Here is a 56,964-nt window from a genome sequence, read left to right as displayed (position 1 = left end):
TGCGAAGCTTGCGTTTGAAACCCGTTATCACGTGCCGTTTCCGCGTTGGGTTGAAAGCTGTGCGGACGGATCATGATCACGGCGCCAGGCGCCTGAAGCGAGGGTTTTTGCATGGCTCAACTCTGATTCAATAAGGCTGACATACAAAATAGCGAAGTAGAATTTCATATTAGAATACTATTTTTGCGCTATAGGTGATCATTTTTTTGCATTTCTGCTAAGTATCATTTATCTTTTCGACATGCATATATTCGACACCCTTGACCACAAGCTCATCGCGCTTCTGCGCGAAGACGGGCGTGCGCCGATCTCGAAGCTGGCCACCATACTGGATGTCTCGCGCGCGACGGTCCAGGCTCGGCTTGATCGGTTGCTGGACAGTGGCGCCGTTCTGGGATTCACCATTCGCGCCCGTGAAGACCACGGACCCGACGGGGTTCAAGCGATCATGATGATCGAGGTGTCAGGCCGCTCGACGACTGCCGTGATCAAGCGCCTGCGTGGTCTGCCAGAGTTGCGCAGTTTGCATTCGACCAACGGTAAATGGGATCTTATCGCGCAGCTTTCCGCAGCCAACCTGTCCGATTTCGACCGTGTATTGCGCGAAGTGCGCGTTGTCGACGGGATCACCAACAGCGAGACGAGCATTTTGCTCAGCACCATCTAGTCCCTTGACGGAACGTGCACCCGACATCATATGCGGTGAAGTGAATATTTATCGGAGAACTCATCATGGCCACGAGTGCAAAAATGACCTGTCTGGATTGCAGCACGGTAAACCGTGTGCCCGTGGACAAGCTGACTGCAGGCCCAAAATGCGGAACCTGTGGCGCGAAGCTGAGTGATGGGAAAGTGCGCGAACTTGACCCGTTGACGCTTGATAAGGCGGCAAAAAACGACAACACCCCCTTGCTGGTCGATTTCTGGGCCCCGTGGTGTGGGCCATGCCGCATGATGGCGCCAGCCTTCGCGCAAGCCGCGCAAGCGATGGCTGGCAAAGCCCGGTTTGCCAAGATCAACACCGAAGATCACCCCAAGGTCTCGACCAAAAACAACATTCGCGGCATTCCTGCGTTGATCCTGTATCAAAACGGGAAAGAGATCGCGCGCCATGCAGGTGCAATCCCTGCAAATGCAATCGAAGCCTTCGTGCGCAAGAACGCAAAGCTTTGATTTGATAAGGCGAACCGAACAAGCACCGGGCCAGATAGATCGTTAAAGGGGCCTTAGCTCAGTCGGTAGAGCGCGTCGTTCGCAACGACGAGGTCAGGGGTTCGACTCCCCTAGGCTCCACCAGTCACATCAGCGCGCCCGGTTTGATCAGCGATCACCGGGGCCTGCCAGGCTCGTCCAGAAACGCCCAGCTGTCCGCGCCGTCGAAATGGCGAACAGGCAACGCATCGACCACCGCCGGCGAGGTCATGCGCATATTCAAAGCAAACCGGTCCTGATCCGCTGCTTTGCCGGGCGCCCAATGGGTAACGCACCCACAGGTCTTGCAGCCGTGGAAGTCAATCATATGATCCCCCCAGCTATAGGTTGTCAGGTTGTCCAACCCGGATAGGATCGCGCCTTCATTCGGCGGGCAATGCGCCCAAAGCGCACCGTAACGCCGACAGATCGAACAATTGCACGACACCACGAATTGTGGCGCACTGATTTCGAATGTGACGGCACCGCAGTGACATGCGCCTTTATGTATCTCGGACATCTCGCCCTCTGACTTGCGTTCATGTCAAAGTTGCAGAAACAAGCCCAAAAATCGAGGCTGAAGCCCCAAAAACAGCAAACCGGTCCTCTGTAGGAGCCAGTTTGCTGTCTTCAACAAGGTGCTTACCCGTCTTTGCGGATCGTCTCGTTCTTGGGGTCATAGGGGCTGTCGACGGTGATTTCGGCGTCCCAAAGTTTGTTCTGCATCTTGACCTTCAGCTTGGTCCCGGGCTTGGCCAGTTCCGGCGTCACATAGCCCATGCCAATCGACTTCCCGAACGCCACCGAATATCCGCCCGAAGTCAGGCGACCCACCTTGGTGTCGCCATCATACAGCGCCTCGCGGCCCCACGGGTCGGCATCGTCCGGCCCGTCGATCAAGAGCGTGACGCATTTCGAGCGGATGCCCTTGGCAACCATCTCATCCTTGCCGTGGAAGTCTTTCTCAAGGTCGATGAAGCGCGGCAGGTCAGCCTCTTGCGGGGTGGCGTCGCGGCCAAGTTCGGTGCCAAACGCGCGATAGGATTTTTCCTGCCGCAACCAGTTTTGCGCCCGTGCGCCAACCAGCTTCATGCCGTGCTTTTCGCCCGCCGCCATCAGCAGATCCCACAGATAGTTCTGCATCTCGATCGGGTGGTGCAACTCCCACCCAAGCTCGCCGGTATAGGCGACACGGATCGCGTTCACGGGGCACATGCCCAGCTCGATCTTCCGGGCGGTAAGCCATGGGAACCGCTTGTTGGACAGGGCGGTTTTCGGATCGGCGTCCTTGATGACCTCGTTCAGAACATCACGCGATTTTGGCCCGGCGATGGCGAACACGCCCCACTGGGTGGTGACGTCCTGAATCTCAATATAGCCGAACTCTTTCATCTTACCTTCGGCGGCTTTGCGCATGAAATCGGCGTCATATTCCGTCCACGCACCGGCTGAGACGAGGTAATAGCTATCCTCGCCATTGCGCACGATGGTGTATTCGGTGCGCGTGGTGCCAGCGGCGGTCAAGGCATAGGTCAGATTGATGCGGCCAACCTTGGGCAGTTTGTTGCAGGTGAACCAGTCAAGGAACTGCGTCGCGCCGGGGCCTTTGACCACATGCTTGGTGAAGGCCGTGGCGTCGATCAGGCCGACACCTTCGCGGATCGCCTTGGCTTCTTCGACCGCATATTGCCACCAGCCACCACGGCGGAAGCTGCGCGCGTCGTGGTCGAAGTTTTCCGGCGCGTCCAGTGGGCCGTAGTAATTCGGGCGCTCCCATCCGTTCACCCAACCAAATTGTGCGCCCTTTTCCTTTTGCCGGTCATAGGCGGGCGAGGTGCGCAGAGGCCGACAGGCCGGGCGCTCTTCATCCGGGTGGTGCAGGATATAGACGTGATCGTAGCATTCTTCGTTCTTGCGCGCCGCAAATTCGGTCGTCATCCAGTGCGACGAATAGCGTTTGGGGTCCAGCGCGGCCATGTCGATCTCGGCCTCGCCATCGACCATCATCTGAGCGAGGTAATAGCCTGTGCCGCCTGCCGCGGTGATGCCAAAGCTGAACCCTTCCGCCAGCCACATATTGCGCAGACCAGGGGCGGGGCCGACCAGCGGGTTGCCGTCGGGCGTGTAACAAATCGGACCGTTGAAATCGTCCTTCAACCCGCTTTCCTCGCAAGACGGGATGCGGTGGATCATCGCCATGTATTGATCCTCGATCCGTTCCAGATCGAGCGGGAACAGGTCGGCGCGGAAGCTGTCCGGCACGCCAAATTCAAAGCAAGCGGGCGCGTTCTTTTCATAGACACCCAGAATCCAGCCGCCACGCTCTTCGCGGACGTAGGATTGCGCGTCGGCGTCGCGAATAACCGGGTGCTCTGCCCCGCCTTCAGCGCGGTATTTCACCAGCGCGGGGTCTTGGTCCATCACGATGAACTGGTGTTCAACCGGGATCGCCGGGATCTTGATGCCCAGTTTCTTGGCGGTCGTCTGGGCGTGGTTGCCCGAGGCCGTCACGACATGTTCGGCGGTGATGACGATCTGCTCGTCCGACGCCACGAGGTTACCGCCCTTTTCAACCATCTTGGTGCAGGTGACGTCCCACGCTTCACCGTTCCAATGGTAGGCATCGGCCTGCCACTTTCGCACAATCTCAACGCCGCGCTGGCGGGCACCCTTGGCCATCGCCTGCGTCACGTCGGCGGGGTTAATATAACCGTCGGTGTTGTGATAGAGCGCGCCTTTCAAATCATCCGTGCGGATCAGAGGCCAGCGGGCCTTGATCTCATCCGGGGTCAGCCATTCATAGGGCACGCCCACCGTCTCGGCGGTGGTGGCATAAAGCATGTATTCGTCCATGCGCTCGTCCGTCTGCGCCATGCGCAGGTTGCCCACCACGGCAAAACCAGCGTTCAGGCCGGTTTCTTCCTCGAGCGTCTTGTAGAATTTGACCGAGTAGTCGTGAATATGGGTCGTCGCGAAGGACATGTTGAACAGGGGCAGAAGGCCTGCCGCGTGCCATGTGGACCCAGACGTCAACTCGTCACGTTCCAGCAACATCACATCGTCCCAACCCGCCTTCGCAAGGTGATAGGCAATCGAGGTGCCGACCGCACCCCCACCGACGACAAGAGCTTTGACTTGGGTTTTCATGGGGCGACTCCCTTGGGCAGAATGCGTTGCAACATACATGCCGCAAGGTCGCGGATCGCGCTAAGCCTGCCCGACCTTTACCTGCGTGAAAACGACATCGGCGCGGGTTTCAACGCCCCAGCGCCTCGTCCAGTCGGGTGACAGGCAGCACGGGACCGATCAATTCGGCAAGATCGGCGCGGCGCGGGTTCGTTGGTTCAAACAGGGTCATGCACATGTAATCCTCGACCATCGCGGCTTGCGCCTCGAACCCATAAGACAGGTAAGCCCCTGCCTCGCGCCCCGGCCAGTAATAGGGATCGCCCTTGCGCAGGCTTTCCGCCCCAGACCGCCCCGGCGTGTATCCCGTGCGGCTACGGTTCTGCCACTGCCAGACATGCACCAGCTCGTGCATCATCAGAAGGGCATGCGGCATGGGCAGGCTTTCGGGCCAGCCTTCGAACATATCGTCACGATACAGATTGCGCTTCAGAAACACTTGGTTCCACAGAACGAAGCCCGCCGGAAACTCAAGCTTGCGGTCGGGTTGAGGCACCCGGTCGCACACACCTTTTGGCAGCTTGCGCGCATCGCGCTTCGGCGCGTCCGTAGGGATCGGGTCGGGCTTCGGCAATGGCAGCACACCAATCCCGGCGCGAACGCGCACCTTGTCGGTGTCGAGGCTGTCGCCAAAGACAATGCGCGACAACTCGACTTCGGTGGTCGACAAGGGGCGCGCGCAGCCCAGAAGGCCCAGCGCAACAAGCAGGGCCGCCATCAGTCTGAAGGGGCAACCCAACCGTAACATGCGACCTTACAGCATTCCCGGCACGACCTGGTCGGGCGGACGGTGGCCATCGGCGAAGGTCTTGACGTTGATCAGCACCTTCTCGCCCATCTCGATCCGCCCTTCAACCGTGGCCGACCCCATATGCGGCAGCGCCACCACGTTGGGCAGGTCGCGCAGACGTGGGTTGATCTCGTTCCCGTGCTCGTAGACATCCAGCCCCGCGCCCGCGATCTCGCCCGCGCGCAGCATACGGGTCAGGGCGTTTTCGTCGATGACTTCGCCGCGTGATGTGTTCACGATCACCGCCTCGGACTTCATCAGCTTCAGACGACGCGCATTCATTAGATGGAAGGTTGACGGCGTGTGCGGGCAGTTGATCGACAAAACGTCCATACGCGCCACCATCTGGTCAAGGCTTTCCCAATAGGTGGCCTCTAGCTGCTCTTCGATCTTGGGATGAACGCGCTTGCGGTTGTGGTAATGCACCTGCATCCCGAAGGCGCGCGCGCGCATCGCGACCGCCTGCCCGATGCGGCCCATGCCCAGAATGCCGACGCGCCGTCCTTGAATGCGGCGGCCCAACATGGCCGTCGGTGACCAGCCTTGCCACTCACCCGTGGCCATCAGGCGAATACCTTCTGGAAAGCGGCGCGTTACGGCAAGGATCAGCGCAATGGCCATGTCCGCAGTGTCATCGGCGGTCACGCCCGGCGTGTTCGACACAAGTATTCCACGCTCGCGCGCGGTTCCCACGTCGATATGGTCGACCCCGGCACCGTAGTTGGCAATCAGCCGAAGCCGATCACCGGCCCGCGCCAGCATGTTGGCGTCGATCTGATCGTTGATCGTTGGCACCAGCACATCGCAGCGCGCCATGGCGTCAGCCAGCTCGGATCGGGTCATCGGTGTGTCATCATCCCGAAGCTCGACATCGAATAGTTCCTTCATCCGGGTCTCTACGACCTCGGGCAACCGTCGCGTGACAACAACACTCAGATGTTCAGCGGCCATGCCCGCCCTCCCTTTGGCTTTTCTTTTGCGCGTCTCCCTGACAAAGTGACAAGGAACGAGGCAAGGCACAAGCACCGCAGGGACGCAAACGAAAGAAAATTGCGCGCGCGATGGTGTGACACAGGAAATGAGGGCGGAAATGCGGTTTTCCAGCAGGTTGGCTGTGGTGGCAATGGCCATTATCTCAGCATTTTGCCTTGCGCCGATGGCAACCGCCGAAGGCACAACGTCGCCAGAGCGCGGCCCGGTTACCCATCTGCCGATTCCTCGCTTTGTGTCGCTGAAGACATCCGAAGGCAACGTGCGGCGCGGTCCATCCTTGCGCCACCGCATTGATTGGGTCTTCAAGCACCCCGGTATGCCTTTGGAAATCACTGGCGAATTCGGTCATTGGCGACAGGTGCGTGATCGCGACGGCGTTGGCGGTTGGGTGCATTATTCGCTTCTGTCTGGCGCGCGAACAGCGATTATCGACCGCGACCTGAGCCCGCTATACAGCAGCGCCGACACACAAAGCCAAATCAACGCCTATCTTGAGGCCGGCGTCATTGCACGCATCGAAACCTGTGGGCTGGCTTGGTGCCGCGTGAAAGCCGATGGCATCCGAGGCTGGACCACCAAAGAAAACCTTTGGGGTGTGCGCGCAAACGAGGTGATCGAGTGACACCGCGCCTTCGATCCCGGCGCCCTGCACGGGGTCGCGATCAACGGCGGGTGGTGGTTCATGCGACCGGGAAATGGCTGCGTTCGATCACCGAAGATAAACAAGACTTCTTCACCAACCTCGCCCCTTATCTTGCGAAACGCGATGTCGCGATTTCTGCCGTTCAGGCTGGTGGACGGCTGGCTCAGAAGCTTTTGCGCGACCCGCAGGCAGTCCACCTGCTTGTCGATCAAGCTCCGGTCTATGGCCCGCGCCTGTTGCACGCCAACCCCGCCCCGATCAGCGGATTCTGGCATCTGGATGAGCTGGGGCAAGGGTGGAACAGCAGCCTGCGCCTGTCTGAATTCGACCCCGAAACTGTCGATCACGAAAACGCCGTTCGCTTCTTCAATGACGTCTCCAGCCGTGTTCTACGCGAAAACATATCCCAAGCGGGGCAAACCGCCCGGATTTCCACCGGATTGCTGGGGGCTGCGGCCACTGTGTTTTGCCAACCCGAACCGTTAGCTCAGTCTTCGCCAGCCTATCTGACCACGCAAGAGATGATTACCACCACGGCCAATCACCGGCGCGATGGCTTGGTGTATGTCAAGCTTCACCCGCGCCAGACCCGGGTCAGCCGTCAACGGGTCATCGATCTGTGTGGCGATATCGCGAATGTGCGGGTGTCCGAGGCAAGCGTGCATGATCTGATCGCGGCTTCTGCCATGGTCGTCACGCAGAACTCGACCGTTGGGTTCGAGGCGCTGATGCAAAAACGCCCGGTCGTGACCTGCGCCAAGGCAAGCTATTGGCACGCGGCCATGACCGCCCATGACTGCGATGATCTTCGCGAGGCTCTGACCCTTGGTGCAGATGCAATGCGCGGCTTTCCGTACGAGCGGTATTTCTTCTGGACCCTTGCGCGGCACGGGTTCGAACCTGCAAAAGAGGCGTTCGCCAAACGGGTTTGGGCGCGGATCTGTGACAAGGCCATGTGGCCATGCACTTGATCCCGACCCGCCCAATGGGATAGCCGAACGCCATGACACAAGACCGAACAAGACTAAACCTTTCCGCAGGCGTCGCCTCCGCGCTGGTCGCAGTGACCCTCGTTGCCCTGAAGCTGTGGGCCTTGGGCGAGACCCAGGCTTTGTCGGTCGCAGCGTCCCTTGCTGACAGTGCGATGGACCTCATGGTGTCCTTGGGGGCGCTTGCGGCCATTTGGTATGCGGCCCGGCCCGCTGATGACGACCATGCTTTCGGACATTCTGCGGCCGAGGACCTTGCCGCACTGGGTCAAAGCCTGTTCATCATGATGTCAGCGGGTATCATTACATGGGCGGCGCTGGCGCGGCTCTGGTCGGGCGAACCTGCCCCCATTCAGCATCACACGCAGGGGATCGCCGTCATGGTCGTTTCGATCGTGCTGACGCTGGCCTTGGTGATGTGGCAACGCCGTGTCGCAGGGCGCACCGGGTCTGCGGTGGTTAAAGCAGATAGCTTGCACTATCTGGGTGATCTGGTCCCAAATATCGGCGCGATCTTGTCGCTGTGGGCGGCAAACCTGTTTGGAATGGAGCAGATCGACAGCGTGGTCGCAATTGGCGCCGCTTTGCTGCTTGTTGTGGGGGCCGCTCGGATTTTCAAGACCGCATGGGACGGGCTGATGGATCACGCCGCCGACCCTGATCTGGTCGCCGGCATCGAGGCGATCGCGCGCAGCCATCCCGGCGTGCACGGCTTTCATGATCTGAAAACCCGCCGGTCCGGGTCGATCACCTTTGTGAACATGCATATCGAACTGGACGGCAGCCAGTCGCTGGACAACGCCCATGCCATAGGGGCAAGCCTGCGCCGCGCGATCCTGCACACCTATCCGGACACCGATGTGATGATCCACAAAGATCCCGTCGGCGTCACCCCGCACCCCGATGATCCATCGCGCGCTGACGCAATTTAGGCGGGGGCCAGCCCACGCCCTTTCAACAGCGCCTCGACCCCCGGAAGGCGCCCGCGAAACGCGGTATAAAGATCTTCCGCCTCGACCGATCCGCCTTTGGACAGGATGTGCTCTTCAAGCTTACGCGCAAGGGCGGGGTCAAAGGCATCGCCCACCTCTTTGAAGGCTTCGAACGCGTCGGCATCCATGACTTCGGACCACATATAGCTGTAGTAACCCGAGGAATATCCGTCGCCAGCAAAGACATGCGCGAAATGCGGTGTGGCATGGCGCATGCGAATGGCCGCAGGCATGCCGATACGGTTCAGGGTTGCCGCTTGGGCCGCCATCGGATCTGCCGGTGCCGCGCCGTCGTGGAAATCCAGATCCACCAGCGCAGACGAAATGAATTCGACGGTCTGAAAGCCCATGTCGTGGGTGGACGCTGCCAATAGCCGCTGCAACAGCGCTTGGGGCATCGGGTCGCCCGTCTTGGCGTGGGTTGCAAACTTGCCCAGCACTTCTGGCACCTCCAACCAGTGCTCGAAAAGCTGGCTGGGCAGCTCGACGAAGTCGCGTGCGACCGAGGTGCCCGAGATGGACGAATAGGTCACATCAGACAACATTTGGTGCAGGGCGTGACCAAATTCGTGGAACAACGTGCGGGCATCGTCCCAGGACAAAAGCGCGGGACGGCCCTGTTCGGGCTTGGCGAAGTTGCAGACATTCACGACAATCGGGCGAATGTCGCCTTCCAGCTTCTGCTGGCTGCGCATCGCGGAACACCACGCCCCGGACCGTTTCGATCCGCGGGCGAAATAGTCACCGATGAAGACCGCAACATGGTCGCCGTTTCGTGTCACCTCCCACGCCCGCGCGTCGGGGTGATAAAGGGAAACATCCAACGGCGCGAAACTCAGGCCAAACAGCCGGTTCGCCGTGTCGAATGCCGCATCGATCATGCGATCAAGCTGCAGGTAGGGCTTGATCTCTGCCTCGTCCAGATCGTGTTCGGCTTCACGCCGCCGTTCGGCGTAGTAGTGCCAATCCCACGGCTCCAGATCACCATTATGCCCGTCGGCGTGCAGCATTTGGGTCATGGTCTCGGCATCTTTTTCAGCGGCCGCGCGGGCAGGTTCCCAAACCCTCATCAGCAGGTCGCGCACCCGGTCGGGATGGCCTGCCATCTCGGTTTCAAGTTTGAACTCGGCAAAGCTGTCATACCCCAGAAGACGCGCGCGTTCCTCGCGCAGGGCAAGTGTTTCCTTGGCGATGCCGCGGTTGTCCGTGTCGCCGCCATTTGCCCCACGCGCGGTGTAGGCCTGATGCGCTTTTTGCCGAAGATCGCGGCGCGGGGAATGCTGCAAAAAGGGTGTTATGACCGACCGTGCCAAAGTGACGGCTGGCCCGTCAGCCCCTTTCTCTGCACCCGCGGCGCGCACCGCGTTGGCGACGAAATCAGGGAGGCCTTTCAAATCAGCGTCTTTCAGTGCCATGAACCAACTGCGTTCATCTGCCAACAGGTTTTGAGTGAACTGGGTGCCGAGCGTGGCCAGCCGCTGCTGGACGTCCTTCAGACGATCCCGGTCGCCACCTTGCAACTGCGCGCCGGATCTCACAAACCGGCGGCGGGTCAGTTTCAGCACACGCTTCTGTTCGTCTGTCAAATCCAGAGCGTCGCGCGACTGCCAAAGTGTGTCGATCCGGTCAAACAGCTCTGCATTCATCGACACCTCTGCCGAAAACGCGGCCAGACGCGGCGACAGTTTGCGTTGCAGGTCTTCACGCGCCGGCGTGCTGTCGGCACCGGCCACATTGTAAAAGACCCCAAGAACACGATCCAGCGGCGCGTCCGCGCGCTCCAACGCCTCGATCGTGTTTGCGAAAGTGGGCGTGGTCGGCGACCCCGCAATTGCAGCAATGGCTGCTTTCGTTTCAGACAATGCGCTTTCAAAGGCCGGTTCAAAATGGCTGTCGTCAATTGCCCCGAAAGGCGGCAGTTCAAACGGTGTGTCCCATTGGGCCAGCAGCGGATTGGTCATCGGTGTATCTCCTTTGGGTGGAAGCTAGGGACGGACCGCAAGGATTACCAGAGACAGTTTCCCACCATGCTCGGTTCAGTCCAGATCAAGGTCACGTCGAAATGTCTGGCATTCAAGGTCGCCGATCATTGTGTCACCGGTCAGCTTGAAGCCCGACTTTTCAAGCACCCGCCTTGAGGCCGGGTTATTCAGCGCAACACGCGCTTCAAGCGCCCACAAGCTGCGATCCCGCGCTGCTTTGATCGCCAAACCGACCGCTTGCGTTGCAAAACCCTGTCCACCATGCGTCTGTCCAATGCGGTAGCCCAGTTGCGCCACACTGCCCTGCACAGCCGTCAGATTGACCCGTCCCAAGATCTTGCCGCCACGCTTGAGCAGGAACATCAATTCGCCCGCCGCAACCTGATCGCTCACGATCGCGGTCAGGCTGGTCAGATCCCAATAGGTTTCGGGGCGCGGCCCGACATGGGCTTCGAACCAGTCGCGGTTCTGCACCTCGAACGCAAAAAGTGCTGGCACATCAGCGGGGCTTAGCGGGCAAAGCTCCAGGTCAGTCACAGCAGTCGCAACCTTGTCGTTTTGCCGTGCGGATCACGCGGGTTTCCGCATACATTGCGTCATAGATCAACATCCGCCCCCGCAACCCTTCGCCCGCGCCGGTGATTTCCTTGATCGCCTCGGTTGCCATCATCGCACCGATGATCCCCGGCAAAGGACCAACCACACCGGCCTCAGAGCAGGACGGCGCCAATCCCGGCGCAGGTGCTTTGGGAAAGATACACTGATAGCAGGGCGCGCCACTGGCGGGGTCGAAGGTGGCAATCTGCCCCTCCCATTGGCTGAGCGCGCCGCCGATCATCGGGATCCCCAGTTTCGTGGCAACCCGGTTGACCAGATAGCGCGTTTCGAAATTGTCCGTGCCTTCCAGAACCAGATCATAGTCCGCCATCAAGTCTTCGGCGATGTCGTCGGTCAGGCGACGATTATATGGGCGCACGGCGATGGCAGGGTTTTGGGCGCGCATCGCCCTTTCGGCAGAGAACACCTTGGGTGTGCCAATGTCTGCGTCGCGGTGAATAACCTGACGTTGCAGGTTCGAGTTGTCGACCACATCATCGTCGATCACGCCAATCGTCCCGACACCTGCAGCCGCCAGATACAGAAGCACCGGCGATCCGAGCCCACCCGCGCCGACAACCAAGACACGGGCATTTTTCAGTGCCACCTGCCCCGGCCCGCCGATTTCACGCAGCACGATATGGCGGGCATAACGGTTCAGTTCAGTGTCGGTAAAGGGGCCGCTATCCATATCAGAAGTCGCCCGTTTGGGCGCACGGGCTTTCAGCCACGCCACCCCGCGTCCGTAAAGCGCGGCCAAACCCAGAACTCCAAATGCCACCGCCCAAGAGGTGGCGTTTCCCCCCAAGGCCTGACGAATCCCGGATCCCTCGGGCAACACCAGATGGCTCAGCACCACAACCGCGCCCAACAGCGCCGTCAGTTGCCAGCGGCGTCCAACGCTCAGCCCGGCGAAACTGCCGCCCACCCAAATTACGCTTGCCCAAATGAGGACCCAAATCATCGCTGTCTCCGATCAGCCGCGCCCGGTCGACCCGAACCCGCCCGCCCCGCGCAGGGTGTCCGACAAGGCGTCGACCAGCTGATATTCCGCTTGCAACACGGGCGCGATCACAGCTTGCGCGATGCGGTCGCCGTGTCCGATCACAAACGGCTCTGCCCCCAGATTGATCAAGATCACGCCAAGCGGCCCGCGATAATCGCTGTCGATCGTGCCGGGCGCATTGGCCAGTGTCACACCGTGTTTCGCAGCAAGACCCGAACGGGGACGGATTTGCATTTCGACCCCTTGCGGAATTTCGACACGCAAACCGGTCGGCACCACGACACGCCCCATTGGCGCAAGCGTCCAGCCCGTATCGCGATCTGCAGCCGGCAAGTTGGCGCGCAGATCAGCGCCTGCCGACCCCTGCGTTTCATAGTCGGGCAGTGGCAGCGCAACATCGGCGCCTTTCTCACGGGTGACCTTGATCACTGGCATCAGCTACACCCTTCGATCACATCTGCAATTCTTGCGGCCAGCTGTCGGGCCACATCGTCCTTGCTCATACGCGGCCACGCCTCTGCGCCGTCATCCGAAATCAGCGTCACGGCGTTTTCAGCCCCGCCCATGATCCCGGTTTCAGGGCTGACATCATTGGCCACGATCCAGTCGCAGCCTTTGCGGCTGCGCTTGGCGGTTGCGTGTGCGATCACGTCATCCGTTTCGGCGGCAAAGCCCACGACAAGGCCGGGGCGACCAGTCTTCATCTGGCTCACGGTCGCGAGTATGTCGGGGTTTTCTGCAAATTCCAGAACCGGCAGACTGCCTGTCTGGTCCTTCTTGATCTTGCTGTCAGAGGCGGAGGCCACACGCCAATCTGCCACGGCTGCGGCAAAGATGGCCGCATCGGCGGGAAGGGCCGATTGGACGGCCTCTAGCATTTCCTGCGCGCTTTGAACCTTCACGACATGCACGCCTTCTGGCGGCGGCACGTCGGCGGGGCCAGTGACAAATGTCACCTTGGCGCCCAACGCGGAGACCGCACGCGCCAGCGCCGTGCCCTGCGCCCCCGATGACCGGTTCGCGATATAGCGCACCGGGTCAATTGGTTCATGTGTCGGCCCCGAGGTCACAAGCACATGTTTGCCCTTCAGCGGCCCATCCATAAGTGCTGCCTCGACCGCCGCGACGATCTCCAGCGGCTCTGACATGCGACCCGGCCCGAATTCTCCACAGGCCATCGCGCCTTCGGTTGGGCCAACAAACAACACACCGTCATCCTTCAGTGTCGCGACATTTCGCTGACAGGCCGGGTGCGCCCACATCCGAACGTTCATGGCGGGCGCGACCAAAACATGCTTGTCTGTGGCCATCAAAAGGGTCGAGGCAAGATCATTGGCCAGCCCCGCCGCCATCTTGCCCAGCAGATCAGCCGTAGCAGGCGCCACAACAACCAAATCAGCAGCGCGCGACAGCTCGATATGTCCCATCTCGGCCTCGTCCGTCAGGTCGAACAGCTCTGTATAGACCTTGCGCGCCGCCAGTCCCGACGCGGACAACGGTGTTACGAATTCCTGCCCGGCACGTGTGATGACCGGCGTCACCTCGGCCCCGCGTTCGCGCAACTTACGGATCAGATCAAGCGATTTGAACGCGGCAATACCGCCACCGATGATCAGAAGAATATGTTTGCCAGCCAGCATAAGCGCCCCCATCTAAGGTTCTTCAAACAGTTACGGGACCGTGGCAGCGGGTTCAATGGGCAGTTGAGCCCGGCCCTATTTTAACGACGCGCACGGATCAGGCCGCTCCACCGAGGGCGCGTCATAAAGCAGGTCAAATCCACCTTCGGGCGCCTGCCCGTCTTCAGCTTGCCCGATGGTCACCACTTTCAGGTCCGGCCGCAGGCGACGCAGATAGGCGGGAACCCCCCAATCTGACCGCGCATGACCATTGCCGGTGATGATCACGACGGGTCCGCCCGTCGCGTCGATCGCACCCAGCGTCACCTTGGCCAGGGTTGCGTCCCGCAGCCGCTGCACTTCGATCATGCCGCCCATCATATCGCGCGGCATCGTTTCGCAATGGGCGGCGAATTGAAGATCCAGCCGCAGGGCCTGTTCATCATCTGGCAGCGGGTGATCCAACCCAAACGCGGCCAAGTCACCATCAAAATGCGCGGCAACCCCGTCGGTATAAGTCGCGCGCGCCACTTCGCGCGGCACGGCTGCACCAAATATGCGCGCATCACTGGCTGTGAAAATCGGGCGATACATCTCATAATCCGGCCACCCGGCATCTTCCCACGCCGCCGCATAGCTTTGCGGGTCGGCCGCTAGGTCTGTGGCTTCGTCCTGTGTCAGCATCTCGACCACCAGCGCGGGCGCGGCAAGGGCCGCAACAATCTGCGCCTGCACGGCATGGTGGGCGGGATTGTCATGTGTTTCCCCCACAATGACCACATCCGCCTCCGAGATCAGCGCCATATCCTGTGCACCGGGCACGGTGTCCATTGCCGCCAACGGAACCGGGATAAGAAATAAGGCGACCAGCAAAAGGGCTTTCATGCGCAAAAGCTAGGGATGACCATCCCCTTCGACAAGCGCTTTCGTCTTGGCGGACCCTGTGTCGCAGTGCTAGGCACACGCCATGATGCTTTCGCTTCCACCTCTTACACTCGTCCTGGGCGGCGCGGCCTCGGGCAAATCGGACTATGCCGAACGGCTGGTCGCAGCCACGCAACGCCCGTTGGTCTACGTCGCCACCGCACAAGCCCATGACGACGAAATGACGGCGAAAATCGCCCGTCACAAAGCGCGGCGCGGCAAGATCTGGCGCACAATCGAAGCCCCACGCAATGTAACCGCCGCACTTGCCGATGTGCAGCCGAGCGGGGTCGTGTTGTTCGACTGCGCCACCATGTGGTTGTCCAACCAGTTGCTTGCGCAAGCCGACATCGCGCTGGAGGAAAGTGACTTACTTGCAGCGCTGTCCGCATGTCCAGCACCGGTCGTGGTCGTATCAAACGAGGTCGGGGCCGGGATCGTGCCCGAAAACTCACTGGCGCGGCAGTTTCGACAAGCACAGGGCGAACTGAACCAGCGTATCGCAGCGCGCGCCGATCTGGTGCTGACCGTGATGGCGGGATTGCCCTTAGTGCTGAAGGGTGCATTGCCGGACAACGCGCCATGACGGGTGCAATCAGTTGGTGGTGGGTGCGCCACGGGCCAACGCATGCCAAGTCAATGGTTGGCTGGCGGGACTTGCCCGCGGATCTGTCTGACAAGGCAACACTTGCGCGCCTGTCTGGGCATTTGCCAGACAATGCGGCGCTTGTATCCTCGGACCTGATACGCGCCACGGCAACCGCAGATGCTATCACGCAGACGCGCAGGCGCCTTTCCGATCGCGCGGACTTGCGCGAATTCGACTTTGGCGAATGGGACGGTCTGCATTGGGATGACGTCGCACAGCGCGACCCGGACCTGTCCCGCGCTTTTTGGGAAACACCAGGCGACCACGCGGCGCCCAGTGGTGAAAGTTGGAACCAGCTGTCCGACAGGGTCAGCAAAGCGGTGGACCAGATCAACGCTTCGGGTCATTCCCATGTCATCGCCGTCGCCCATTATGGCGTCATCCTGACCCAAATTGCGCGCGCTGGCCGCATGTCTGCCTATGAAGCGCTGGGACACAAGATTGATAACCTTTCGGTAACACGCCTCGACTGGGATGGCGCGGGCTGGAGCATCGGATCAATCAACCACCTTCCATGACCAGAGCCCCCCGCCGCAAACCTTGAAGTGGTCGCGCAGGTTCTGCACAAGGCTGTTAACCATTCAGTAACCACACCCAACTAGTCTCAGCGATGTCTTTTCGGGGTCATCAGCAGGGGGCGCAATGATCGCGCGCATCAACACCGTCGCGTTTGAAGGTATTCGCGCCCGCCTTGTCGAAGTGCAATGCGCGCTGTCGCCCGGATTGCCCGGTTTCTCGATCGTCGGGTTGCCTGACAAAGCGGTATCAGAGGCCCGCGAACGGGTGCGCGCTGCGCTGTCAGCGATGTCCGTCGCCCTGCCCGCGCGCAAGATTGTCATCAACCTGTCGCCCGCAGACCTGCCAAAGGTCGGATCCCATTTTGACTTGCCGATCGCAATGGCGCTTTTGGCGGCTGCGGACCTTTTGAACAAAGAAGACATCGCAGATGTCGTGGCCTTGGGTGAACTTGCGCTCGACGGCTCGCTTTTGCCAGTCGCAGGCGCCCTGCCTGCCGCACTTGCCGCGGCCGAACACGAGATGTCCCTTTTCTGCCCAAAGGAATGCGGGGCCGAAGCGGCTTGGATCGGTGCCACCAAGGTCCACGGCGCGTCATCGCTGGCGGCGGTGCTTCAACATTTCTCAGGCCAAGCCCCTTTGCCAGTCGCTGAATCCGGCAATGTCACACAGACGGCAGCCTGCAAGGATTTGCGGGATGTGAAAGGGCAGGAACGCGCCAAACGCGCGCTGGAGATCGCGGCGGCAGGGCGCCATCACCTGTTGATGGTGGGCCCGCCGGGCTCAGGGAAATCCATGCTGGCCGCCCGCCTTCCGGGCATCTTGCCTCCCATGACGCCAGCCGAGGCGCTTGAAACCTCGATGATCCAGTCGGTCTCTGGGCTGCTCGAAGGTGGTGGTATTTCTCAGACCCGACCCTATCGCGCGCCTCACCACACGGCCTCCATGGCCGCGATGGTCGGGGGCGGTCGCGGTGCAAAGCCCGGCGAAATTAGTTTGGCGCATAATGGTATTCTGTTCATGGACGAGTTCCCGGAATTCAGCCGTCAGGTTCTTGAAACCCTTCGCCAACCCCTGGAAACCGGCGATGTCACCGTCGCGCGCGTCAACGCCCATATAAGATACCCCAGCCGCTTTCTGCTGATCGCGGCAGCCAACCCCTGCAAATGCGGCTATCTGACGGACGCGAACCGCGCCTGCAACCGCGCTCCTTTGTGCGCCGAGGATTATATGGGCCGCATTTCAGGTCCCTTGCTTGATCGGTTTGACCTGCGGATCGAGGTGCCTCCGGTCACATTTCAAGATCTTGACCTTCCCGCAAACGGAGAACCCTCTGAAGCTGTCATGCGCCGTGTCACCACGGCGCGTGCGGTGCAAGCGGATCGCTATGCCGACCTGGACGATGTCACCACCAATGCGGATATCGAGGGCGCCATATTAGAGCAGCACGCAAGTCCCGATGCCGACGGGCGCGAGATGCTGGTGAAGGCTTCAGAACGGTTTGGCTTGTCCGCACGCGGATATCATCGCGTGCTGAGGGTAGCGCGCACAATTGCCGACCTGGCCGAAGAACCGCATGTGTCCCGCAAACACATCGCCGAAGCGCTTAGCTTTCGGCTCGTGTCTCATCGTGAAACTGTCGTGTAATGAATTCTGCTGCCTGCCGCAAAGCCTGACGGGCTTCCGGCAACAGCCCATCCAGAATGACCCACACATGCGGCGCATCGGGCCATTCGTCCAGCGTGACCTGTCCGCCTGCGGCACGAAGCACCTCAGCCATGCGCAGGCTTTCATCGCGCAAGATCTCGGTTGTTGAGAACTGGAAAAAGGCTGGTGGCGGGGTCGATTTATATCGGTGCAACACGGGCGAGGCCCGCACATTCTGCGCAGACGCACCCGCCAAGTAGTGATCTGTCACCAGATCGCGTCGGTCCGAAGGCAGCAGCGGGTCATTCTTCGCATTCTCATCGAACGACGGCGACGTGAACCGAAGATCGACAATCGGTGAAAAGGCAAATACCGCGCGCGGAAAGGGCAAAACACCATCAATTTCAGCAAGCAGTGAGAAGACCAGACCACCACCTGCGCTATCGCCACCCAGTATAATGTTTTCAGGACGATATCCCTTCTGGATCAAGTGCTTGTAAGCCGCAACGCAATCCTCGACAGCCGCTGGAAAAGGATCCTCAGGCGCTTTGCGGTAATCAGGCGCACAAATTCTGAGCCCGGTCATCCAAGCCAGGCGTGCCAGCAACTTGCGGTGTGTTTCTGGTGAGCCTGCGATGAACCCACCGCCGTGAAAATACAAGATGATCTTGTTTGCAAGGGCTGGCCGCGTTGCGGGTCGGGTTTCTATCCACAACGCCCTTTGTGCACCGTGCCCGCCGGCAAGTGTCGCTTCGCGATACCACGCGAAGGGTGGCGCGCGAAACAGCCGGTTCGCGGCGCGCTCCAACTCATGTCTCGCTGGCGCTGGGTCTGTTAAGCGTCTGAGCCGCGTCTTCACGAACAGCCGCATGAACAGCTTGGTCAGCGTCAGCCGCAAGCTCATGAAAGCCGTGCCTCGATGGCCTGCCAGATTTTTTCGGCAATATTGACGCCGTCAAAGCGTTCCAGCTCTTGAATGCCGGTCGGTGATGTCACGTTGATTTCGGTCAGATAGTCGCCGATCACATCAATACCAACAAAAACTTGCCCCTTTTCGCGCAAAAGCGGCCCGATGGCCGCGCATATCTCGCGGTCCCGATCAGTTAGTCCGACCTTCTCGGGGCGCCCGCCCACATGCATGTTAGACCGGGTTTCCCCCGCCGCAGGGACACGATTGATCGCGCCCACAGGTTCGCCATCCACCAAGATGATCCGCTTGTCCCCGTTCGAGACATCAGGAAGGAATTTCTGTGCAATCAGCGGTTCACGATTGATCCCCACAAAAAGCTCGTGCAGCGAGGCAAGGTTGCGGTCATTCTGATCAAGCCGAAAGACTCCAGCCCCGCCATTGCCGTAAAGCGGCTTCAGAATGATATCGCCATGCGCGTCCTTGAACGACTTCAGCGTGTCGAAATCTCGGGCGATCATGGTGGGTGGGGTTAGATCGGGAAACTTCAAGACAAGTAGCTTTTCGGGATAGTTTCGCACCCAGAAAGGATCGTTTACGACAAGTGTACCCGGGTGGATCATATCCAGAAGATGCGTGGTCGTGATATAGCTCATATCAAAAGGAGGATCCTGACGCAGCCAGACCACGTCAAACTCTCCCAAGTCAACATCAGCCCGGTCACCCAACGAAAAATGGTCGCCCTGAACCCGACGCACTGTCAACGGCCACCCGCGCGCAAAGACGTGACCCTCACGAAAGCTAAGATGGTCCGGCGTGTAGTAGAACAGCTCGTGACCGCGCGCCTGTGCTTCTTCGGCAATCCGAAAACTGCTGTCCGCTTCAATATTGATGCGGTCGATCGGGTCCATCTGAATTGCTATTTTCAGCGACATGGCGCACTCCTTCTGGTTTCTCCCTACATGGGACAGAGCGCGCTGCGGTGCAATGGGCTTCAATACGCCAATGCGTTTTCGATAATCTGCATTTCGCCTTTGGCGTTGACCAGAGCGACGTCAAAGCGGAAAGGCGTCAGCTGGCCGTTTGGTTGGGCTTCGAGAAACTCGAAGATCGTCGCCTGAATGCGTTGGACTTGTGCCCGCGTGACGCGTTCAGCCGCGCGCAGGAAGTCCTTCGACTTCTTCACTTCGACAAAGACCAGATCAGCGCCATCGCGTGTGATCAGGTCGATTTCGCCATGCCGCCCGCGCCATCTCTGGCATTCTGTGCGACAGCCGCGCGCTTCATAGTGCATCGTGACGGATTGTTCGGCCGACAGACCCGACAGATAAGAAACGAGCCCGCTCATTTCTTTTTTCCTAATTCAAGCGCCGACTGATAGACCTTGCGCCTTGGCAAACCCAACGCCTGTGAAACAGCATTCACCGCGTCTTTCATCGACATGTCCGACATCGCTTTGGTCAACATCTCTTCCATTGCGCCTTCATCCTGCACGTCGCTGCCACGGTCTAGAACGAAAACAACCTCTCCCCTGATCGGGTTTTCAGCCAGGTCCTGCGCCAACTCAGCAACGGTTCCGCGCTTGATTTCTTCAAACTTCTTGGTCAACTCTCGACAGATTGCGGCCTGCCTTTGACCGGCATCACAGGAACACAATTCAGCTAACAATTTCTGAACGCGCTTTGGGCTTTCAAAGAAAACAAGCGTTGCGGGGATCGGCAGCAGCTCTGCCAGCCAGCTCGCGCGGGGGCCTTTTGCGGCTGGCGGAAAGCCTGCGAAAAGAAATCTGTCGGTTGGCAGACCCGACAAACTTAGCGCCGCCAAGGTCGCCGAAGCACCCGGCACCGCAGTCACAAGATGGCCGTCGCGTGCCACCTCTCGCGCCAGGGCAAAGCCCGGATCAGCGATCAGGGGGCTTCCCGCCTCGCTGGCATAGGCCACGGATTTGCCCTCCGCGATCAGTTTTTCGATCCCGGCACGTCCAGCCCCGCCGGAATGGTCGTGGTAGGGCAAAATGCGACGGCCCCCAAGCGAGATCCCGTGGATATCCATCAGCCGCCGGGTTGTTCGAGTGTCTTCCGCAGCGATCACATCCGCCGACGCCAGAATATCCAGCGCCCGAAGGGTGATATCACGCGAATTTCCGATGGGCGTCGCCACAAGATAGAGGCCCGGATCAAGCTGGATGTTCTGGGGTTTCACACTGGACCTGTCAGTTGGGGAGTCTATTATAAGCTCGTCTGCCGGGGTATTTTGACGCCTCGCCCGGGAAAGGATTTGTTTATGTTCGCTGTTTTCGCTCGCACTCGCAAGGCGCTGGGTGCCCTGCTTGCCTTTGTATCACTTTCAGGGCTGGTCGCCTGTACGGTCGCAGGACCGCAAACTGGCCCAAGTATCAATACCAACAAGCCTGTTCCGGTGGCCCTGCTGGTTCCTGGCGGGTCGACATCCGCCAACGATGCGAGCCTTGCAACCTCGCTTGAAAACGCGGCGCGCATGGCCATGGCAGAGCTGTCCGGGGTCAAGGTAGACCTGCGCGTCTACAACACTGGTGGCAACCCGAATCAGGCCGCCGCGATGGCGACGAAAGCGGTGAACGACGGGGCCAAGATCATTCTTGGGCCGGTTTTCGCGCAGAGCGCCAACGCAGCCGGACTGGCGGTCGCGCGACGCAATGTGAATGTGCTGAGCTTTTCGAACAACCCCGATATCGCTGGTGGCAACGTCTTCATCCTGGGCAACACCTTTGGGAACGTCGCTGATCGGTTGGTCCGATACGCCGCCCGTCAAGGCAAGGGTCGCATCATGATCCTGCACGGAAATGATCAAGCCGAGATCACCGGGCGCAGCGCCATTCAAAGCGCCATCGCCAATTCCAGCGCGACGCTGGCGGGGACGGCCTCTTTCGAGCTGTCGCAAAGCGGGATCGTGAACGCGATGCCGGGCATAAGCGCACAAATCAAAAACTCGGGCGCGCAATCGGTGTTCCTCACCTCGGGCACCTCGGGCGCACTTCCGTTTCTGGCGGGGCTGCTGCCGGAAAACGGCGTAAGTCCGGCAACCAAGCAATTCATCGGCCTGCAACGCTGGGACATTCCATCGAACGCATTGGCCCTGCCGGGCCTGCAAGGTGGTTGGTTCGCTTTGCCTGATCCCGCCTTGGCCAACCGCTTTAACAGCCGCTACCAAGCGCGTTATGGCGCAGCGCCCCATCCGATCGCTGGACTTGCCTATGACGGCATTGCTGCCATCGGCGCCTTGGTCAAATCCGGCAAGGCGGACGCGCTGACCTCGACCGCCCTGACACAAGGGCAAGGCTTTGTCGGCGTGAATGGCATCTTCCGCTTGCGCGGCAATGGCACCAACGAGCGCGGCTTGGCCGTCGCTCAGATCCAGAACAACCAGGTCATCATTATCGACCCTGCACCCAGAAGCTTCGGCGGTGCCGGGTTCTGAACTCCGCCGGGGGACGACGCCCCCGGACTCCGACCTGATCTGCCCAGCGCGCGACATCATTGATGGTGACGCGCTCTGGGCTTCACTTTGCCTTGAATTCGAAGACACAAAGGACGCGGCCGAGATCCGCAACCTGACCGTCAGCAGCCTGCGAACTGCCATGGCAGCGGGCCGCGAGGCTATTGCCGACGCGCTGTGCGAACGCCCCCTTAATGCGTATCCAGCCACGGCGGCCTATGCCTATTTGACGGATGTGCTTGTCACGCTCGTCCACCGGGTTGCGACCCAGCGCCTGCATCCGCTCGCGAACCCAACCACCGCTGAACGGATCGCCGTATTGGCTGTCGGCGGCTATGGGCGGGGCGAAATGGCGCCGCAATCTGACGTCGACCTTCTGATCCTGACGCCCTACAAAATCACGGCCTGGGCGGAAAGCGTCATCGAAAGCATGCTCTACATGCTGTGGGATTTGCGCCTGAAGGTCGGTCATGCCTCGCGCACAATCGAAGACTGTTTGCGCCTTGGGCGCGAGGATTTCACCATCCGCACCGCCTTGCTGGAACAACGCTTTGTCTGCGGCGACGCCCCACTTGCCGCAGAGCTGGAAAACCGGCTTTGGTCGGACTTGTTCGAAGGCACTCTGGCCGAATTCATCGAAGCCAAGCTGGCCGAGCGCGATGCCCGTCACGAGAAGCAAGGCGGTCAGCGCTATATCGTCGAGCCGAACGTGAAAGAAGGCAAAGGCGGGCTGCGCGATCTGCAAACTCTGTTCTGGGTTGCAAAGTATCAACACCACGTCACGGAACCAGCAGATCTTGTGTCCAAGGGTGTCTTTTCAGAAGACGAATTTGCCAGCTTCCGCGCTGCCGAGGAATTCCTGTGGGCGGTGCGATGCCAAATGCATCTGGCAACCAATCGCCCGTCAGACCAGCTGACCTTCGACTTGCAAGTCGAAGTTGGCGAACGGTTGGGGTTCAAGGACACCGAGGGGCGGCGTGGGGTCGAACATTTCATGCAGGCCTATTTCCGCCACGCCACGCAGGTGGGCGACTTGACCCGGATCGTGCTGACCGAACTTGAAGCGGCACACCTCAAGCAATTGCCGCGCCTGATGCGCCTATTGAAGCGTCGCAAGAAGCTGCGCCATGGGTTCATCGAAAGGCACGGGCGTCTTGCCGTCACGGACGAGCCGGGGTTTCTGGAAGATAAACTGAACATTCTTCGACTGTTTGAAGAGGGCTTGCGCACCGGATTGTTGATCCACCCCGACGCCATGCGGCTGGTGTCGCGCAACCTTGGCCTGATCGACGAGCAAATGCGCAACGACAAGGAAGCCACGCGGATTTTTCTTGATTTGCTGCTCAAGCACGGCAACCCCGAACGCGCACTTCGCCGGATGAACGAACTGGGCGTTCTGGCCGCGTTCATTCCTGAGTTTGAACCCATCGTGGCGATGATGCAGTTCAACATGTATCACTCGTATACGGTGGACGAACACACCATTCAGGTGATTTCGAACTTTGCACAGCTCGAACGCGGCGAACTTGACGACGAACTGCCGATCAGTGCGGAAATCCTTGGACGCGGCGTTAATAGAAAGACCTTGATGGTGGCAATGCTGTTGCATGACATCGGCAAGGGGCGGCCACAGGACCATTCGGTTCTGGGCGCTCAAATCGCGCGCAAAGTGGCGCCCCGTCTGGGCCTGAACCTGCGCGAATGCGAAACGGTCGAATGGCTGGTGCGCTATCATCTTCTGATGTCGGACATGGCCCAGAAACGCGATATCGCCGACCCCCGAACCGTGCGCGATTTTGCGAAGGCGGTGAAAACCGTGCAGCGGCTGGACCTGCTGACCGTTCTGACCGTGTGCGACATACGCGGTGTCGGTCCAAACACGTGGAACAACTGGAAGGCCACGTTGATCCGCACTCTTTATCGCCAGACGCGGCGCGCGCTGGAAGACGGCATGGAAGCCCTGAACCGCGAAAACCGCGGCGCCGAGGCCAAGCGCACCTTGCGTGACGCACTGGCGCATTGGTCGCCAAAAGAGCTCAAGAAAGAGACCTCACGCCACTATGACAGCTACTGGCAGGGGCTGCATATCACCGCGCATCTCGCCTTTGCCGAACTGCTTTATAACATCGGGGAAGACGAGGTTCGTATCGAGCTTGAGCCCGACGAAGAACGCGACGTGACCCGCGCCTATATCGTGCTGGCCGACCATCCGGGCATCTTTTCGCGACTGGCAGGCGCTCTGTCATTGGTCGGGGCAAATATCGTCGATGCGCGCACCTATACCTCGAAAGATGGTTATGCCACCGCCTGTTTCTGGATGCAGGATGCCGAAGGCAAGCCGTTTGACGCAAACAAACTGCCGCGCTTGACCCAGATGATCCACAAGTCCCTGAAAGGCGAGATCATCACCCAAGACGCCATGGCCAACCGCGACAAGCTGAAGAAACGCGAACGCGCCTTTAGAGTGCCCACAACCATCACCTTCGACAATGACGGGTCCGAGATTTACACGATCATCGAAGTCGATACCCGTGACCGGCCCGGGCTTTTGTTCGACCTGACGCGGACGCTGGCAGATGCCAATGTTTATATTGCCTCGGCGGTGATTGCGACTTATGGCGAACAGGTGGTCGATGCCTTCTATGTCAAGGATATGTTCGGTTTGAAATTCCATTCGGAACACAAACAGCAGCAACTGGAAGGCAAGTTGCGAACGGCCATTGAAAAAGGCGTCATAAGGGCGACGGCATAATGGCATCGGGATTGGCACGGGGTTTCATGACCGTCGGCGGGTGGACAATGGCCAGCCGCATTCTGGGCTTTGTGCGCGACATCATGATCGGTGCATTTCTCGGCTCGTCTGCCGTGGCCGAAGCCTTCCTGATTGCCTTTTCCCTGCCCAATATGTTTCGTCGATTCTTTGCCGAAGGCACCTTGAACGTCGCCTTCGTGCCGATGTTCGCCAAGAAGCACGAAGCCGGCGACGGCGCATTGGAATTTGCCCGAGACGCCTTTTCCGGGCTGGCCTTTGTGTTGGTCATCTTTTCGGTCGTGGCGCAGATCTTCATGCCCGCACTGGTCTATGCCATGGCATCGGGCTTCACTGATGACAGCCGGTTCGATCTGGCAGTCACCTATGGGCGTATTGCGTTTCCCTATATCCTGTTCATTTCGCTGGCCGCCCTCTTATCGGGCGTATTGAACGCCACGGGCAGGTTCATGGCCGCCGCCGCCGCCCCTGTTTTGTTGAACGTGATTTTCATCACCGCAATGTTTGTCGCGGACTTTTCTGGCCACGACATCGGCAACGCCTTGGCGTGGACTGTGCCGATTGCCGGGATCGCACAGGTCGCGCTGGTCTGGTTTGCCGCAGCCCGCGCGGGCTTTCGCCTCATCCCACGGATGCCGCACATGACGCCAGAGCTGAAGCGATTGGCCATCATTGCTGCGCCCGCCGCTCTGGCCGGAGGCGTCACACAGGTGAACCTGTTGGTCGGGCGGCAAGTCGCCAGCTTCTTCGACGGCGCCGTGGCTTGGCTTTACTATGCCGACCGGCTTTATCAACTGCCTTTGGGCGTTGTGGGCATTGCCATTGGGGTCGTGCTTCTGCCCGAGCTTTCCCGAAACCTGCGGTCAGGCGACCATAAGGCCGGAAGAGACGCCTTAAGCCGCGCGGGGGAGCTTTCGCTGGCGCTGACGGTGCCGGCTGCGGTGGCCCTGATTGTCGTTCCAACGCAACTGATCGAGGTTCTGTTTCACCGTGGGGCCTTCACCGCCGATGACACTGCGCGCACCGCGCTGGCCACGGCAGTCTATGGCGCAGGCCTGCCTGCCTTTGTCCTGCAAAAGGTGTTGGCGTCAGTCTATTTCGCGCGCGAAAACACCAAAACCCCTTTCCACTTTGCGCTGATCGGAATGGTCGTGAACGCGGTGTTGGCCATTGGGCTTAGCTATTGGATGGGCTTCATTGCCGCTGCCATCGGGACAACGGTGGCCGGCTGGACGATCACCGGCCTGATCTGGATCGGAGCGGCCCGGATGGGCGAAGACACCCGCTTTGACGCCCGGTTCTGGAAACGCTTCTGGCGCATCGCGGCGGCCAGTTGGGCAATGGGCGCTCTGTTGATCCTTATGGTCATCGCCATGGGCCCCATGTTCGGCATGCCCGGCCTGAAGATCATCGCCTTGACCATACTCGTCGGTGGTGGGATTGCGGCATACGGCCTTCTTGGCCAGCTTCTTGGGGCCTTTCGCCTGTCTGAGATCAAAGCATCCCTGCGCCGTGGCCAATAGCCTTAGCGCCTGCGCAAACGCACCAGAACCCTTGACCACCCGCCCGGGCTGACCACAAAGGACAGCCCGAAGCCAGACACAAAGCCCGCCAATTCAGACACCCATGTCAGCCCCGCACCGAACAACAGGCCAAAGATCAACTGCAATGCCATCAAGAAGGCGATGATCCGGAAGGCAGACAGCTGGTTGCCCCCCGTCATCGCCAGTTCGGCCCACAAAAGAAATGTGTAGGCGCCAATCAGGCCGTAGACGGCTGGATACCCCCCGAACAACACCACTGGCGTGTCCCAGACGACCCAATAGGCCAAGGCCCCGACGATGGATGCGCCAAAGAACACAACCAGAAAGGCGAAAGGTGAAAAGACCTCGCCCACCATCTTGCCCAGCGCCAACAGGAAAACGAGCACGAACAGCAGATGCGTGAAGCTCAGATGCAGGAACGGATAGGTCACAAATCGCGCCAGATCCGACAAGGGATACCGGCCGTTTTCAACCATCCACGAGAAGAGCGGCTCGCGAAACCCCCAGTTTTCAATGGCCGATATTCGCCAGCCAGCGGCTTCAGGTCCACCGGCAAGGCCCATGGTGCCTGCCGCAAACACCAACTCGATGCCAATCAGGAAGACGGCAAGCGCAACAACCACGGGCGGCAAGGGGTTAACGGGGTTTTCTTCACGATAACTGCTCATTCTGGGCGCTCCTTGGCCTCTTCTTTCCGGCCCTTTCTTGACGGGCTATGTCCACATGGGTAAGCGACGTGAGGTAAGAAATCCAGACGGAGTGAAAACATGACCAATCACACGCCACGCGTCTTCTCAGGCGTCAAGCCTTCGGGCGGGCTGCAATTGGGCAACTACCTTGGTGCCATCAAACGATTTGTGGACATGCAAGGACAGGACTACGAGGCGATCTATTGCGTTGTAGACCTTCACGCCATCACCGTCTGGCAAGACCCGAAAGAGCTGAAGGACGCAACCCGCGAAGTGACGGCTGGCTATCTGGCGGCCGGGATTGATCCAGCCCAGTCGGTGCTGTTCAATCAAAGTCAGGTGCCCGCCCATGCAGAGCTGGCATGGCTGTTCAACTGCGTGGCGCGTGTTGGCTGGATGAACCGCATGACGCAGTTCAAGGACAAAGCGGGCAAGAACGCCGAAAAGGTGTCGCTGGGCCTTTATGCCTATCCTGCTCTGATGGCCGCCGACATTCTGCTCTATCACGCGACCCACGTTCCTGTGGGCGAGGACCAGAAGCAGCATGTCGAGCTGACGCGCGACATCGCCGCCAAGTTCAACCACGACTTCGGTGCCGAAGGGTTCTTCCCCCTGCCAGACCCCATCATCGAAGGTCCGGCCACCCGTGTGATGAACCTGCGCGACGGGTCGAAGAAGATGTCCAAGTCGGGCGACAGCGACATGGAGCGCATCAACATGACCGATGACGCCGACACGATCGCCAAAAAATTCAAGAAGGCGCGCACCGACCCGGAACCCTTGCCCGACACGCTTGAGGGCCTGAAGGGGCGGCCAGAAGCGCGCAACCTAGTGGATATCTATGCGGGCCTGTCCGAGACGTCACCCGAGGCCGTGATCGCGGAGTTTGCCGGGGCTGGATGGGGCAAATTCAAACCCGCTTTGGCGGATCTGGCTGTCGAAAAGCTTGGACCCATTTCGCAGGAAATGGCGCGCCTGATGGGCGACAAGGTGGAAATCGACCGTGTGCTGGCGGAAGGGGCCGAAAAGGCGGAAGCCATTGCGCAACCGATCCTTGACCAAGCCTATGACATCACGGGGTTCTTGCGATCCCGCAAACGCTAGAGGCAAAACGGGGCGACATAGGGTCATCGTGACAAGCGACCGGCGCACCATCGCTGACGCCTGCCCATTTCGTGATTTTGTGCCTGACCGAAGCTGGACTATGCTTGCCAGATCAGGGAGGCCAAAATGAAACGCAAGGACTATTCCAGCAAGGATATCACCGTCACCTTTGATCTGGGGCGATGCATCCATTCCCGCAATTGCTTCTTACAATTGCCAGAGGTTTTCGATCCATCCAAGCGGCCTTGGGTCCAAGCTGACAATGCGGCCGCCGATGACATCGCAGCCACTATCCGCGCCTGCCCCTCGGGGGCATTGGCCTTCAAACGGGCAGACGGAAGCGCCGAGAAACCGCCGAAAATCAATCGCTTGGCGATCTGGGAAAACGGGCCGCTTATTGTGGCGGGCGAGATTTCAGTCGAAGGGGCCGACCCTGAAACACGTGTCGCGATGTGCCGCTGTGGGGCGTCGAAGAACAAACCTTACTGCGATGGCAGCCACGTCGAGGCCGGCTTCAAAACCACCGGCGAGCCCACGCCAAAATCGCCACCGACCAACGACGATCAGGGTGGCGGCGCGCTGGTATCTCGTGTGCCGGATGGCCCCTTGAAAGTGGAAGGCAATCTGGAGATCTGCACTGGCACGGGAAAACGGATCGCCAAGACCTCGAAGGCATTTCTGTGCCGCTGCGGCGCCTCGAAAAACAAGCCGTTTTGTGACGGGAGCCACAAGGAAATCGGGTTTCAGGATAGCGTCAAACCCAACTAGGCCGCTTTTCCCTCCGAAAGAAGGTGCCGGGCCGTCATGCCCACAGGCGGACGGGCGTGCCAATTCTGATAGGATCGGGACTGCGCTGCCAGTCAGCCGTCAATGCCCAGCTTGGTGCACAGCTTCTTCAGCGTCGCACGGTCGCCACCGGTCCAGTCAGCCTTGCGCGACTTGAACAGGGTTGCCTGGCTTTTGTGAACCGGGTTGCCTGACAGGATTTTCAGGTGGTTGGCGCGCAGCGTTTCCCCGGTCGAGGTGATATCCGCTATCGCCTCGGCGGTTTCATTCTTTACGGTGCCTTCTGTTGCACCTTGGCTGTCCACAAGCTGATAATCGGCGACCCCGTGGATGCGCAGGTGGTCGCGGATCAAGCGGTGATACTTTGTTGCAATCCGCAAGCGATATCCGTGATTTGCGCGAAATGCTGCGGCCACGGCATCGAGATCGTCCAAGGTGTTCACATCAACCCAGCACCTTGGCACGGCGATCACCAGATCGGCATGCCCAAAGCCCATTGGCGCCAGCTCGGTCACTTTTTCCTGCCAAGCGCCCAATTTTTCGCGCACCAGATCGGACCCCGTCACCCCCAGGTGGATGCGCCCAGCCGCCAGTTCGCGCGGGATCTCTCCCGCAGACAAAAGCACCAACTCGATCCCGTCCAGACCGTTCACCGCGGCGGCGTATTCGCGATCCGATCCGGTGCGCGCAAGCTCGATCCCTGCAGCGCCAAACCAGTCGAACGTCTTTTCCATCAAGCGCCCCTTCGAGGGCACACCCAGTTTCAAGGTCATGGCGTCACCTCTTCGGTGAGGGTCAGGATCAGTTCGGGTCGGATCACCCCACCCACAGCAGGAATATCGCGCCGTTCACCGTTTTTGTTGCCAAGCACGCGTGTCAGCGCATCATAGCGCCCGCCGGTGGCGACCGGCGGCAAGTCTGGCCGGCTCTCGGCATAAAAGCCAAATACGAAACCGTCGTAATACTCCATCGAGGTGCGGCCGTAACTGCCTTCGAAATCCAGTGTCGCAATATCGACCCCACGTTTCGCCAAGGCTTCGGCGCGGGTTTCCAACCTGTCCACAGCCGACGCAATTGCGGGCATATCAACGGCGATATCGCGCAGATGCTCCAGCACGTGTCCGGTCGTTTCGCGCAGGGCCAGAAGGTCGTCCAGCAACTCGACCTCTTGCGCAGAGATCGGGGCGGCGGCCGCATCCTCACGCAGCGCCTCAACGCGATCAGCAATTTCTGACGTAGATCTAAGCCCGATATGAGGCGCGCTGGTGTCCAGCGGATCGTCCTGCGCCAACAGCGCGTCGCGCCCCTTTGGCAATGCAGCACGCCCGGCAAACCGGTCAAGCAACGCGCGAAACCTGCGTGGACGCCAGATGTGTCGCAGCAACGCAGCCTTACGGCGCTCGGTCGTCTTGAGGCCCCGCACAGCCGCCAGAAGCAAACCCATATCGCCCGTGGCTGCCCGCAGGTTCAGCGGCTCCAGAACCTCTTTTATCAGTGCGAAGACTTCGGCATCGGCCTCAAGGGGTGCGGTGCGGTCAAAGACCTCATAGCCGACCTGAAAATGCTCGGACGCCCGGTGCGTGGCTTCTTCCTGCTTGCGGAACACCTCGCCCATATAGGCATAGCGCGCAGGCTCGGCCCCGTCGGCCATGTGCATCTGCACCACGGGCACGGTGAAGTCCGGGCGAAGCATGGCCTCGCCATGAACCGGGTCCTGGGTTACGAAAGCGCGCGCGCGGATATCTTCGCCGTAAAGGTCCAGAAGTGTTTCCGCAGGTTGCAGGATATCTGCTTCGACAACACTTGCGCCGTGTGCTTCGAAGAACCCCAACAACCGCGCAGCTTCGGTGCGAACCCGTGCTTTGTCAGTCATCGGATGCCTCGATGATCTCTCGCACTTTGGCGACCATATCGGCGCGATCGCATTCAAACTGGCTGGGGCGTTCCTTCCATTCTTCAAGTGTGGCACTTTCGGCGATTTTTGCCCCCAGCACCAAATCCTTGATTTGCACTTTTCCGGCGTCGAATTCGTCAGACCCCGCAATTACAGCAACGGGAGAGTTCCGCTTGTCAGCATATTTCAACTGATTGCCGAAATTCTTCGGATTGCCCAGATAGACCTCGGCCCGGATACCGGCCTGCCGCAATTCGCCCACCATCGCCTGATAATCCGCAAGCCGCGCCTTATCCATGACGGTCACAACGACAGGGCCAACAGCCTTGCCACCGATCCGCCCCTTGGCGCGCAGGGCGGCCAACAACCGGTCTACCCCGATCGAGACGCCCGTCGCCGGGACCGCTTGCCCGGTGAAGCGCTTGACCAGATCGTCATAGCGACCCCCCCCCGCAACAGAGCCAAACTGCCGCGGGCGACCTTTTTCGTCGAGAATTTCGAACGTCAGCTCGGCCTCGTAGACGGGGCCGGTATAGTAGCCAAGACCACGCACGACCGAAGGGTCGATGACGATGCGGTCGGGGCCGTATCCCTGCGCGGCCAGTAGGTCCGCGATTTCTTCCAACTCGGACACGCCTTCCGCACCGATGGCACTTTCACCGACGGCAGCTCGCAAGTTGGCCAGCGTCTGCTGAGCGGTTTTCGCTTTCGATGTCAGGAAGGCCAGCACAGGTTCCGCCTGTGCATCCGTCAGCCCAACCCCATCGATATACGCGCCCGACGCATCCAGCCGCCCCTTGCCCAACAGCTCGCGCACCCCTGCTTCGCCCACCTTGTCGAACTTGTCGATGGTGCGCAGAACAGCGTCGCGGGTGGGGCCTTCGTCGACGCCCATCACCTCCAGCACGCCGTTCAGAACCTTGCGGTTGTTCACACGCACGACATAGTCGCCACGTGGAATGCCCACAGTTTCCAGCGTATCCGCCAACAGCGCACAAATCTCGGCGTCCGCGGCCATGCTGGCCGTGCCCACGGTATCCGCATCACATTGATAGAACTGGCGAAAACGACCCGGTCCCGGCTTTTCATTGCGCCAAACCGGCCCCATCGCATAGCGGCGGTAAGGTGTGGGCAGATCGTTGCGGTGCTGCGCATAAACGCGGGCCAGCGGCGCGGTCAGGTCATAGCGCAACGCCATCCAGTCGCCTTCACCCTTCTCGTCATATTCTTGCCACGCGAAGACGCCTTCGTTCGGACGATCCACGTCGGGCAGGAATTTACCCAGCGCCTCAACCGTTTCGATCGCTGAGCTTTCCAAAGCATCGAAGCCATAGCGATGATACACCGCCGCAATCTGATCGAGCATCTGTTTGCGCTCATCCAGCTCGGCGCCAAAATAGTCGCGAAAGCCCTTGGGCGTGATCGCCTTGGGGCGGGGCTGTTTCTTCTGCTTGGCCATTGTCGGTCCCGTTCAGATAGGTGTCGCGGGCGGTCTAGCGGATGGGGGCGCAAGGGGCAAGGAAAGCCTGCCCAGAAAGGGCCCGACGCCTGACCAATGCAGCACCTAATCGCCAACGCCGCGCCTGACCGCACACCAAGCCAAATGGCCGGATCGGGTTTCGCTTCCTCATTGGCGTTATCTGTTGGCTGATCGCCTTTCGGGGCTATGACTTGGATCAGCTTCGCGCTATCAGAGCCAAATGACGCAAGACCGCATGACCCAATTGGAAGAAACCGTCGCCCACCTGACCCGTGTGGTCGATGAACTGTCGGACGTAATTGCCCGCCAAGACACGGAACTGTCCAAGATGTCTCATCGCGTGCGGATGTTGGTGGAGCGGGAGGCCGAGCGAGAGATGGCGAATTCCGGCGGCGTGGTCCTTGGTGACGAACGGCCACCGCATTACTAGGGCGCGTCAGACTTCTTCCACATCAATCACGCCGTCCAGTGACTTGAGCGCGCCCTTGATCTGAGGGTTCAGTGGGAAGGGGCGTCCCAAGGTCATCTCGACCTCGCCCGGCAAGGTCGGATCTATCAGGCAAACCGACACTTCACCCGGTCGGATGTTGCGCGCTTTCTCAGCAGCGTCTTTCAACAGGTTGGAAACCTGCACAAGCGCCTCGGGTTCCGTCAGATATAGCTTCAGAGCCATCCCGCCCGCATCTGCGATCACCGCATCCAAGGGTGCGACCGACCTGCCGCGCGGGTCAAACTGCCCTTCTTCAAAACGGCCCTCAAGCTGCATAACGACCTGCAGCGTTTCGTCGAAAACCCTTCGGCAGGCCTCAAAATCATCTGCAAACAGCAAGATACCCGGCACCTGTCCCGTCGGGTCATCAATGTTGAGACGGAAAAATTGGTTGCCCCGCGCGGATTTACGCGCCTGCAAGCCACTGACATTGACGGCGACCTTTCCAACGGCCGCACCGGTGCGTTCTGCCTTGTCGCGCAGTTCCTGAATGGTCATCACGCCCTTGCGTTTGAGCGCCGGCAAGTAGTCGTCAAGAGGATGGCCGGACAGATAGAAGCCAATCGCTTTGTGTTCCTCGGCCAGCCGTTCGTTGGGCAGCCAATCCCCGACCGGGGACAGGCGTGGTTCCGGCAGGTCGTCGCCAGCCTCGCCGAACAGGGACACCTGGTTCGAGGCGCGCTGTTCGTGGATTGCGGCCGAATAGTTGACCAGCGCATCAAGGCTGTCGAAGACGCGGCGGCGGTTTGGGTCAAGTTGATCAAAGGCGCCTGCGCGCGCCAGCATCTCCATCGGACGCTTACCGACACGCTTCAGATCAACGCGACGCGCAAAGTCGTAAAGCGTTGCAAAAGGCTTGTCAGCACCGTCGACTTTGCGACCTTCGACGACAAGGCCCATCGCCTCGACGCCAACATTTTTTAGCGCCCCAAGCCCATAGACGACGCGGCCCTTGTCCACACTGAACATGGCGGACGAACGGTTCACACAGGGTGGCACGATCTCGATATCCAGCCCCCGCCTGATTTCGTTGGCGTAGATGGACAGCTTGTCCGTCAGATGAAGGTCGCAGTTCATCACACCAGCCATGAATTCAACCGGGTGGTTCGCCTTCAACCAAGCGGTCTGATAGCTGACGACGGCATAGGCAGCAGCGTGTGATTTGTTGAAACCGTAATTGGCGAATTTCTCAAGCAGGTCGAAGACTTCCGACGCTTTCTTCGCAGGCACCCCGTTTTCTGCGGCCCCTTTTTCAAATTTCGGACGTTCGGCGTCCATCGCCTCTTTGATCTTCTTACCCATCGCCCGGCGCAGAAGATCGGCGCCTCCAAGCGAATAGCCCGCCATGACCTGAGCGATCTGCATCACCTGTTCCTGATAGACGATAATGCCCTGCGTTTCGGCCAGAATGTGGTCGATCAAAGGGTGGACGCTTTCGATCTCCTTCAGCCCGTTCTTCACCTCGCAATAGGTGGGGATGTTCTCCATCGGGCCGGGACGATACAGGGCGACCAGCGCCACGATATCTTCGATGCAGGTCGGTTTCATGCGCCGAAGCGCATCCATCATACCGCTTGATTCCACCTGAAACACCGCCACGGTTTTGGCCGCAGCGTAGAGCTTGTAGGTCTTTTCATCCTCCAGCGGAATCGCGTTGATTTCATTCACCGCGCCTTCAGGCGGGTCATAAAGAACCTCTCCATTCGGACCCGTATGGATATCGCGCCCCTGCCCTTGAATCAAATCGACGGCATTCTGAATTACCGTCAGGGTTTTCAAGCCAAGAAAGTCGAACTTCACCAGACCCGCTTGCTCCACCCACTTCATATTGAATTGGGTAGCGGGCATGTCGGATTTTGGGTCTTGATAGAGCGGCACCAGCGCATCAAGCGGTCGATCCCCGATCACCACCCCCGCCGCGTGGGTCGACGCATTGCGCAACAACCCTTCGATCTGTTGGCAATAGGTCAACAGCCGGTCGACGACCTCTTCTGCGCGTGCCTCTTCGCGAAGGCGGGGTTCGTCAGCCAGAGCCTTTTCGATCGAGACGGGTTTCACCCCTTCAACCGGGATCAGTTTCGACAGCCGGTCAACCTGTCCATAGGGCATCTGCAACACGCGCCCCACATCGCGCACGGCGGCCTTCGACAAGAGCGCACCAAAGGTGATGATCTGCCCAACTTTGTCGCGTCCGTATTTCTCTTGGACATAGCGGATCACCTCTTCGCGCCGGTCCATGCAAAAGTCGATGTCGAAATCCGGCATCGACACACGTTCCGGGTTCAGAAAGCGTTCGAACAGCAGTGAATAGCGCAACGGATCAAGGTCGGTGATCGTCAGCGCATACGCCACCAGCGACCCCGCGCCGGAGCCCCGCCCCGGTCCCACCGGAATGTGGTTGTCCTTGGACCATTTGATGAAGTCGGCCACGATCAGGAAATAGCCCGGAAACCCCATGCCCTCGATGATATTCAGCTCGAATTCCAACCGTTTCTGGTATTCTTCCACGGACACCGCGTGCGGGATCACCGCCAGACGCGCCTGCAATCCTGCATTGGCCTGCCGGCGCAGTTCCTGAACCTCATCATCTGCAAATTTCGGCAAGATCGGATCGCGCCGATAGGCCATGAAGGCGCAGCGTTGCGCAATTTCAACAGTATTATCAATAGCTTCCGGCAAATCCGCAAACAGCGTGATCATTTCTTCGGGGCTTTTGAAATAATGCTGAGGCGTCAGGCGGCGACGGCCTTCTTGTTGATCGACATAAGCGCCGTCCCGAATGCAGATCAGCGCATCATGTGCCTCGTAAAGCTTTTGTTTCGGGAAATAGACATCGTTGGTGGCGACCAATGGAAGGCCCATCTCATAGGCCATTTCAACAAATCCACGCTCCGTCGCGCGTTCACCATTCGTCGGCTGGCCACCTTCACCGGGGTGGCGTTGCAGCTCCACATACAGCCGGTCACCAAAGCATTGGTGAAGCCGCTTCATCAATGCTTCGGCCTTCGGTCGCTGACGCGCCTGAAGCAGCTGACCCACTGGCCCCTCGGCGCCCCCGGTCAGACAGATCAGCCCCTCCGAATTGCTTTCAAGCTCGTCCAGTTGAACCTGCGGCAGCTCTCCTTTCTTGTCGATATATAGACAGGAATTGAGCTTCATCAGGTGTTCATAGCCCTGCTCGTTCTGAGCCAACAGAACAAGGGCGGCAGGCGCGCGTTGTTTTTCGCCCGGCGCAGGGATTTCGAAGGCCAGATCGACCTGACACCCCATGATCGGCTGGATGCCTTCCCCGGCAGCTGTGACCGAAAACTCAAGTGCGGCGAACATGTTGTTCGTGTCGGTCAAGGCGACTGCCGGCATCCCATGAGCGGCACAGAGCCCCGGTAATTTCTTCACCGGCACCGCGCCTTCCAGCAGCGAATATTCAGAGTGAACGCGAAGGTGAATGAATCGTGGTTGGTTCGTCATGGGGGTAACCTAGACGAGCCCCCCGCCGGGGGGAAGAGACGACGCGCTATGCGGTTGGCTCCAGTATCTCGATCCGGTTGCCAAACGGGTCATGGGTGAAAAAGCGACGGTATCCCGGCAAGGCGTCATCCCATTGAACCTTGAACGCAGCGCGCTCAAGACGCTCCGCAAGCGCAGCGATCTCCGCACATTCAAAGGCAGGATGCGCTTTCTTTGCGGGGCGAAATGGTGTTTCGACCCCAAGATGCAAATGAATTCCGTCACAGCAAAACCAAATTCCACCCCGCGCCGCGAGCTTGGGTGGCTTCGGTTCCACCACAAACCCCAGCGCGTCACGATAGAAAGTCGCCGCAAGTTGCTCTTGCCCGATTGGCATAGCCAGTTGCACGTGATGGATTTTTTTAAGCATGGGTTGGTCCCTGAGATCGTGAAGGCTCGACCAGTATACCATTGCACACGGGAAATAGGCGAAGATTTTCTTGCGTCAAACGTGATTCTCGGGTTTGCTCGGTCGATAGAATAATAAACCCCGCGCGTTTTCTACGCCGCATCGAGGACGCGCAAAACCGGGGCATGACAGGGTAACGCGGCGGGACGATTACATGGATATCGCCTTTCTTCTGAACGGAGAGAGTGTGACTCTGCACGACGTGGATCCGAAACGAACCACGCTGGACTGGCTGCGCGAAACACAGGGACTGACTGGCACCAAAGAAGGCTGCAACGAAGGTGATTGCGGCGCTTGCACCGTCATGGTGACAGACGAAACCGGCGCCAAAGCAGTCAATGCCTGCATCTTGTTTCTTGGGCAGATTAATGGGCGCGCTTTAACAACTGTCGAAGGTCTGGCCACGCAAGACGACCTTCATCCGGTTCAGCAAATGATGGTCGAAGAACACGCCTCGCAATGTGGTTTTTGCACACCGGGCATTGCTGTGTCGCTGGCAACCGCGCAGTTGAATGGCAACAAAAACCATGACGACGTGCTGGCAGGCAATCTTTGCCGCTGCACCGGATATGCGCCAATCATACGCTCTGCCGACCGGGCTGCCAAAGCTCTGGTCCCAGAAGGCTTCGCCCCATTGGCCGGCAACTTGCCCGGCAGTGCTCAGGATCCTGACCCTGCCCGCCCCGCGACAATAGACGCGCTTGCGCAGGCTTTGATGACCACGCCACACGCAACCCTGATCGCAGGCGCAACCGATGTCGGGCTGTGGGCAACCAAGTCGCTGAAAGATTTGGGGCCAGTCGTTTTTATCAATGGCGTCAAAGCCTTGCACGACATCCACATAACCGATGAAAAAATCCGCGTGGGCGCGGGCGTCACCATCGAAGCACTTCGACTTGCGTTGGCGCCGTATCATCCGAATTTTTCGGAAATGTTGCGCCGCTTCGCCTCGCTGCAGGTGCGTAACGTTGCGACGATTGGCGGAAACATCGCCAACGGGTCGCCCATCGGCGACGCCCCTCCGGCCCTGATCGCGCTTGATGCCACTCTGCACTTGCGGCGCGGCACTGAAACCCGCGCGATTGATCTTGAGAGCTTCTTCATTGACTACGGCAAGCAGGACAGACGCCCTGGCGAATTCGTCGAAGCGGTATCCTTCAAACGCCAGCCCGATCGTCTGCGTGTCTACAAACTGTCTAAGCGGTTTGATCAGGACATCTCGGCGGTGCTGGGCGCTTTCAACATCTCGGTGTCGAATGGTGAAGTCGCCAACGCCCGCATCGCTTTTGGCGGCATGGCCGGCACCCCGAAACGCGCAACACATGTCGAAAACGCCTTGATTGGCCGACCCTGGACCCTTGACAGCGTGAAGGCCGCTTTGCCCGCCTTTGCACAGGATTTCGATCCAATGTCGGATATGCGCGCCTCGGCCAGCTACCGGTTGCAAGTGGCGCAGAATCTTCTTGTGCGGGCGTGGCATGACGACCAAGGCACCGCGACATCGGTGTTGGAGGTTCAGCCATGAGCGTCGGGAAGCCCCTTCCACACGATGCCGCCCGCCTGCATGTGACCGGCGCGGCGCGGTACGTCGATGACATTCCAACACCAGCAAATTGCCTGCACCTTGCCTTTGGCCTCAGCGACATTGCGCGCGGTGTCATCACCCATGCAGACCTGTCCGGCGTGCGTCAGGCACCGGGCGTGGTGGCTGTATTGACGGCGATTGATCTGCCGCATGCCAATGACGTATCGCCTTCGGTCCACGACGAACCTTTGCTTGCCAAAGGCGAGGTTTTTTACCACGGCCAACCGATTTTTCTGGTCGCCGCAACCTCGCATCTGGCGGCGCGCAAGGCGGCACGGCGGGCCAAGATCACCATCGATCCACGCCCCGCCATCCTGTCCATCGACGATGCCATAGCCGCCGACAGCCGGTTTGAGGGCGGACCAGTGGTCTGGGCACGCGGCAAGGCTGCCGAAGCTATCCATACGGCGCCGCATGTTTTCGACGGATCGGTTGAACTGGGCGGACAAGAGCATTTCTATCTTGAAGGTCAGGCCGCTTTGGCCGTGCCGCAGGAAGCTGGCGACATGCTGATCCACAGCTCGACCCAGCACCCGACCGAAATTCAGCACAAAGTTGCGGACGCCTTGGGCGTGCCGATGCACGGCATTCGCGTAGAGACGCGCCGCATGGGGGGCGGTTTTGGCGGCAAGGAAAGCCAAGGCAACGCCTTGGCGGTGGCCTGTGCCGTGGCCGCCAAACGCACCGGGCGGCCTTGCAAGATGCGCTATGACCGCGACGATGACATGGTCATCACCGGCAAGCGCCATGACTTCCGCATCACCTATCGCGTGGGCGTTGACGACGCCGGGCGCCTGCTTGGGCTTGAGGTCACACAGCTTGCACGCTGTGGCTGGTCGCAAGATCTGTCTTTGCCCGTCGCGGACCGTGCCATGCTGCACGCAGACAACGCCTATCATCTGCCGGCCGTCAGGATCGAAAGCCATCGACTGAAGACCAACACCGCCTCTGCCACTGCTTTCCGTGGCTTTGGCGGACCGCAAGGCGTGTTCGGGATTGAACGTATTTTGGACCACGTTGCCGCCAAACTTGATTTGGACCCGGTCGCCGTTCGGACGGTAAATTTTTACGACAACGGGCAGACAACGCATTACGGGCAAACGATTGAAGGCTTCCATATTCCCGCGATGACGATGGCCTTGCTTGATCGCGCCGACTTCGCCGCGCGTCGTGCCGAGGTTGATCGGTTCAACGCCGAAAACCCTATCCTCAAGAAAGGGCTGGCCTATTCACCGGTGAAGTTTGGGATCAGCTTCACGCTGACCCACCTCAATCAGGCCGGGGCTCTGGTGCATGTCTATCAGGATGGCTCGATCCATATGAACCATGGCGGGACCGAAATGGGTCAAGGCCTGTTCCAGAAGGTCGCCCAGGTTGCGGCAAGCTGTTTTGGAGTGTCGCTGGACGTCGTGAAGATCACTGCGACCGATACCGCGAAAGTGCCGAACACATCGGCGACGGCCGCATCTTCCGGGTCGGATTTGAATGGAATGGCGGTTCAGGCAGCCTGCATAACCATACGTGAGCGTATTGCCGCTTACCTCGCAGAAATCTGGCAGGCGCGCGCGTCCGAAATAACATTCACCGACGACACGGTGTCGGCTCCGAACGGTCAGAACATGTCGTTTGCCGCCGCAGCCAAGGCCGCCTATGAAGCGCGCATCAGCTTGTCAGCCACCGGGTTCTACAAAACACCGCGCATCACTTGGGACCGGGTGAAGGGGCAAGGGCGACCGTTTCTTTACTTTGCCCATGGCGTCGCGCTGAGCGAAGTGGTGATCGATACGCTGACCGGAGAAAATCGCATCCTGCGCACGGACATCGTGCATGACGCCGGTTCAAGCCTGAACCCCGCACTGGATATCGGGCAGGTCGAAGGCGGCTATGTGCAAGGCGCGGGCTGGCTGACCACCGAGGAGTTGGTCTGGGATACCAAGGGCGTGCTTAGAACGCATGCGCCGTCGACCTACAAGATCCCGGCCTGTTCGGATCGCCCGCGCGTCTTCAATGTCTCCCTTTGGGATCAGCCAAACCACGAAGACACCGTGTTCAGATCAAAAGCGGTGGGCGAGCCGCCCTTGATGCTGGGAATATCAGTCTGGCTGGCGTTGGCCGATGCGGTCGCCGCATGCGGCGAGGGGTATCACGACATGAACGCTCCGGCGACGCCCGAAGAAATACTGAAGGCCGTCGGCAGGGTCCGCACCGCATGAGCTTTGACCTCGCCCAGCTTGTTCACGCGATCAAACAGCACCGCAGGGTTGCCCGCGTCGTCGTCGCAGAGACCGCTGGGTCAACACCACGCGAGGTCGGCGCTGCGATGTTGGTCTGGGACACAGGCCAGATTGGCACGATCGGAGGCGGCGAGCTGGAACTGCGCGCCACGAAGGCCGCGCGCATCCAGTTGGTAGCGGACGCTGGATCAACCCTTGCACGCCTGCCGCTGGGGCCAGAGCTTGGTCAGTGCTGCGGCGGGGCGGTGACCCTTCTTACTGAAATCTTCACCGACCGTGACCAGCCAAAGCTTGAACAAGCACAGGTCTTCGCCCGCCCCGCCAATGGGCGATCCGTGTCACACTCCGCGACGCCCCTGCCCTCCATGCCGCTATCCGTCAAGCGCATCTTGGATCGCGCGCGCGCTCAAGGGCAGCGGCCATCTCCGAAACTGCTGCAGGGATGGATGATTGAACCGATATCCCACCCATCTGTGCCGCTTTGGATCTATGGGGCTGGTCATGTTGGTCGGGCGCTGATCAACGTCCTGTCCCCGATCGGTGACCTTGCGATCACTTGGGTCGACACCGGTCCGGACCGATTTCCGGCGGAGGTGCCCGCCTCTGTCACTTGCCTTCCCGCGGCAAATCCAGCTAACGCTGTTCGGTTTGCGCCGGACGACGCCCATCATCTTGTGCTGACCTATAGTCACAGCATGGACCTGGACTTGTGTCACACCATTCTGTCCAGACCCTTTGTCGGTGCTGGCCTTATCGGCTCGGCCACCAAGTGGGCACGGTTTCAGAAACGATTGACCGCGCTGGGCCATGGCACCGCGGACATCCAGAAAATTCAGTGCCCGATCGGTGATCCGGGTCTGGGAAAGACGCCCCAAGCCATCGCGCTAGGGGTAGCTTGCGCCTTGCTTAAAGGTGTATCAATAAACAATAAATCCAACAGGGGTGCTGCACGTGACAGGGGATACGCGCGAAAACGAAGCGCTACTGACACTTGACGGGCTGACCAAAGCCTATCCGGGAGTCATCGCAAACAATAAGGTTTCATTCTCGATTCTTCCAGGTGAAGTGCATGCTTTGCTGGGCGAAAACGGGGCCGGCAAATCCACGTTGGTAAAGATGATCTATGGCCTCGTCAAACCAGACGAAGGACGTATGATCCTGAACAACGCGCCCTTTTCACCAACAAATCCCGCAGCTGCGCGCAGTTCAGGCGTGGCGATGGTGTTTCAGCATTTCAGCTTGTTCGACGCGCTGAGTGTTGCGGAAAATATCGCCCTTGGAATGGACAACCCGCCGCATGCGCGCGCGCTGTCCGCCCGCATCCGCGAGGTAAGCAACGCCTACGGCCTGCCGCTTGATCCTGAGCGCGTGGTGGGCGACCTGTCCGCCGGCGAACGCCAGCGGGTCGAGATCATTCGCTGTCTTTTGCAAGACCCCAAGCTTCTGATCATGGACGAACCGACCTCGGTTCTGACCCCTCAAGAGGTCGACATCCTGTTTGAAACTCTTCGCAAGCTAACCGCCGAAGGAACCGCAATTCTTTACATTTCTCATAAGCTTGAGGAGATACGAAGCCTGTGCGAACACGCGACAGTGCTGCGTCTGGGTCATGTTGTCGACACCTGCGACCCGCGCGAGAAATCCGCGCGCGAACTTGCCGAAATGATGGTTGGTGACACGTTGCATGTGCCGTCGCGCGAAGCGGCCACCCCGGGTCCGGTCGTGCTTGCGATGAATGACGTATCGATGAAATCACCCAGCGCCTTCGGAACCAACCTACACAACATCTCGGTCGAGGTGCGCGCGGGCGAGGTGTTGGGCATCGGCGGCGTCGCAGGCAACGGGCAAGACGAACTTCTTGCGGTTTTGTCGGGCGAAGGACGCGCGCAAAGCGGCACAATCACGCTGGCGGGCGACGATATCGGAGCGCTCTATCCAAACGCGCGCCGCGCCCGTGGCCTTCTGACGGCGCCCGAAGAACGGCTTGGCCACTCTGCCGCGCCCGACATGAGCCTGACCGAAAACGCGCTTTTGACCGGCGCTGTGCGCAAACAGTTGGTTGACCGGGGCTTTCTGCGCTGGGGCAAGACAGAAGCATTCGCGAAAACGATCATTGCCGAGTTTGATGTGCGCACACCCGGGCCAGACAACGCAGCCGGGTCGCTGTCGGGTGGCAACTTGCAGAAATTTGTCATCGGCCGCGAGGTGCTGCAAGACCCCGAAGTGCTGGTGGTCAATCAACCGACATGGGGCGTCGACGCTTCCGCCGCCGCGGCGATCCGCCAGTCTTTGCTGGATTTGGCTCATCATGGGGCTGCAGTCATTGTCATCAGTCAGGATCTGGATGAGCTCATGGAAATCGCCGACCGCTTTACTGCCCTAAACGAAGGCCGGCTTGCCGACCCTGTCTCCACCCAGGGGTTGGATGTCGAAACGATCGGTCTGATGATGGGCGGCGGCGAACAGGAGACGGCAGCATGATCCATTTGGAAAAGCGCCCACAGCCATCGAAATTCTGGGCGGGCTTAACCCCTGTTCTGGCGGTCATCGCAACGATGATCGCGGGCGGGTTCATGTTCTGGATGCTGGGCAAGGCACCCCTTGAGGCGATCCGCACGATTTTCTGGGATCCCCTGTTTCACGAAACCTTTGGCCCATATTCGCGCCCGCAGCTTCTGGTGAAAGCTGCCCCTCTGATCCTGATTGCCGTCGGGCTCAGCCTTGGGTTTCGCGCGGGCATCTGGAACATTGGCGCTGAAGGCCAATACATCATGGGGGCCATTTGCGGGGCTGGGGTTGGGCTGGCTTTTTATCCGTCCGAAAGCATTCTGATCTTTCCCGCCATGGTTTTGGCGGGCGCGCTTGGCGGCTGGGCCTGGGCGATGATCCCGGGGCTTTTGAAAGTTCGCTTTGGCACGAACGAAATCCTCGTCAGTCTGATGCTGGTCTATGTGGCCGAAAACCTCTTGGCATCCGTAAGCCAAGGCCTGTTGAAGAACCCCGAAGGCATGGGTTTTCCCGGCTCACGCAACTTTCGCGATTTCCCCGCTGCCTATAACACCGAGCTGATCAGCGGCACAGGGATGCACTGGGGTGTGGCGGCAGCTTTCGTGGCCGTCATTTTCGCCTATGTGCTGCTGACCCGGCACATGTTGGGCTTTCAGGTGCGCCTGACGGGTGAAGCCCCCCGTGCCGCACGTTTTGCCGGGGTCAATCCGACCCGTTTGATCCTGTTCTGCCTTGGCACATCGGGGGCGTTGGCTGGGCTTGCGGGGCTGTTCGAGGTCTCTGGCCCCTCAGGGCAAGTCACCATCGACTTCAATTCCGGTTACGGGTTCACCGCGATCATCGTGGCCTTCCTTGGACGCTTGCATCCCATCGGCATCCTGCTGGCCGGGCTTCTGATGGCGTTGACTTACATTGGCGGAGAACTGGCACAACTGATGCTGGGCCTGCCCGGCGCGGCCATACAGATGTTCCAAGGCATGCTGATGTTCTTCCTTCTGGCGATGGACGTGCTGTCGCATTACCGCATCCGCTTCAACAAAACCGCGACGGCGTAAGGAGAACGACGATGGATCTTAGTCAAATCAACCCGCTTCTTCTTCTGGCGTCTTTGATGGTTGCAGCTACGCCAATCCTGCTGGCCGCCATTGGCGAAGCGGTGGTCGAAAAGGCAGGCGTTCTGAACCTTGGGGTCGAAGGCATGATGATAACCGGGGCTGTGGTGGGCTTCGCCATCGGCGTGAATACCGGCAGCCCCGCTGTGGGTTTTGTCGCTGCCGCCGTTGCCGGGGCCGCACTGTCGATGCTGTTTGGCGTTCTGGTGCTGTATCTTATGTCCAATCAGGTCGCCACTGGGCTGGGGCTGACCCTGTTCGGACTGGGCCTGTCATCGCTGATCGGCAAACCCTATGAGGGGATGAAAGCGCCCAGTATGGCCAAATGGGACATCCCGCTGCTCAGCGACATCCCGGTGCTTGGGCCCATCCTGTTTCGCCATGATCCCATGGTCTATGTCAGCCTGATCATCGTGACGGCCACGTGGTATGTGCTGACGCGCACCCGCGCGGGTCTGATCCTGCGGGGGGTTGGCGAAAACCACGATGCAGCCCACGCGCTGGGTTACAAAGTGGTGCGTGTGCGTCTGATGGCCATTGCCTTTGGCGGCGCGTGTGCAGGGTTGGGCGGGGCGTATGTCAGCCTTGTCCGGGTGCCACAATGGGTCGAAGGTATGACCGCCGGGGCCGGCTGGATCGCCCTTGCCATCGTCGTGTTCGCCAGTTGGCGGCCGTGGCGCGTGCTACTCGGGGCCTATCTGTTTGGCGGGATCACCGTGCTTCAACTGAACCTGCAGGCCGCGGGCGCCGCCATCCCCGTCGAGATATTGGCGATGAGCCCCTATGTCGTGACAATTCTTGTGCTTGTGGTTATCTCTTTGCGTGGCCAACACGGCGCGCCCGGATCACTTGGGCGCATCTTCCACGCGACGCACTAGGTTTCCCTTATGATCAAACCCGACATTCACGAGATCCTTGACGGACACAAGCCCTTGGGCCGCGTGAATGTTGGCCGCATCATGGACGGGTTGATCGTTTTATCTGCCGTCGCGATCGCGCTTGAAACCATGCCGGAATTGCCAGCCAACTTGCGCCGGTTGCTGTTCACGTTCGAGATCGGCTTGTTGGCCGTCTTTTCAGTCGAATACATTGTGCGTCTTGTGTCTGCCCCGCGCCCGTTGCGCTATGCATTCAGCTTCTGGGGAATCATAGATCTGCTGAGCATCGCACCGGCCATCGCGTTTCTGACCCCGCAGTGGCAGGTCGTTCGGACCTTCCGGCTGCTGCGTCTTGTGCGCTTGTTGAAGCTCTTTCGCGGCTCTCACGCGATGGAGCGCCTCGTGGTTGCTTTTGGGCAAGTCCGAGGAGAGCTGGCGGTGTTCGGCGTGATTGCTGGCCTGATGCTCTATGTATCTGCCGTGGGCATCTATGTGTTCGAACATGACGCCCAACCCGAGGTATTCTCGTCGATCCCAAACAGCCTGTGGTGGGCCGTCGCAAGCTTCACGACGGTGGGCTATGGCGACATGTTCCCGATCACGCCGGGTGGCCGGATTTTCACCACCTTCGTGCTGTTCATCGGGCTTGGCGTGATCGCCGTGCCGTCGGCCATCGTGACCGCCGCGCTGCTTGAAAGCGAAACAAATATTCAACGTCGTATCCGTGAGAACGCCGAAAACGGAGACGAGGGCGAACCCGAAACTGAAAACCCGAAATCTGCTCAATCCATCAAGGGAGAATGATATGCGTGCAGTAAAAACACTATTGGCCGGTGTGGCCTTGGCGGCTGGCCTGGCCGGTGCGGCCCAGGCCCAAGACAAGACAAAGGTCGGCTTTATTTTCGTCGGCCCCGTCGGCGACGGTGGTTGGACCTACGAACACAACCAAGGCCGTCTGGCCGTAGAAGAAGAGTTCGGCGATAGCGTCGAAACGATCTATCAAGAAAGCGTGCCGGAAGGTGCAGACGCCGAACGTGCGATCACGCAAATGGCGCTGGCGGGTGCAGACCTGATCTTCACCACGTCGTTTGGTTATATGGACGCGACCGTGGCCGTGGCCGAGAAGTTCCCGGACATCAAGTTTGAACACGCCACCGGCTATAAGACAGCGCCGAACGTGTCGGTCTATTCCGCACGTTTCTATGAAGGTCGCGCCGTTCAGGGCCATATCGCTGGCAAGATGACCAAGTCGAACGTCATCGGCTACATCGCGTCATTCCCGATCCCGGAAGTTATCCGTGGCATCAACTCGGCCTATATCCACGCCAAGAAGGTGAACCCGGACGTTCAGTTCAAGATCATCTGGGCCTACACTTGGTTTGATCCGGCCAAAGAAGCAGACGCCGCCAAAGCGCTGATCGAACAGGGTGCCGACGTGATCCTGCAACACACGGATTCGACCGCGCCGCAAGCCGCCGCGCAAGAAGCCGGGAACATCATCACCTTCGGGCAGGCATCCGACATGTCAGATTATGCGCCGATGCCGCGTGTGTCGTCGATCATCGACAACTGGGCACCCTATTACATCGCCCGCACCAAGGCCGTTATGGACGGCACATGGGAAAGCGTATCGACATGGGACGGCATCGGTTCTGGCATGGTTGGCATCGGCGAGATCACGGACGCCGTGCCTGCCGACGTGAAGGCCGAAGCCGAAGCGCTGCGTGACGCGCTGGGTTCGGGCGAATACCACGCCTTCACCGGCCCGCTGAACAAGCAAGACGGATCAGCCTGGCTTGCCGAAGGTGAGACCGCAGATGACGGAACACTGGCTGGCATGAACTTCTATGTCGAAGGCATCGAAGGTGAAATCCCCTCGAACTGATCACCAGATCGTAAGATCTGACGGGACCTCGCCTTCGGGCGGGGTCTTTTTTTTTGAAAGTGAAACTTTTAGCGACGGAACTTCGAAGGCATTCCGTTTAACGCATATATACATGAACGGAGCATATCATGCGCAAAACTTCCCTTCTCGTCGCCAGTATCGCCATTGCCTTGGCCTTACCAGCCATCGCCCAGAACCAACCTGGCGCTCACTTCCTTGAAAACTGGGATCTGGATGAAAACGGGTCCGTGTCGATCGAAGAGGTGCGCGAACGGCGCGGCGACATCTTCACCACGTTTGACACCAGCGAAGACGACATCCTGACCGCCGATGAATACGTCCAGTTTGATGAGGCCCGCGAGGCGGACATGCAGGAACACGGCATCGCGCAAGGCAAGGGTATGGGGCAAGGTGGCGGCAAAGGCATGGGCCAAGGCAAAGGCCAAGGTAAAGGCGGTGGCCAAGGTATGGGCCAGCAAAACGCCGCGATGTCCATGGCCCTTGAAAACGCTGACCTGAACGGCGACGGAGAGGTCACGCGCGCCGAGTTTCTTGAAGGCGTCGATCTGTGGTTCCCACAACAGGACCGAAACGGCGATGGCGTTCTGACGGCAGAAGACTTTGGTCGGATGTAGCGTGACCCGGCATTAGGTGCACAAAGTAAGGAAGGCTCTGATCGGATCAGGGCCTTTTCCTTTTTTAAGCCGCATGTCAGGGTCTGCGCACGGGGTTTCCCCCAAATGAATACGTAGGTCTGCGAGGCACGGGCATGGACGATTTCATCATTATTGGCGGAGGCATTGCAGGGGTATCTGCTGGCGCGCGCCTGTCGCAACTTGGCACTGTCACGCTTCTGGAGGCGGAAGGCGCGCTGGCCTATCATGCCTCTGGTCGGTCGGCGGCGGTTTTTGAACAAAGCTATGGCGCGCCCAGCGTGGTTGAGCTCAACCGGGCGTCACGCCAGTTTCACGAAACCGCAAATGGCGGCGTGCTCAGCCCGCGCGGGCTGTTGATCGTCGCACGTAAGGGGCAGGAAGACACGCTGGCGCAAGACCTTGTCGACATGCGGCTGGATCGGGTCACAGCGGACGAAGCATTGGCTTTGGTGCCGATCCTGAATTTGAAAAACTTTGCTGGTGCGGGCTATCACGCGGATGCTTGGGATATCGACACAGACCTTCTGATTCAGAATTTCGCACGCGATATCCGCGCCAACGGCAAAGTGGTCAGTGGCGCGAAAGTCACCAAGATCACACGGCTGCCAGACCGATGGGAGGTCACGACGCCCAAAGGCGTCTTCGCGGCAAGGTCGCTGGTCAATGCAGCCGGCGCTTGGGCGGACCAGATCGCAGCACTGGCGGGTATACCACCGATCGGCATTCAGCCCTATCGCCGCTCAATGGCGCGCATCCCGGCACCGGGTGGACGAGACGTCACAACATGGCCTCTGTTCATGGGGGCTGGCGAAAGCTGGTATGCAAAGCCCGATGCGGGCGCGTTAATCGTGTCGCCTGCCGAAGCTGACCCGATGGACGCTCACGACGCTTGGGCAGATGACATGGTTCTGGCGGAAGGCCTTGCGCGATACGAAGAGATGGTGACGGAGCCTGTCAATCGGATGATTACAAACTGGGCAGGGCTTCGCAGCTTTGCCCCCGACCGCAATCTTGTGATCGGACCTGCGCCTGAGGACGCGGATTTCCTTTGGTGCGCAGGCCAAGGCGGGTATGGCTTTCAAACCAGCCCTGCTGCGTCGCAGTTGTTGGCCGACTTGGTCACAGGCACGACGCCCGCTCTGGATCAAGCAATCGTGGCAACGCTTAGCCCCACGCGTTTCGCCTGATCAGCCAAGCAATACGTCCAGATGTTTCACGACCGAGCGTGCCAGCACATCTGGTTCATAGCCACCTTCCAGCATCGACACGATGCGTCCATCCGCAAACTCATCGGCCACCGCTTTTAGCTCACGCGTGACCCACTCATAGTCTGCATCGGTCAACTGAACACTGGACATATCATCTGCCACATGGGCGTCGAACCCGGCAGAGATGAAGATAAACTCCGGCTTGAACGCCTTTAGATGTGGCACCCAATGAGCGCTGACGGCGTCGCGAAATTCGGCGCTGCCCGCCCCGGCTGACAGGGGAATGTCGACAAGGTTGTCGTTTTCCTTCTCGTGCCCGGTGAAGGGGTAGAACGGATGTTGGAAGCTGGAACAGAACAGCACGCGATTGTCGGACTTGAAGATTTCTTCGGTGCCATTGCCGTGGTGCACATCAAAGTCGATGATCGCCACGCGAGACAATCCGTGACCATCCAGCGCATGAGCAGCGGCCACGGCAATGTTGTTGAACAGGCAAAACCCCATGGCCTTGTCGCGTTCGGCGTGATGGCCCGGCGGGCGCACCATGCAGAAAACCGGGTTCGCCTCTTTCGACATCACCAGATCGACGCCCAGAACGCCTGCACCGGCGGCGCGTTCGGCCGCGCGCAACGTGCCGGGGCTCATGACTGTGTCGCCGTCCACCTCGACGCTGTCCATCCCCTGCCCCGGTGCCAGGGCATAGACGCGATCCAGATAATCGCTGTCATGCACCCGTTGCAGCTGCGTGCGTTCGACAAGGGGCGCGTCGCGATGCTGCACCACATAGTCCATGCCAGACATGATCAACTGGTTATTGATCGCGTCCAGCCGCGCTTTGCTTTCGGGATGCAGAGGGCCTGCATCGTGGTTTCTACACTCCGCGTGCGAAATGATGGACAGCATCTGGTTTCCTCCTGAGCGTCTGGATCACAACCACCGTTCCACGATGACCACGTCACGGTCGTCAGGATCAGGGCGCTGGGTAAAGCCCAGCTCTTTCATCAAGCGCAACATGGGCGCGTTCTTCTTCAGCACCGTGCCTTCGATCACCTCAAGCCCATGGTCCTGCGCGGCGCCAAACAGCCCCTTCATCAGCTTCGTTCCAATTCCCTGATGCTGGATGCGGTCAGACACGACCACGGCAAATTCACAGCTTTTCCAATCGGGGTTGATCACATAGCGCGCAACGCCAACCTGCACTGAACGCCCGTCGATTTCAGCCATAGCGACCAGCGCCATCTCACGGCGATAGTCAATTTGCGTAAACTGGGCCAGCATTTCGGGGCTGAGTTCATTGACCGACCCCATGAAGCGCATCATCTTCGCCTCGTCCGACAGGTCGCGCATGAATTCCTTTTCGTTCTCTGCATCTTCCGGGCGGATCGGGCGGATCAACAAGGGCGTGCCATCGGACAGATAGGTCTCACGCGCAAGGTGGCGCGGATAGGGGTGGATCGCCATGTGGTCATAATGCCCATCACAAGCCGGGGGACGCGTGATCGAAATGCGCGCATCAACCACCAAGACGCCGTCTGGACCGGCGAACAGCGGGTTGATGTCCAATTCGACGATCTCAGGCAGTTCACTGACGATGATCGACACCCGTTTGAGCACGTCGATCAGCGCCGCCTTGTCCACCGGGTCATAGTCGCGAAAGCTGTCCAACGCCTTGGACACACGGGTCCGATTGATCAGCCGTTCTGACAGCACGGCGTTCAATGGCGGCAGCGCAACCGCGCTGTCTTTCATAATTTCGACCATGGTGCCGCCTGCCCCAAACAGGATCGTCGGTCCAAACACTTTGTCGCGGCTGGACCCGATCACCAGCTCACGGGCCTGACGCAACTGGGCCATTGGTTCAACCGTCACACCCGAGATCTGAGCCTCGGGAAGCGCCGCTTTGACGCTGTTGGTAATCTCGTGAAAGGCGCGCGAGACTGAAGCGGCATGCGCCACGTTGATCTTCACCCCCCCGACATCGGTCTTGTGCGATACGTCAGGCGACGAGATCTTCATGGCGACCGGAAAGCCCAGTGTTTCAGCCGCGACCAACGCATCTTGTGCTGTGCGCGCTTCGATCGTCATATTCACGGGGATGTTGAAAGCGCGCAAAAGCGCCTTGCTTTCGACATCCGACAGCATTTTGCGCCCTTCCGACAACGCGCTGGAAATGATCATGCGCGCACCGTCCAGATCAAGCCCCTTTTCAAAGGCGCGCGCGCGCGGCACTTCAAGTGACAGTCGGCGGTTGCGATGGTGTTGAGCCAGATAGGAAAAGCCCTCAACCGCCCGTTCGGGCGTATCGAATTCCGGCACGCCAGCTTTGGACAGCAGCGCACGGCCTTCGGCCACCGCGCTTTCACCCATCCAGCACGCCAAGACGGGCTTCTTGCGACGCACTGGCAGGGCATCAATGACGGCCTGAGCGGCGGCTGTCGCATCGGTCATGGCCTGCGGTGTCAGCATCACCAGAACGCCATCGTTTTCAGGGTCAGCAACAGCGGCCTTAACCGCCAGCGCATAAGCGTCTGCCGACGCATCACCCAGGATATCGACGGGGTTGGCGTGGCTCCAATAGGGTGGCAACAGCTTGTCCAACGCCTTGCTTGTTTCCGCAGAGAGCGGTGGCAATGACAGGCCCAAATCGCCCGCGCGATCTGCGGCAAGAACGCCCGCACCACCACCATTGGTGATGATGCATAGCCTATCGCCGGTCGTTTTCTTGGTGTTGGCCAAAAGCTCGGCGGCAGCGAACAATTGCCCAAGCGTGCTGACGCGCACAGCACCCGCCCGCTCTAACGCCGCGTCAAACACCTCATCAGACCCGATCAAGGCGCCGGTATGGGTGTGGGCGGCCTCGGAGCCTGCGGCGTGGCGGCCAGATTTCAGCACCACGACCGGCTTCAGACGCGCGGCGCGGCGCAAGGCCGACATGAAATTCGGCGCGTCCTTGATTCCTTCGATATATAGCAGAACGGCGTCCGTTTTCGGGTCATTGGCCAGATAGTCCAGCGTGTCGCCAAAATCGACATCGGTCGAGTTTCCCAGCGACACCATGGCCGAAAACCCGGAATGATGCGGCCCGGCCCAATCGGAAATCGCCGAGACGAGCGCGCCGGACTGCGAAACCAACGCCAGACGGCCCTTAGGTGTCGTAGACCGCAAGAAAGTGGCATCCAACCCGATCCACGGACGCACCAAGCCAACGCAGTTCGGCCCCATGAAGCGAATGTTGCCTTTGCGGGCGGCATGTATGACCTGCGCTTCGTAATCCTTGCCACGCCCATCGCCTTCGCTGAAACCTGCAGACAGGATGATAGCACTTTTCACACCCGCCTCGACGCAATCGCGCATGATGCCAGGCACAGTGCGCGCTGGTGTGGCGATCACGGCCAGATCGACTTCCTCGGAAAGGTCGGTGATGCGCGCGTGGCAGTCGGTCGACCCAATTTTCTGGTATTTCGGGTTGATCGGATAGATCGGCCCTTTGAACCCGCCTGCAACAAGGTTGGCATAGGCCATCGCGCCTACGGAATCGCCTGTCGGACTCGCGCCGAAAACAGCGATCGAGGTCGGATCAAACAGAGGGCTAAGGGGACTTTTGTCCATCGGAAACGGTCCTTCGCGCATGGATCACCTGACGGCTGACCCGGAAACTCTCCTCCTTGGGGATGTTCATAACGTCTTTGGGGCGGTCGTCTTTGATGTAACTCAATCTTCTGACACTGGGTCTGTGGCGTTTTCGATACCTTTTAGGATCGGACAATCCGGTCGCTGATCACCCGCACAGGCGCGCACCAGATCCGACAGCGTATCGCGCATGGCAATCAAGTCCTCTATCTTGGTCTCGATCTTGCCCAAGTGACCACGCGCAATGCGCTTTACATCGGCGCTTGCGCGCGATTGATCCTCGTATAATGCCAGCAGCGCGCGGCAATCCTCGATCGAAAAGCCAAGCGCGCGGGATCGAGCCAAAAAGGTCAGTTTGTGCAGATCCCTGTCTGAAAAGACGCGATACCCATTGCTGTCGCGCAGGGGTTTGACCAGGCCGATTTCTTCGTAATAGCGGATGGTCTTGGACGGCAGGTTCACCCGTTTTGCGGCTTGCGAGATATTCATGACGACTGCTCACTCAGGACAGGTCGCACATAGCTCAGCCGTAGGGCGTTGGTCACGACAAGCACCGACGACGCCGCCATCGCCGCCGCCGCAAGCATGGGCGACAACAATATTCCCCATGCGGGATACAAAGCCCCAGCCGCCGCTGGAATTAGGATCACGTTATAGCCGAACGCCCAAAACAAATTCTGCCGGATATTGGTCATCGTGCGGCGGCTGATCTGGACCGCGTTGGCAACCCCCGACAGGGCGCCTGAAGACAGCACAACATCGGCGGCTTCGATCGCGACATCCGTGCCGGTGCCAATGGCCAGACCCACATCGGCATGCGCAAGGGCCGGCGCATCATTGATCCCGTCACCGACAAAGGCGACCGACCCGTATTTCGCCTGCAACGCCTCGATCACAGCGACTTTGCCATCGGGCAACACCCCGGCGTCGACGCTCGCAATGCCAAGCTGATCGGCAATCGCGGCGGCTGTGGCCGGATCATCACCGGTGATCATTGCAAGCTCTTTTCCCATGTCTCGGAGTGCGGCAAGTGCTGCGGCGGCTTCTGGCTTGATGGGGTCAGAGACGCCGATCAGGGCGATCAACCGCCCATCAATTGCGGCAAAGAACACGGTATGCCCCCGGCTGCGCATCGCCTTGGCCTGATCAACCAGATCGCTAAGCGCAATACCTTCGCGGGCCATGAAGCTTTGTGACCCGATCAGGATATCGCGGTCCCCATTCCTGGCCCGCAACCCAAACCCCGTGACCGACTGGACATCGCTTACCGAGGCAGGGTCGACGCCGCGCGCTTCGGCGCCGCGTAATATCGCCTGCGCCAGCGGGTGTTCGCTTTGCGCTTCGGCCCCGGCGACCAATGACAAAGCCGCGTCAGGGTCCCAGTCATCGACCACATCAAAAGCCGTCAATTCAGGGCGGCCTTGCGTCAGCGTGCCGGTTTTGTCGAAAGCGATGACGCGCGCGGCTTGCAGCGATTGAAGCGCATCTCCGCTGCGAAACAGCGCGCCAAGCTGTGCCGCCCGTCCGGTGCCAACCATGATCGATGTCGGCGTGGCCAAGCCCATCGCACAAGGGCAGGCAATGATCAGCACAGACACCCCCGCAACCAACGCCAGACCCAAAGCAGGGTCAGGTCCGAATGCCAGCCAGATCAAAATAGTGATCGCCGCGATTGCCAGCACAATGGGCACGAACACCCGTGTGATACGATCCACCAGCGCCTGAATGGGCAGCCGTGCGCCTTGCGCGTCTTCAACCATGCGCACAATTTGAGCAAGCATCGTGTCCGGCCCCACGGCGGTGACCCGCGCTTTAAGCACCCCGGTCCCGTTCACCGTCCCACCAGTGACCGCGTCGCCGGGCGCCTTTGCCACCGGATCAGGTTCGCCCGTTATCATGCTTTCATCAATGAAACTTTCACCTTGGATAACTTCGCCGTCCAACGGAACGCGGGCGCCGGGGCGGATCAGGATGACTTCACCGGTCACGATCTGTGCAACCGGGCGTGTAATCGCGCGGCCGTCGGCTTCGACCACGGCCTCGCTTGGGGTCAGGGCGACCAGCGCGCGGATCGCTTCACCCGCTTGGCCTTTTGCACGGGCTTCCATCCAGCGACCAACCAAGATCAACACGATGATCACCGCAGCTGCCTCGAAATAGACATTCGCGGTGCCGGCGGGCAGCACACCGGGCGCCAGAACTGACACCATAGAATAAAGATATGCTGCCGAAGTGCCCAACGCGACCAACGCATTCATTTCAGGGGCGCCGCGTAACAGGGCAGGAATGCCCTTCGCATAAAACAGCCGTCCCGGGCCTGCCAGAACCATGCTAGTCAAGACAAGCTGGATCCAGTGCGAGGTGCCAAGTCCAATGGTTCGGGCTATCCAGTGGTGAAAGGCCGGAAACAGGTGCCCGCCCATCTCAAGAATGAACACTGGAGCGGTCAAAGCGGCCGCCAGCAATGCCTTGCGCTTGAGCGTTGCCGCTTCCTGCGCCTTGTCGCGTGGACCAGTTGATGGGCCGTCGTCGCGCGGTCGCGTGGGAAATCCTGCTTTCGTCACTTTCTCGGACAGGGCTTGAGGCGTTGTCGCCCCGGCCAGATAGGTGACAAACGCCCGTTCCGAGGCAAGGTTCACCCGTGCCTCAAGCACGCCGGGGATCGACGCAAGCATCCGCTCGACCCGGCCAACGCAAGACGCACAAGACATTGCACTGACATCCAGCACCACAGTGTCGCGCCGCGCTGGATAGCCTGCCCGATCCAACGCCTGAGCCATGCCACTTGGCGTCGCGGGTGCCTCAAATGACACGCGCACCGTTTCGGTCGCAAGATTGACAGGGGCATCCGAGACGCCTTCAACCCCCTCCAATGCGCGTTCAGCTCGACCGACGCAGGACGCGCAGGACAGGTTTTCAAGCTCCAAAGTCAATGTTTGTGCAGCGGTCATAGAGGAGACTCCGATCGTTCCTCTTGTAGATAGGGCTTCCAGTTACTGGAAGGTCAAGGGGGTGGCACAATGAAAAGCACATCCCGCTTGACCTGAGCGGGGCGAAGCGTATTCAGAAAGCTGGAATGCGCGCCCACCGAAAGGACAGCTTGATGGCTATTTTCCATGTTCCCGATATGAGCTGCGGCCACTGCAAAGCGTCGATTACCGCAACGCTGAACACCAATGGCGCTGACGCTTTAAGCTTCGACATGGAGGCGCGCACCGTTTCCGTAACGGGTATCGACACGAAAACCGTCATCACCCTGCTGGACCAGATCGGGTTTCCTGCGACGGTGGCATGAAGCCGCACCGGCGCGTGAAGGCCTAGAGCACGAAACACGCCACTTGTTGTCCGTTGCCGCGTTCCGTCAATGGCGGCTTTGATTGCGCGCATTCCGCGATGGCATGCGGGCAGCGCGTGCGGAACACACATCCTGAAGGTGGGTCAAGCGGTGAGGGTAGATCGGCATCAAGGATCAGAACTTCCTTGTTTTCATGCGCCTTGGGGTCGGGGATCGGAACCGCCGAGATCAACGCCTGCGTATAAGGGTGACCCGGCGCGCGATAGAGCTGCGCGGCCTCGCTGATTTCGACCACATTTCCAAGATAAAGCACCATCACGCGGGTCGAGATGTGCTTCACGACCGACAGGTCATGCGCAATGAAAATAAGGCTAAGCCCCATTTCTTCCTGAATTTCCATCAACAGGTTGATCACCTGCGCCTGAATGGACACATCCAGCGCTGACACCGGTTCGTCACAGATGATAAGTTGCGGCTTCACAATCAGCGCCCGCGCGATCCCGATCCGTTGGCATTGGCCGCCGGAAAACTCATGTGGGTAACGGTTGATCATGTTGGGCAGGATGCCCACACGGTCCAGCACCTCTCGCACCCGCTCTTTGACCTCAGAGGGCGACAGGTTGGGGTGGTGGGTTTTCAGAGGTTCGGACACGATCTGCCCAATTGTCATGCGCGGGTTCAAAGACGCCAGAGGATCCTGAAAGATCATCTGCATTTCCTTGCGGTGCACCCGCATGTCACGTTTGCTCAGGGTCAGAAGGTCATTTCCCAACCACAAAACCGTGCCAGCCTCGGACGGGACCATGCGCATGATGGCGCGGGCAAGCGTGGATTTGCCGCAGCCGCTTTCCCCCACGATCCCCAAAGTTTCACCCGGCATCAGATCGAAATCGACACCATCAACAGCTTTCAGCTTATCGGCCGCCGTCCAAGGCATCGCGCCTTGGGGTTTAACGTCAAACCAGACCTTCAGATCACGAACCGACAGCAGGGGGGATTGGTCGTTCATACCAGCTCCTCCAAGGATTTGAGGCACGCCCGGCGGCGCACTTTGCGCCCCACGACACCATCCAGTGTCGGACGCGTGGTGGAACAGCGTTCGTCAGCAAACTCACACCGCGGCGAAAACGGGCACCCTTTGGGCATGTTCATCATGTTGGGCGGGCTGCCGGGGATGGTCGCCAGACGCTCTGTT

General features: G+C 59.7%; 52 protein-coding genes and 1 tRNA gene (2 of these 53 only partly in view). 26 read left to right on the top strand and 27 right to left on the bottom strand.

The window, feature by feature from the left end:
• A protein-coding gene (ctlX, locus tag Q0864_RS11245) for a citrulline utilization hydrolase CtlX (protein ID WP_298569368.1) crosses the window boundary here: on the bottom strand, window positions 1–113 show its beginning. 844 nt of this gene lie to the left of the window's left edge; 113 of the gene's 957 nt are visible here — the first part of the coding sequence; it begins with the start codon at window positions 111–113; its stop codon lies off the left edge, out of view.
• Window positions 114–241: 128 nt separating this feature from the next.
• Here ctlX and Q0864_RS11240 point away from each other — a divergent pair, with 128 nt between their 5' ends.
• The 3 genes from Q0864_RS11240 to Q0864_RS11230 all read left to right on the top strand — a co-directional run bounded on the left by Q0864_RS11240 (window position 242) and on the right by Q0864_RS11230 (window position 1,296).
• Entirely contained in the window at window positions 242–667 is a 426-nt protein-coding gene (locus tag Q0864_RS11240) for an Lrp/AsnC family transcriptional regulator (RefSeq protein WP_298569366.1), read from the top strand.
• Window positions 668–732: 65 nt separating this feature from the next.
• Entirely contained in the window at window positions 733–1,173 is a 441-nt protein-coding gene (gene trxC / locus Q0864_RS11235) for a thioredoxin TrxC (protein WP_298569364.1), read from the top strand.
• 47 nt (window positions 1,174–1,220) lie between these two features.
• A tRNA-Ala gene (locus tag Q0864_RS11230) sits at window positions 1,221–1,296 on the top strand.
• Between the two features lie 31 nt (window positions 1,297–1,327).
• Here the strand turns inward: Q0864_RS11230 and Q0864_RS11225 are convergent.
• The 4 genes from Q0864_RS11225 to Q0864_RS11210 all read right to left on the bottom strand — a co-directional run bounded on the left by Q0864_RS11225 (window position 1,328) and on the right by Q0864_RS11210 (window position 6,118).
• Complete coding sequence (locus tag Q0864_RS11225; RefSeq protein ID WP_298569362.1) at window positions 1,328–1,711, bottom strand: GFA family protein; 384 nt, start codon at window positions 1,709–1,711, stop codon at window positions 1,328–1,330.
• A gap of 122 nt (window positions 1,712–1,833) precedes the next feature.
• Window positions 1,834–4,338: an FAD-dependent oxidoreductase gene (locus Q0864_RS11220; protein ID WP_298569360.1), complete on the bottom strand. Its 2,505-nt coding sequence runs from the start codon at window positions 4,336–4,338 to the stop codon at window positions 1,834–1,836.
• A gap of 109 nt (window positions 4,339–4,447) precedes the next feature.
• Window positions 4,448–5,125, bottom strand: a complete 678-nt coding sequence (locus Q0864_RS11215) for a hypothetical protein (protein WP_298569357.1) — start codon at window positions 5,123–5,125, stop codon at window positions 4,448–4,450.
• Between the two features lie 6 nt (window positions 5,126–5,131).
• Window positions 5,132–6,118: a D-glycerate dehydrogenase gene (locus Q0864_RS11210; protein WP_298569354.1), complete on the bottom strand. Its 987-nt coding sequence runs from the start codon at window positions 6,116–6,118 to the stop codon at window positions 5,132–5,134.
• Between the two features lie 139 nt (window positions 6,119–6,257).
• Between Q0864_RS11210 and Q0864_RS11205 the strand changes: the two genes are divergently transcribed.
• From Q0864_RS11205 to Q0864_RS11195, 3 genes are read left to right on the top strand one after another with little or no spacing between them, the layout of a single operon-like run.
• On the top strand, window positions 6,258–6,782 hold the full coding sequence (locus Q0864_RS11205) for an SH3 domain-containing protein (RefSeq protein WP_298569351.1): 525 nt from the start codon (window positions 6,258–6,260) through the stop codon (window positions 6,780–6,782).
• Window positions 6,779–7,774, top strand: a complete 996-nt coding sequence (locus Q0864_RS11200) for a hypothetical protein (RefSeq protein ID WP_298569348.1) — start codon at window positions 6,779–6,781, stop codon at window positions 7,772–7,774. Before Q0864_RS11205 ends, Q0864_RS11200 begins: the two co-directional genes overlap by 4 nt.
• 32 nt (window positions 7,775–7,806) lie before the next feature.
• Window positions 7,807–8,724: a cation diffusion facilitator family transporter gene (locus Q0864_RS11195; RefSeq protein WP_298569345.1), complete on the top strand. Its 918-nt coding sequence runs from the start codon at window positions 7,807–7,809 to the stop codon at window positions 8,722–8,724.
• On the opposite strand, the gene Q0864_RS11190 is transcribed toward Q0864_RS11195, so the two are convergent.
• The 6 genes from Q0864_RS11190 to Q0864_RS11165 form a co-directional block, all read right to left on the bottom strand.
• Window positions 8,721–10,745 carry a M3 family metallopeptidase gene (locus Q0864_RS11190; protein WP_298569342.1) on the bottom strand — a complete coding sequence of 675 codons (2,025 nt, stop codon included), beginning with the start codon at window positions 10,743–10,745 and terminating at the stop codon, window positions 8,721–8,723. The two genes, Q0864_RS11195 and Q0864_RS11190, sit on opposite strands and share 4 nt — an antisense overlap.
• A 75-nt stretch (window positions 10,746–10,820) precedes the next feature.
• Window positions 10,821–11,303: a GNAT family N-acetyltransferase gene (locus Q0864_RS11185; RefSeq protein ID WP_298569338.1), complete on the bottom strand. Its 483-nt coding sequence runs from the start codon at window positions 11,301–11,303 to the stop codon at window positions 10,821–10,823.
• Window positions 11,296–12,327 (bottom strand): HesA/MoeB/ThiF family protein, encoded by a 1,032-nt coding sequence (locus tag Q0864_RS11180; RefSeq protein ID WP_298569335.1) that lies wholly within the window; start codon window positions 12,325–12,327, stop codon window positions 11,296–11,298. Before Q0864_RS11180 ends, Q0864_RS11185 begins: the two co-directional genes overlap by 8 nt.
• 12 nt (window positions 12,328–12,339) lie before the next feature.
• Window positions 12,340–12,807 (bottom strand): dUTP diphosphatase, encoded by a 468-nt coding sequence (gene dut, locus Q0864_RS11175; RefSeq protein ID WP_298569510.1) that lies wholly within the window; start codon window positions 12,805–12,807, stop codon window positions 12,340–12,342.
• Window positions 12,804–14,009 (bottom strand): bifunctional phosphopantothenoylcysteine decarboxylase/phosphopantothenate--cysteine ligase CoaBC, encoded by a 1,206-nt coding sequence (gene coaBC, locus Q0864_RS11170; RefSeq protein WP_298569332.1) that lies wholly within the window; start codon window positions 14,007–14,009, stop codon window positions 12,804–12,806. The genes dut and coaBC overlap by 4 nt, the downstream gene beginning before the upstream one ends.
• A 75-nt stretch (window positions 14,010–14,084) precedes the next feature.
• Window positions 14,085–14,873: a ChaN family lipoprotein gene (locus Q0864_RS11165; protein ID WP_298569329.1), complete on the bottom strand. Its 789-nt coding sequence runs from the start codon at window positions 14,871–14,873 to the stop codon at window positions 14,085–14,087.
• A gap of 82 nt (window positions 14,874–14,955) precedes the next feature.
• On the opposite strand from Q0864_RS11165, the gene cobU reads away from it, so the two are divergent.
• The 3 genes from cobU (at window position 14,956) to Q0864_RS11150 (ending at window position 17,724) form a co-directional block, all read left to right on the top strand.
• Complete coding sequence (cobU, locus tag Q0864_RS11160; protein WP_298569325.1) at window positions 14,956–15,498, top strand: bifunctional adenosylcobinamide kinase/adenosylcobinamide-phosphate guanylyltransferase; 543 nt, start codon at window positions 14,956–14,958, stop codon at window positions 15,496–15,498.
• Window positions 15,495–16,079 (top strand): histidine phosphatase family protein, encoded by a 585-nt coding sequence (locus Q0864_RS11155; protein ID WP_298569322.1) that lies wholly within the window; start codon window positions 15,495–15,497, stop codon window positions 16,077–16,079. The genes cobU and Q0864_RS11155 overlap by 4 nt, the downstream gene beginning before the upstream one ends.
• Window positions 16,080–16,203: 124 nt before the next feature.
• Window positions 16,204–17,724, top strand: coding sequence for a YifB family Mg chelatase-like AAA ATPase (locus Q0864_RS11150; protein WP_298569319.1), 1,521 nt, complete (start codon window positions 16,204–16,206; stop codon window positions 17,722–17,724).
• Here the strand turns inward: Q0864_RS11150 and Q0864_RS11145 are convergent.
• Genes Q0864_RS11145 through rsmI form a run of 4 tightly spaced genes read right to left on the bottom strand, consistent with a single transcriptional unit; the run spans window position 17,684 to window position 20,833 of the window.
• Window positions 17,684–18,628 carry an alpha/beta hydrolase gene (locus tag Q0864_RS11145; protein WP_298569316.1) on the bottom strand — a complete coding sequence of 315 codons (945 nt, stop codon included), beginning with the start codon at window positions 18,626–18,628 and terminating at the stop codon, window positions 17,684–17,686. The two genes, Q0864_RS11150 and Q0864_RS11145, sit on opposite strands and share 41 nt — an antisense overlap.
• Window positions 18,625–19,566, bottom strand: a complete 942-nt coding sequence (gene gshB, locus Q0864_RS11140) for a glutathione synthase (RefSeq protein WP_298569313.1) — start codon at window positions 19,564–19,566, stop codon at window positions 18,625–18,627. Before gshB ends, Q0864_RS11145 begins: the two co-directional genes overlap by 4 nt.
• A gap of 59 nt (window positions 19,567–19,625) precedes the next feature.
• A complete protein-coding gene (locus tag Q0864_RS11135; protein ID WP_298569310.1) occupies window positions 19,626–19,979 on the bottom strand; it encodes a YraN family protein in 354 nt (117 codons plus the stop codon).
• The gene (gene rsmI, locus Q0864_RS11130) at window positions 19,976–20,833 is read right to left on the bottom strand and encodes a 16S rRNA (cytidine(1402)-2'-O)-methyltransferase (protein WP_298569306.1); all 858 of its coding nucleotides are present in this window, start codon (window positions 20,831–20,833) and stop codon (window positions 19,976–19,978) included. The genes Q0864_RS11135 and rsmI overlap by 4 nt, the downstream gene beginning before the upstream one ends.
• Window positions 20,834–20,914: 81 nt before the next feature.
• Between rsmI and Q0864_RS11125 the strand changes: the two genes are divergently transcribed.
• From Q0864_RS11125 to murJ, 3 genes are read left to right on the top strand one after another with little or no spacing between them, the layout of a single operon-like run.
• The gene (locus Q0864_RS11125; RefSeq protein WP_298569303.1) at window positions 20,915–22,087 is read left to right on the top strand and encodes a penicillin-binding protein activator; all 1,173 of its coding nucleotides are present in this window, start codon (window positions 20,915–20,917) and stop codon (window positions 22,085–22,087) included.
• Entirely contained in the window at window positions 21,987–24,857 is a 2,871-nt protein-coding gene (locus Q0864_RS11120) for a [protein-PII] uridylyltransferase (RefSeq protein ID WP_298569300.1), read from the top strand. Before Q0864_RS11125 ends, Q0864_RS11120 begins: the two co-directional genes overlap by 101 nt.
• On the top strand, window positions 24,857–26,398 hold the full coding sequence (gene murJ, locus Q0864_RS11115) for a murein biosynthesis integral membrane protein MurJ (protein WP_298569295.1): 1,542 nt from the start codon (window positions 24,857–24,859) through the stop codon (window positions 26,396–26,398). The genes Q0864_RS11120 and murJ overlap by 1 nt, the downstream gene beginning before the upstream one ends.
• 2 nt (window positions 26,399–26,400) lie before the next feature.
• Here murJ and Q0864_RS11110 read toward each other — a convergent pair whose 3' ends face one another.
• Window positions 26,401–27,087, bottom strand: a complete 687-nt coding sequence (locus tag Q0864_RS11110) for a rhomboid family intramembrane serine protease (protein ID WP_298569293.1) — start codon at window positions 27,085–27,087, stop codon at window positions 26,401–26,403.
• A gap of 99 nt (window positions 27,088–27,186) precedes the next feature.
• Here Q0864_RS11110 and trpS point away from each other — a divergent pair, with 99 nt between their 5' ends.
• Together trpS and Q0864_RS11100 are read left to right on the top strand one after the other, a co-directional pair.
• On the top strand, window positions 27,187–28,212 hold the full coding sequence (gene trpS / locus Q0864_RS11105; protein ID WP_298569289.1) for a tryptophan--tRNA ligase: 1,026 nt from the start codon (window positions 27,187–27,189) through the stop codon (window positions 28,210–28,212).
• A gap of 126 nt (window positions 28,213–28,338) precedes the next feature.
• Window positions 28,339–28,980 carry a CDGSH iron-sulfur domain-containing protein gene (locus Q0864_RS11100; protein ID WP_298569286.1) on the top strand — a complete coding sequence of 214 codons (642 nt, stop codon included), beginning with the start codon at window positions 28,339–28,341 and terminating at the stop codon, window positions 28,978–28,980.
• Window positions 28,981–29,072: 92 nt separating this feature from the next.
• On the opposite strand, the gene hisG is transcribed toward Q0864_RS11100, so the two are convergent.
• From hisG to hisS, 3 genes are read right to left on the bottom strand one after another with little or no spacing between them, the layout of a single operon-like run.
• The gene (hisG, locus tag Q0864_RS11095; RefSeq protein ID WP_298569283.1) at window positions 29,073–29,771 is read right to left on the bottom strand and encodes an ATP phosphoribosyltransferase; all 699 of its coding nucleotides are present in this window, start codon (window positions 29,769–29,771) and stop codon (window positions 29,073–29,075) included.
• A complete protein-coding gene (locus Q0864_RS11090; RefSeq protein WP_298569281.1) occupies window positions 29,768–30,871 on the bottom strand; it encodes an ATP phosphoribosyltransferase regulatory subunit in 1,104 nt (367 codons plus the stop codon). The genes hisG and Q0864_RS11090 overlap by 4 nt, the downstream gene beginning before the upstream one ends.
• Window positions 30,864–32,351 (bottom strand): histidine--tRNA ligase, encoded by a 1,488-nt coding sequence (gene hisS, locus Q0864_RS11085; RefSeq protein ID WP_298569278.1) that lies wholly within the window; start codon window positions 32,349–32,351, stop codon window positions 30,864–30,866. The genes Q0864_RS11090 and hisS overlap by 8 nt, the downstream gene beginning before the upstream one ends.
• Window positions 32,352–32,607: 256 nt before the next feature.
• On the opposite strand from hisS, the gene Q0864_RS11080 reads away from it, so the two are divergent.
• Entirely contained in the window at window positions 32,608–32,802 is a 195-nt protein-coding gene (locus Q0864_RS11080; RefSeq protein WP_298569274.1) for a SlyX family protein, read from the top strand.
• Between the two features lie 6 nt (window positions 32,803–32,808).
• On the opposite strand, the gene dnaE is transcribed toward Q0864_RS11080, so the two are convergent.
• Both dnaE and Q0864_RS11070 read right to left on the bottom strand, forming a co-directional pair.
• Complete coding sequence (dnaE, locus tag Q0864_RS11075; protein ID WP_298569271.1) at window positions 32,809–36,330, bottom strand: DNA polymerase III subunit alpha; 3,522 nt, start codon at window positions 36,328–36,330, stop codon at window positions 32,809–32,811.
• A 46-nt stretch (window positions 36,331–36,376) separates the two neighbouring features.
• Window positions 36,377–36,739, bottom strand: coding sequence for a VOC family protein (locus Q0864_RS11070; protein WP_298569268.1), 363 nt, complete (start codon window positions 36,737–36,739; stop codon window positions 36,377–36,379).
• A 193-nt stretch (window positions 36,740–36,932) separates the two neighbouring features.
• Between Q0864_RS11070 and xdhA the strand changes: the two genes are divergently transcribed.
• The 10 genes from xdhA (at window position 36,933) to Q0864_RS11020 (ending at window position 48,823) form a co-directional block, all read left to right on the top strand.
• The gene (xdhA, locus tag Q0864_RS11065) at window positions 36,933–38,303 is read left to right on the top strand and encodes a xanthine dehydrogenase small subunit (RefSeq protein WP_298569265.1); all 1,371 of its coding nucleotides are present in this window, start codon (window positions 36,933–36,935) and stop codon (window positions 38,301–38,303) included.
• Window positions 38,300–40,576 (top strand): xanthine dehydrogenase molybdopterin binding subunit, encoded by a 2,277-nt coding sequence (gene xdhB / locus Q0864_RS11060; RefSeq protein WP_298569262.1) that lies wholly within the window; start codon window positions 38,300–38,302, stop codon window positions 40,574–40,576. The genes xdhA and xdhB overlap by 4 nt, the downstream gene beginning before the upstream one ends.
• Complete coding sequence (xdhC, locus tag Q0864_RS11055) at window positions 40,573–41,592, top strand: xanthine dehydrogenase accessory protein XdhC (RefSeq protein WP_298569259.1); 1,020 nt, start codon at window positions 40,573–40,575, stop codon at window positions 41,590–41,592. The genes xdhB and xdhC overlap by 4 nt, the downstream gene beginning before the upstream one ends.
• Window positions 41,549–43,078: an ABC transporter ATP-binding protein gene (locus tag Q0864_RS11050; RefSeq protein ID WP_298569256.1), complete on the top strand. Its 1,530-nt coding sequence runs from the start codon at window positions 41,549–41,551 to the stop codon at window positions 43,076–43,078. Before xdhC ends, Q0864_RS11050 begins: the two co-directional genes overlap by 44 nt.
• Window positions 43,075–44,160, top strand: coding sequence for an ABC transporter permease (locus Q0864_RS11045; RefSeq protein ID WP_298569254.1), 1,086 nt, complete (start codon window positions 43,075–43,077; stop codon window positions 44,158–44,160). Before Q0864_RS11050 ends, Q0864_RS11045 begins: the two co-directional genes overlap by 4 nt.
• Window positions 44,161–44,171: 11 nt before the next feature.
• The gene (locus tag Q0864_RS11040) at window positions 44,172–45,095 is read left to right on the top strand and encodes an ABC transporter permease (RefSeq protein ID WP_298569252.1); all 924 of its coding nucleotides are present in this window, start codon (window positions 44,172–44,174) and stop codon (window positions 45,093–45,095) included.
• Window positions 45,096–45,104: 9 nt separating this feature from the next.
• Complete coding sequence (locus Q0864_RS11035; RefSeq protein ID WP_298569250.1) at window positions 45,105–45,899, top strand: ion transporter; 795 nt, start codon at window positions 45,105–45,107, stop codon at window positions 45,897–45,899.
• Between the two features lies 1 nt (window position 45,900).
• Entirely contained in the window at window positions 45,901–46,980 is a 1,080-nt protein-coding gene (locus Q0864_RS11030; RefSeq protein ID WP_298569247.1) for a BMP family ABC transporter substrate-binding protein, read from the top strand.
• Between the two features lie 128 nt (window positions 46,981–47,108).
• Window positions 47,109–47,615 (top strand): EF-hand domain-containing protein, encoded by a 507-nt coding sequence (locus Q0864_RS11025; protein WP_248367594.1) that lies wholly within the window; start codon window positions 47,109–47,111, stop codon window positions 47,613–47,615.
• Window positions 47,616–47,749: 134 nt separating this feature from the next.
• Window positions 47,750–48,823, top strand: a complete 1,074-nt coding sequence (locus tag Q0864_RS11020; protein ID WP_298569242.1) for an FAD-binding oxidoreductase — start codon at window positions 47,750–47,752, stop codon at window positions 48,821–48,823.
• Here the strand turns inward: Q0864_RS11020 and Q0864_RS11015 are convergent, their stop codons facing one another.
• The 4 genes from Q0864_RS11015 to Q0864_RS11000 form a co-directional block, all read right to left on the bottom strand.
• Entirely contained in the window at window positions 48,824–49,747 is a 924-nt protein-coding gene (locus Q0864_RS11015; RefSeq protein ID WP_298569240.1) for a histone deacetylase family protein, read from the bottom strand. It abuts the gene before it with no gap.
• A gap of 24 nt (window positions 49,748–49,771) precedes the next feature.
• Complete coding sequence (locus Q0864_RS11010; RefSeq protein WP_298569237.1) at window positions 49,772–52,453, bottom strand: bifunctional acetate--CoA ligase family protein/GNAT family N-acetyltransferase; 2,682 nt, start codon at window positions 52,451–52,453, stop codon at window positions 49,772–49,774.
• A gap of 102 nt (window positions 52,454–52,555) precedes the next feature.
• On the bottom strand, window positions 52,556–52,963 hold the full coding sequence (gene cueR / locus Q0864_RS11005; RefSeq protein ID WP_298569234.1) for a Cu(I)-responsive transcriptional regulator: 408 nt from the start codon (window positions 52,961–52,963) through the stop codon (window positions 52,556–52,558).
• Window positions 52,960–55,425: a heavy metal translocating P-type ATPase gene (locus Q0864_RS11000; protein ID WP_298569231.1), complete on the bottom strand. Its 2,466-nt coding sequence runs from the start codon at window positions 55,423–55,425 to the stop codon at window positions 52,960–52,962. The genes cueR and Q0864_RS11000 overlap by 4 nt, the downstream gene beginning before the upstream one ends.
• Window positions 55,426–55,577: 152 nt before the next feature.
• Here Q0864_RS11000 and Q0864_RS10995 point away from each other — a divergent pair, with 152 nt between their 5' ends.
• Window positions 55,578–55,769, top strand: a complete 192-nt coding sequence (locus Q0864_RS10995) for a heavy-metal-associated domain-containing protein (RefSeq protein WP_298569228.1) — start codon at window positions 55,578–55,580, stop codon at window positions 55,767–55,769.
• Window positions 55,770–55,791: 22 nt separating this feature from the next.
• Here the strand turns inward: Q0864_RS10995 and Q0864_RS10990 are convergent, their stop codons facing one another.
• Complete coding sequence (locus Q0864_RS10990; RefSeq protein WP_298569225.1) at window positions 55,792–56,778, bottom strand: oligopeptide/dipeptide ABC transporter ATP-binding protein; 987 nt, start codon at window positions 56,776–56,778, stop codon at window positions 55,792–55,794.
• Window positions 56,775–56,964, bottom strand: partial view of an oligopeptide/dipeptide ABC transporter ATP-binding protein gene (locus Q0864_RS10985; RefSeq protein ID WP_298569222.1) — the final stretch only. The gene runs 785 nt beyond the window's last position; the window shows 190 of its 975 coding nt (coding positions 786–975); its start codon lies off the right edge, out of view — the gene reads right to left on this strand; it ends in the stop codon at window positions 56,775–56,777. The genes Q0864_RS10990 and Q0864_RS10985 overlap by 4 nt, the downstream gene beginning before the upstream one ends.

The sequence above is a fragment of the uncultured Aliiroseovarius sp. genome, from assembly GCF_947497285.1.
Lineage (GTDB): Bacteria > Pseudomonadota > Alphaproteobacteria > Rhodobacterales > Rhodobacteraceae > Aliiroseovarius.
Note: the sequence above shows the minus strand (reverse complement) of the source record. Positions and strands in the feature narration are given on the sequence as shown.

Coding starts and splice junctions, on each gene's coding strand:
- Q0864_RS11240 (WP_298569366.1), top strand. CDS start 242: ATGCATATATTCGACACCCTTGACCACAAGCTCATCGCGCTTCTGCGC.
- trxC (WP_298569364.1), top strand. CDS start 733: ATGGCCACGAGTGCAAAAATGACCTGTCTGGATTGCAGCACGGTAAAC.
- Q0864_RS11225 (WP_298569362.1), bottom strand. CDS start 1,711: ATGTCCGAGATACATAAAGGCGCATGTCACTGCGGTGCCGTCACATTC.
- Q0864_RS11220 (WP_298569360.1), bottom strand. CDS start 4,338: ATGAAAACCCAAGTCAAAGCTCTTGTCGTCGGTGGGGGTGCGGTCGGC.
- Q0864_RS11215 (WP_298569357.1), bottom strand. CDS start 5,125: ATGTTACGGTTGGGTTGCCCCTTCAGACTGATGGCGGCCCTGCTTGTT.
- Q0864_RS11210 (WP_298569354.1), bottom strand. CDS start 6,118: ATGGCCGCTGAACATCTGAGTGTTGTTGTCACGCGACGGTTGCCCGAG.
- Q0864_RS11205 (WP_298569351.1), top strand. CDS start 6,258: ATGCGGTTTTCCAGCAGGTTGGCTGTGGTGGCAATGGCCATTATCTCA.
- Q0864_RS11195 (WP_298569345.1), top strand. CDS start 7,807: ATGACACAAGACCGAACAAGACTAAACCTTTCCGCAGGCGTCGCCTCC.
- Q0864_RS11190 (WP_298569342.1), bottom strand. CDS start 10,745: ATGACCAATCCGCTGCTGGCCCAATGGGACACACCGTTTGAACTGCCG.
- Q0864_RS11180 (WP_298569335.1), bottom strand. CDS start 12,327: ATGATTTGGGTCCTCATTTGGGCAAGCGTAATTTGGGTGGGCGGCAGT.
- coaBC (WP_298569332.1), bottom strand. CDS start 14,009: ATGCTGGCTGGCAAACATATTCTTCTGATCATCGGTGGCGGTATTGCC.
- Q0864_RS11165 (WP_298569329.1), bottom strand. CDS start 14,873: ATGAAAGCCCTTTTGCTGGTCGCCTTATTTCTTATCCCGGTTCCGTTG.
- cobU (WP_298569325.1), top strand. CDS start 14,956: ATGATGCTTTCGCTTCCACCTCTTACACTCGTCCTGGGCGGCGCGGCC.
- Q0864_RS11155 (WP_298569322.1), top strand. CDS start 15,495: ATGACGGGTGCAATCAGTTGGTGGTGGGTGCGCCACGGGCCAACGCAT.
- Q0864_RS11150 (WP_298569319.1), top strand. CDS start 16,204: ATGATCGCGCGCATCAACACCGTCGCGTTTGAAGGTATTCGCGCCCGC.
- Q0864_RS11145 (WP_298569316.1), bottom strand. CDS start 18,628: ATGAGCTTGCGGCTGACGCTGACCAAGCTGTTCATGCGGCTGTTCGTG.
- gshB (WP_298569313.1), bottom strand. CDS start 19,566: ATGTCGCTGAAAATAGCAATTCAGATGGACCCGATCGACCGCATCAAT.
- Q0864_RS11135 (WP_298569310.1), bottom strand. CDS start 19,979: ATGAGCGGGCTCGTTTCTTATCTGTCGGGTCTGTCGGCCGAACAATCC.
- Q0864_RS11125 (WP_298569303.1), top strand. CDS start 20,915: ATGTTCGCTGTTTTCGCTCGCACTCGCAAGGCGCTGGGTGCCCTGCTT.
- Q0864_RS11120 (WP_298569300.1), top strand. CDS start 21,987: ATGGCACCAACGAGCGCGGCTTGGCCGTCGCTCAGATCCAGAACAACC.
- murJ (WP_298569295.1), top strand. CDS start 24,857: ATGGCATCGGGATTGGCACGGGGTTTCATGACCGTCGGCGGGTGGACA.
- Q0864_RS11110 (WP_298569293.1), bottom strand. CDS start 27,087: ATGAGCAGTTATCGTGAAGAAAACCCCGTTAACCCCTTGCCGCCCGTG.
- trpS (WP_298569289.1), top strand. CDS start 27,187: ATGACCAATCACACGCCACGCGTCTTCTCAGGCGTCAAGCCTTCGGGC.
- Q0864_RS11100 (WP_298569286.1), top strand. CDS start 28,339: ATGAAACGCAAGGACTATTCCAGCAAGGATATCACCGTCACCTTTGAT.
- hisG (WP_298569283.1), bottom strand. CDS start 29,771: ATGACCTTGAAACTGGGTGTGCCCTCGAAGGGGCGCTTGATGGAAAAG.
- Q0864_RS11090 (WP_298569281.1), bottom strand. CDS start 30,871: ATGACTGACAAAGCACGGGTTCGCACCGAAGCTGCGCGGTTGTTGGGG.
- hisS (WP_298569278.1), bottom strand. CDS start 32,351: ATGGCCAAGCAGAAGAAACAGCCCCGCCCCAAGGCGATCACGCCCAAG.
- Q0864_RS11080 (WP_298569274.1), top strand. CDS start 32,608: ATGACCCAATTGGAAGAAACCGTCGCCCACCTGACCCGTGTGGTCGAT.
- dnaE (WP_298569271.1), bottom strand. CDS start 36,330: ATGACGAACCAACCACGATTCATTCACCTTCGCGTTCACTCTGAATAT.
- Q0864_RS11070 (WP_298569268.1), bottom strand. CDS start 36,739: ATGCTTAAAAAAATCCATCACGTGCAACTGGCTATGCCAATCGGGCAA.
- xdhA (WP_298569265.1), top strand. CDS start 36,933: ATGGATATCGCCTTTCTTCTGAACGGAGAGAGTGTGACTCTGCACGAC.
- xdhB (WP_298569262.1), top strand. CDS start 38,300: ATGAGCGTCGGGAAGCCCCTTCCACACGATGCCGCCCGCCTGCATGTG.
- xdhC (WP_298569259.1), top strand. CDS start 40,573: ATGAGCTTTGACCTCGCCCAGCTTGTTCACGCGATCAAACAGCACCGC.
- Q0864_RS11045 (WP_298569254.1), top strand. CDS start 43,075: ATGATCCATTTGGAAAAGCGCCCACAGCCATCGAAATTCTGGGCGGGC.
- Q0864_RS11040 (WP_298569252.1), top strand. CDS start 44,172: ATGGATCTTAGTCAAATCAACCCGCTTCTTCTTCTGGCGTCTTTGATG.
- Q0864_RS11035 (WP_298569250.1), top strand. CDS start 45,105: ATGATCAAACCCGACATTCACGAGATCCTTGACGGACACAAGCCCTTG.
- Q0864_RS11030 (WP_298569247.1), top strand. CDS start 45,901: ATGCGTGCAGTAAAAACACTATTGGCCGGTGTGGCCTTGGCGGCTGGC.
- Q0864_RS11025 (WP_248367594.1), top strand. CDS start 47,109: ATGCGCAAAACTTCCCTTCTCGTCGCCAGTATCGCCATTGCCTTGGCC.
- Q0864_RS11020 (WP_298569242.1), top strand. CDS start 47,750: ATGGACGATTTCATCATTATTGGCGGAGGCATTGCAGGGGTATCTGCT.
- Q0864_RS11015 (WP_298569240.1), bottom strand. CDS start 49,747: ATGCTGTCCATCATTTCGCACGCGGAGTGTAGAAACCACGATGCAGGC.
- Q0864_RS11010 (WP_298569237.1), bottom strand. CDS start 52,453: ATGGACAAAAGTCCCCTTAGCCCTCTGTTTGATCCGACCTCGATCGCT.
- cueR (WP_298569234.1), bottom strand. CDS start 52,963: ATGAATATCTCGCAAGCCGCAAAACGGGTGAACCTGCCGTCCAAGACC.
- Q0864_RS11000 (WP_298569231.1), bottom strand. CDS start 55,425: ATGACCGCTGCACAAACATTGACTTTGGAGCTTGAAAACCTGTCCTGC.
- Q0864_RS10995 (WP_298569228.1), top strand. CDS start 55,578: ATGGCTATTTTCCATGTTCCCGATATGAGCTGCGGCCACTGCAAAGCG.
- Q0864_RS10990 (WP_298569225.1), bottom strand. CDS start 56,778: ATGAACGACCAATCCCCCCTGCTGTCGGTTCGTGATCTGAAGGTCTGG.